This window comes from Myroides odoratimimus (assembly GCF_038039805.1).
Classification (GTDB): Bacteria; Bacteroidota; Bacteroidia; order Flavobacteriales; family Flavobacteriaceae; genus Flavobacterium; species Flavobacterium odoratimimum_B.
This window is the reverse complement of sequence record NZ_JBBPHK010000023.1, coordinates 1-55889: the sequence shown is the minus strand read 5'-3', so window position 1 is coordinate 55889 and position 55889 is coordinate 1. Positions and strand designations below refer to the sequence as shown.

Here is a 55889-nt window from a genome sequence, read left to right as displayed (position 1 = left end):
TCACCTGTTCAGTTTAGACCGGAATTACCCGTTCAGTTTAGACCGGAATATCCAATTCCTAAATACGATGCTAAATCTTGAGTTGTTACCCGCTTAATTAGCATTGGTTCGTTAAACAACATATAACTATACTTCTCTAAAGCCGTCTTATTATTATAATTCAGCATGTACTTCTGCTTTTGATTATATTCCTGTTCTAAAACTGATTGTATAATTTTGTTCCAAGCTGGTACTTTATCAAGTAGATACAAATAGTCTGAATAACTTATTCTATAAATTACACAATCTTCTATAGCTTTAATATTTCTTGTAGAATTTTCCTGAGATATAAATTCTGAAAATGAAGTAACAAATTCATTCTCAAACTTAAAACAAGTTATATTTTCCCTTTCTTCTTTGTCATTACCATACGCTTTAACAGCACCAATAGCAACAAAACCTATATAACGACATACTTCGTTCTCACGAATAAAAAAATCACCCTTTTTTAATAAAACAGGTTCAAAAAAATGTGAGGATAGATTAATCTCGTCACCTTTTAGCCCTCCTATTGAAACTAGATAACTTTCAAATATATCAACCCTTCCAATGTCATTCATTACCTTATTTTTGTTATTAATCTTTTATTAAGCTATATCTCAAGTTCAATATTCAAAATTAAAAAAAAAATTAAAACCTATATATCTTCATTACTTAGTCTCAAAAACATAATCAATAATAATCCCTCGTATCACCCTGACATATGTAGTACAGTTGAATTATCGCATAAAAGCTTAGATTGTACGAGGGAATAATTACTATTAAACTAACTTAGTTACAATATCTATTAACTGAGTTAGTTTTTCTTGATTAAGATCTAAGGATTCTAGTTTCTCAACTAAACTCTTATACTCTGCCGTTCTCTTAGTAGCTTGTCCTTCCAATTTACCTTTTAATATCTGCATTTCACTCTTGATAGCTTCTTCTTCTGTTAAAGCATATTCCTCCGTCTGCTTAACAGAGTGATGGCCTAACATTTCTTTGACCACATGAATAGGAACTCCATTACCAAGAGTTACAGTACTACCAAAAGTTCTTCTTGCTTTGTGTGTATTTAATTCACTGATTTCACAAAGAGAAGAAATTTCTTTTAAATAGGCATTCATCTTTTGATTAGATCGAACAGGAAGCACTACATCTTTTCCAATACAATCAGGATGATCTTTATACTTATCCATTATCTCTATAGCTTTAGGTAGTAATGGAATGGTGATATTAGCATCTGTCTTTTGTCTATTGGTTCTTATCCACAAATTACCTTCAATATCTTTAGTAATATCACTTTTTTGAAGTTTAAATACATCAATATAGGCAAGTCCTGTGTAACACTGAAATACAAACACATCCCTTACAATAGATAATCTTTCATTATCAATTTCTTTTTTCTCTAAAATAGAAAGCTCTTGTTTACTCAAAGGTTTTTTATTGAGCTTAGTCTTCTTAGGCTTGTATTGTGCGAAAGGATTAGTAGGAATAATTCCTTTTGCAACGGCTCTTAGAACAATCTTCTTGAAGTTTGAGATATATTTTATAGCCGTATTGTTAGAACACGCTCTAACAGTCTTTAAATAGTGTTCATATTCAAGGATAAACTCATGATCAAGTTCTCTGAACTCAATATCGTCTTTATTGTAAACCTTTTTAATAAACTCTCCAACATGAGACCTTGCTGTTACATATCTCTCATAGGTACCAGGAGCATACTCTTTAGGTACTAGTTCCAAAATTTCATCATTGTGTTTTTGAAACTCAACCAAAACTTTACTCTTATCAGATCCTTTACCTTGAACAAAATCCATTAATACAGATACTGTGATAGGTTGTCCATTACTTACAAGTTCTAATTTGTAATGATTAATCTTAGATACGATTGTATCCAATAGAAAATTAAGAGTCCTAGCCTCTTCTTTTGTACCAAGTGCACGACCTGATCTCTGATTCCATCTATTGATATCCCATTTGTGGTTAATGGAAGTCTCTCTAGCGATTCCATCTACAATGATTCTAAGGTAAACCATCCTTAAATCACCTCCATCTCTTCCTTTCTTAAGGAAAAAACTAATTGATAAGCGTTTTTCTAGCATAATTCAACTGTTTAAAATTAGTAATAAATGTCGAATTAAAACACTCAAAAATCAAGATGTAAATCTCTTTAACCCCTTACTATCACTAGGATTTAGCTGTTTTTTGTGGCACAGGACAAAACATTCTCTCTGTGCCATGAATTAAGCGATTCCTTATGAGCATTTTTGAAAAAAATGCGATACGGTTAAAAAAGAAAAAACCTATAATTCATTGAGAATCATAGGTTTTAAGCTATTTTGATGACTTTTAAAAAGTTATCATTTATAATTTCGCGGAGAAAGAGGGTTAGCCTCTTTTATGCCGTATGCTTTATAAATAGGGCGGTTCACTTTTTTGGATTGAGGTGAGCACCTTATTACGAAAGTTTTATGCTATGATTGGAATCGTTTGATTCTGCTGTAAAGGTAAATAAATAATTTAATTTTACTATTTTTAGTATTTCTAAAAAAACAAGTATCGCATAATTTTATTTAATATACCCTATATTTTTAAGGGTTATTTGAAAAATTAAATTTTTAAATATTTAATGTTATAGGAGATACGTTGCTACTCTCAAATTAAAAAAGATAATAGTACATTATAAAAAAATTAGATTCACTAAAGATGCTTAACGAATTAGTTTTTTAAATCCTCTAAGCTTTGAATGAGACTCATTAAACCTTTATCCCATGTTTTACTCTTATATTCAAGCTTCAACCAATCAATTGCTTTTTTAATATATTCTAAGGATTTTTCATCTCCAAATCTTTTATAATATTCTTTTGCTTGTTCGGCATATCTAATAGCGTGAAAAACTTTTCTTTTATCATCATTAAAACATTTCTCTAGAATATCCATACTATTATCTAGTTGTGTTCTAATTACTACACTATCTTCTGAACTATTAATATTAGCATCAAATAAAATTATAGCATGAGAGTTTCTAATAGAAAAATATTTATTATTAGTTTGAGTTATTGCACGATCAATCCATTCAAATGCTGTTGTGAACTTCTTTTTATAGGCTAAATATAATGCTCCTTGTTGTAAAACATATGGATTATTAAAATCCATATCATAAACATTTTCATAAAATTCCATTCCTTCTTTCCAAATAGGAAATGCTTTAGAAACTAATATTTTATCATAAGCATATTTTCGATAAACATTGTAATGAGGAATTCTTGTATTTGGAACATTATCTAAAGTTTTAATCATAACTTCTTTTAGAATTTCTGCAGAAACGACATCTATAATTGTTTCTGCAACAAAATATGATCTTGGGTAATAGTAATCTTGATCATCTTCTAAATTTAAATCTCCTGAATAATCTTTAACTAAGTCTTCTAATTGTTTTCTTAATTCATAGATATCGTTATAGTCATTTATCTCATCACTAAAATAACTATACAACATATCAAACGACAAAGGTATTCTACAATTATGAGTATATGCTATTAATACAAGAAATTCGGTTAACTTAAAATCATGCTTCTTTAAATTTTCAAAAACATCAAGAAAACGTTTTTTTATTGTGTTATGTTTTACATTTCGTTTAACAAATTCGAAAATAGTATCTTTCTCATAGTTTTTATTTTTTTCTGAAATTAACTTATTGCGTCTAGTACCAATAGGAAGATGATCAAATATTCCTTGTAAATCAGTATCTGATAATTCAGTTACATTGTAAATGACAAAATCAGTTGTTTTAATTAAATGTGAAATGGCAGAAAAATTATGAGTTCTTTCTATTCCTACAAGTTTAATGTTTTTAAACTCTGTTAAAAAATTAAATGCATCTAGAGAATCAGAAAAATTATCAATAAAAACAATGGTTTTCTTACCATGAGTTGAATGAGCAATTAGTTTAGCTTTATTTAATTGCAAATTATCGAAAATAAGTTTTATCTCATAATCCATCTCAATTGCAATTTGCATCATTAATGTTGTTTTACCAGAAACAGGTGCTCCTTGTATAATAATATTCTTATCTGAATAGATAAGGTTTTTAATTTTGTTAAAATGAGTAGTTTTATAAATTTGATTTGAAAAAATATCATACCATGTTGGTGGATTTCCACTAAAAAATTCTAATATTGGCCTAACAGGTAAATTTTTATTACTTATAGGAATAATGTTTTTACCAAATAGATATTTTATTTCTTCATTAACTTTAGTAATTTTTTTTGTAGTAACAATATTAAGTGTTTCAAGGTAATTTAGAAATTGAGCTGTATCTGAAACAATTATATTAAATCCTAAAGCTTCGAAATAATGAATAATATCGTCCTCTTCATCTCTAATTATAATCCATTTATCTTTATGATTTTCAGGATTAGTATTCGACGAAGTTAAGGCCTGAATAACACCAGTATCTTGAAGTCCATATCCCCAAAATAGTGTTATTTTTCTTTCAAAATCTAATGAAAGTTGGTTCCAAATTTTAGGATTAGAACTATAAGCGTTTGAAATAGAAGAAACATCAAAAATCAACTTTCTATCAAAATATTTTACATTTCCGTGTAATGCAGAAAAATCTACAGCTAAATTATCTGAATAATTTTCTCCATTATATGTTACATCATTAATATACTTATCCTCAATTTTTTCATAAATTTTATAAACTAAATCATCAATATTAGTTGTGTATATATTTTTAGGATTTAATTTTTCAATATTTAGATATTTTTTATCAAAAGAATCTACTGAAAACTTAGCACGTAAAAAAGTATAAAATTCCTCCCTTTTAGATTTTTCTAAAATTGTTGAAATTTGAGAAAGGTTTAAGTCCAGTTTTATATTAAATTCTTTTTTTACTTCATTAGTTAATTGATTACCTACGGGTAAATATTCTGTTTTTTTATTTTTAGCTAGTACAGAAAAGCCTGCACCTAAAAATAAATTTGTTCCTTTTGTAATTTCGTTTTCAAAAATATGTTGATTATCAAATCTTTTCATTAGAAATGGTGTTTTAGTAAGATTTATAAAAATACAAAATAGTTTGACTATTTTATTGCGGAAATCCGTAAATCACTCAATATTTTGAGTCTATCCATTATTTAAACAAAAAACATAGCGACTTCGGAGTGGTTTTCCCGCCCTCTGCAAGAGCAAGTAGTTTTGATGGTACGAATGTAATTTCGAGTGCCTCAAAACATAACTTGCTGTAATCTTTCGATTACTAAATACCAAAATTTTACAAAGTAAAATCTAAAGTGATTTCATATTAAGAAATCACTCACTATTTGACACTAAAGTGCCAAGTGCAACCTTAAATTTCCATTTAAAGTTTTCAAGCTGTATATATACTTTCTTTGCTGTAAGATAGTAAAGTAAGTTTTGTAATTGTCTTTAAAATAGCGCTGTAAAGCTGTTTTAAGATAATCTTGGTGTAAAAACGTATTAGTATAATGTTTCCAACAAGCTAAAGCTTACAACTATCCATAATGTAAAATGTAAACCTTTAAAAAAGTACAATATGGGAACAGTAAACCAACCATCAAAAAAAGACAGTCAAAATGAGTTAGTCGATGAAGACTACTTAATGAATATCATGAGTGGTGATATAGAAGTTAAGTCTGTAGAACAAGCTAAGACTATTGTAGAAGAAAGAGAAAAACCTCTAATCCAAGAAGAAGTAACAAAAGTCAAAGAGAAGAAGCCAAAGAAAGAAATAGCTACTACTAAATACCAAGAGCTTTTTCTAATTAATGAATTTCCTTCATCAAGAGCAGGAAAGGTAGTTTATATCCGACCAGAGTATCATGAAGTATTACTTCGTATAACCCAACTGGCTAAAGAAGAAAAAACAACGCTTTACTCTTATTTAGACAATATCTTAAAGCAACATCTACAACAGTATAGCTCTGAGATTACCCAATATTTTAATGACAAATTCAAACCTATTTTATAATGAAAAAAATAATCACTTAGGAGAATCAACTCTAGTACAGATTACTAAGAGTATAGAGAATTATGTAGATACTTTTAAAAAAAGTATCTACATAATCAAAAAACGGAAAAACGGCTTATACTCAATCAGAATTCTATAAGAAGTTAACACGCATAGTTCAAGAAGTAGGAAATAATAAAACTTCTGTTCATGCTTATTTATATAATCTATTAGAGCATTAATTCAATATATTCTAACGTCTAAAACTATTCTTTTTAAGAAGAAAAATAAGCTTATATTTTTAATTACTCCTTAAAATCTGACATTTTTAAAAAAGAGGAAGTTCCACTATAGCGTTTATTACTTTTGGTAAGTAATAGATAATTAGGTAATTTAGATTAGATATTATCTTAGTTCTTTTATATGGATCAATTAGTGAATAAAAAAATAAGCAAAATTGCAGAAATCTGGAGATACTATCTTCTTGAGTCCAAATATTTACGGAATGTATTAAAAATTGATAACGAATACGAAGTTGGTTATGTAAGCCATCTTTTAGGTTATTATCATGATACTAATCAGCTAATTTTTACCCCATTTAGCTATACTTCAAATAATGATCGTATTTCTAAACAAATAAGCCTTTTACAAAGTATCTATGTTCAACAAGACTTTATAGAAGAGCTTCTCAGATTCTTTAAACTTAATATCAATAAAGGAAGTTTAAAACAAGACCAAAATTATAGTATAAATAGAGATATTAGAAATGAATTAGTTGGACATCCTATTAGACGAATTAACAACAATGGTACACTAATTAGTTCTTGTTTATTTGGATATGAGGGTGGAAGCGAGAATATAAGTTATTTAAAGTATCATGCAGACAATAATTTTAAATGTGAAATTATTGAATTAAGTATTTCTGATATAATTACAAGGCACAAAGAATTCTTAATAAAATACTTAGATAAAATACTCCATAAGTTAAAGAAGATTTTCTCTGGATATATTACAAAACTACGCAACTTAAGAGAGCTAAGTAAAACGAAAAATTTCGAAGAACTTTTAAAGATAACTTCTGTTTTCTTTGAATCTATATTTGACTCCGATTATATCTATGATAAGGAATCATTATTGATAGTTTATTCAAAAAAAGACCAACACTTAAGATACCAAAATATTATAATTAAATTTTATCAGGATTTAGAAATTGCATTAATTGAAAAAATTAAAATTACTGAAGACATATTTAGCTTACCAGAAGAACAGGTAGTAAGTAAAGACTTAGAAAGTCCTATCATTAATCTACAAATTATAGAAGCAGAAAATTATCCCCTAAATAGACCAGTAACTTATCATTATGAACTAGGTAAGTTGTCTACTATGCGAGACTTACGAGAGTTTAGATATTATTCAGAATGCTTAAAAAATAAATGTTTAAATAATCAATTGGTACTAGATGAATTAACTCACATGGAGAACAATAATTTTAATAAAATTGAGTACTATTCTGCGTTGGGACTTATTCAAACAGAATTAAATAAAGCTCAATAGGTCTAGTATTATTTGAATAAAAGATATTAATTACATAATGTAATATTTATGAGAGAAACAGTATTAAGTTATCTACAACAAAATGAATTTGATAAAATTGTTGAAATACTAAAAGATAATAAACTTTTTAATCTATTAATTTCAGATCAAATCTTTGAAACAATATTCTTTCAAAACTTCACATATCAATTACTTAATTATACAGAATTAGAGCTACCATATCCCGCATTTTTATATAACTGTCATGTATCAGACGATTATACTTTTAAATTTAATAATGAAGATGAGGAAAAAATTTTAAAATTTTTGATTGATAAAACTAAAGATTATAATTATGCTAAAAAACTCCCTAATTATTCTCAATCAATTTTAATAATCGAAGAGTATGAGAGTAAGCTACAGATTGAATCAGAAATATCAGTAAAAATTGCTAAAAAACACAAAGATTTAGAAATAGTTGAGAAATATTCTAATAATAAAGAATCTATAATAAAATCCATTTTTAATTCTCCTCAAGAAAAAGATTTTTTCATAGCATGTCGAGATGTATTTTTAGGCAAATTAATTTTACCTAATGTTTCTTTATCAACTCTTTTTAATCAAACTATTGTAAGAGAAAAGTATTCAATGTATTATAATTTTTATCTTAAATCTTCTATTGATTGTGTTGTTGTTGATGAGAAAACTTTTATTCCGATATTGTTCTTTGAACTAGATAGTAAAACTTACCATTCTGATGAAGAAGCTAAAAAGCGTGACGAAATTAAAAATAAACTTGTTACAGAATTTGGTAGTTCACTCATTCGTATAACTAAACGAACGGGTAATGAATCTATAGAAGAATTTAAAAGTTTTCTAGAAGTTATCAAAGAAGAAAAAAACATTGTTTAGGTTAGGTCTTATAGAATACAGTATTACAGCTTAAAAAACAAAGGCACCTTATAAGATGCCTTCATCTGCAAAAGAGTAGTAACTCTCTGTGGTTATAATTAAATGATCTAAAAGAGTAATATCAAGTATCTTACTTGCTTCTTTAATCTTTCTTGTAATTTGTCTATCAGCATCACTTGGAACTAATTTCCCAGACGGATGGTTGTGCACTATCAAAAATCCCACTGCATTCGCTTTCAAAAGAGCTGAAAAGATGATTCTTAAATCTACTATTGTACCTGTTATTCCTCCTGAGGAAGCTTCTAATACTCCAAGTACTTTGTTGTTGTTTGAAAGCATAAGTACTTTAAACTGTTCTAATAATTCAATCTTATTACTATCCCAAGCCTTTAATGCAACTTGATATGCACTATAAGAAGATGTAATCTGAGGTCTCTGTGAAGCCTTTACTTTTGATTTGTAAATTAATTCTACTTCTGAAGCGATAAGCCAATCTTTGTTTAAAACTGTAGTTTCCATAATATTAAATTTTTAAATTAATTATGGAGCCACAATTGGTAATGGCTTAGCGAGCGCAAGAAGCAACGCAATAAAGCGAAGACTTTAGTCAAGCATTTATGGGGGAATTTCTTGCTAGCGAACCGCTAGGCATTACCTAAATTTGTGCAATTATTAATAAAAATAAAACCCAATAATTATTTATCGCTTAGCTCTGATTTTCTATGTCTTAATATATCTGATATTTTCAAATCAGTAATGCTTTTATAGAAGATAATTTACCTTTCCAAGCGAATAGTTTACTGATATAAAGCATGATACTTTTAAAACAAACCTTAAAAGACATGAATTATGAAAAAAGTAAAACTTTCCTTAGAAACCCATATGTGGTATAGAGAACCAATTAAGAACCCTTATTATATGTTGTACTGCTTATTTGATGTAGTGCACCCTCCTGAGTTAAAACTGTATCTATCAGAATTAATGAATCACACTCATAAAAGTGAGATTTATCTACAGAATACCCCACATATAGTTCTCTTGATCTATTCTTTACTGCGTTCGATAATACGCGGTAGTTATAAGATACTAAGCAACTCAAAAAAATACTATTCGATACATCCCATGAACAAATCAGAAGTTTCCAAATTAATGACATTTTTAGGTTCACTATCCCAAGAGGAATATTTAAACCCTTACTTAGTATTTGAGGATGTATTTGCAAAACAATCCGTAATTCAGTTAGAAATTGATTTATTCGAAATAACACAATTTGCACTTGGAGACTTTATAGAACCACCATCAATAGAGGTTAACACCTCTTTTATTAGTATAAATAGACTAATAGAGGCATGTTGGCTATTATATCAAAGGAATGAATAATATTTATAAACGAAAAAAGGTAGAATACCCTCCATAGTAATTCTACCTTTTTCTATTATATTCAATGATAAGATTCTTTTTTTACTTGTTATCCCATTAGGTTAAATGTAATAACGAAGCTGAAGTTCTTTGTACAAAACCACATTGTCTATAGAAGTTTTCATATTTTTCTTCATAATCTACATGAATCCATTCAATAGAATTAGCTTTACACGCAGATATAGCTTTAACAACTAACTCTTTACCAATACCTTTATTGCGAAAATTGGGATCCACAGAGGTATCAAGGAGAAAGGCATGTTTATTTCCATCCCAAGCTATATTTATAAAGCCTATGATTTCATTACCCCAATGTGCAGTAATATAGCTTAGACTTCTAGATAATACTTGATTGTAATCTATCCACATATGGTCTTTCCATACTTTCCCCATAAAACTATTTAAAGCATTTATGTCCAAAGAAGCATTAATTGTATAAGAAATGTTTTTATCCATTTTTAAGAAAAGAGAATATTATTTTTGAATCAATTTCTCTAAACGAGCCATCATCTCATCTTTCTCTTTAAGCATACGCTCATACAAAGCAATCTTTTCTTCGTGAAGTTGGACAATCTTATCAATTGGATTATTATTTACTATAACCCCTACACAAGAAGCGTTGTCATGAAAAGTATTAGATATAATACTAACTGCTTTTTCTTCATCAAAGTTTTCAATTGCTTCAACAGGTATTTTAAGCACCTTTGAAATCTGTTGTAATAGTGAATTATCAATTACCTCTTTCTGTTCTAAAACAGATATCTTTTTCTGATTCCAATCATCTCCTAAATCAAAAGCAAGAACCTCTTGTTTGATTCCAAGCATTTCTCTAAAACGCTTTACATTTCTTCCTTGATGTATTTTATGTTCCATAATTAATAGCTGAGTTAAGAAGGCTCAAAGATAAAGCCAATGATTTAAAAAGATTGAAAGGTAAAGTTATAAAATTATCTTGTAAAATATCCCATAATGAGAATATTATACTTCTTAGTTGAATAGTTTATTCTATGAGTTCTATTGAATTTTAATCAAATCAAAAAAACTCAAAATTATGAAAACAACTATTTTACCTATCAACGACTTTTTAAGTAATCAGCTTAAAGAAATTATTACAGAGTTTCCTTCTGTATTAGAGATGTACTATTGTAGTAATACTATAGAGATGACTTCCTATTTACTTATACACCTAAATAACAGAAGTGATATTGACATTATTGCCAATCGCAAAGGAATTAAAAAACTATTTAAGAACTACGGTATCATAGTATTGTTATTTGATTATGACTCTTTGAAATACAAATTTAAGCATGGTTATCCATTAATAGAGCTTATCTACCAAGAAGAGCATCTAATTTATCAGCAAGAAGGAATTGATTTTACTAAACTTGCTACAAGAAGTTTCAAAAAATTTAAAAATCAGTACAATATTTATAAAGAGAGATATTTCCAAGATTATGATCTATTAAGTTCAGAGCTTAATAAGTATAAATCTTTAGACGCTATTTCAAGTGTGTTTCTTGTTTACGAGCGTATATTAGAATTACACTTACAATATTTAGAAGAACTATATGTAGGACATATCAGCTCAATCAATAATCTCCATCAACGAATAAAAAAAATCAGCAAGTTTAACCCAGAGATTGAAGGTTTATTTATTAAAAGAAATGAAGAGGAATACTATCTTATAGCTTTAATAGACAGAGTAAAAGAAGCAATCGAAGAGGATAGAGAAGTTTATTACCATGAGTGCTTTGAGGCTTTTAATAATGTTGAAAACACTCTTCATAATTTTGTTCAAGAACGTTTTAAGTCTTTAAAATGTTTAATCAAACACCCAACAGTCATTCCTACGATTACAGAGGTGGCTTTGGAGCTAAATAAGCAAGATACTTTTAATGATATCATCATTGAAAGATGCTTAAATCAAAATCAGCGTATAGAAGAAATTTATCTGTACAAGACGTTAATTCTTGGTAGCCAAACTATTTACTATCTTCTTGTCATAGGTGATAAGTTTGCAAACGAACAGATTAAGTATTTGGAATCAAGTTTACAAGATAAGTTTAATAAGCAAACGAACTTTGTTATTATAGCTCATACTAAAATATGGATTCAAACTGAATTATACAGCTCACAAGATTTCTTTGCTGACATCATAAAAAACGAAAACAAGATTTATACATCAAGTAAATACAATGCATCATTACATTGGTTAGTCCCTCACGCATCCTTATATACTGATCTATACTATTATAATTCTGTTACTAATAATACTGCTAAAGAACTACTTAAGAATCTACAAAAACTAAAAAAGGGACAAGAATGTAAGCAAAGTATTCCTTATCTACTATCACTTTATTTTATGTCATTTTGTAGAACATATATATTAGCTCATTTATCGTACTTACCTAATTACTTATCTAGCTTCTCTTTATGGCTACTTTGTATAAATGTGAATACTAACTTGACTAAGTATCAATACTTATTTGATAAATTCGGTAGCAAGTTTTTTTCTTTATTAGATTACTATAGAGTATTACATCAACGACTTATTAATTTCGATACAGAAAAAGCAGAAGTGCTGTTAGAACTAGTTACTCAACTGCAATCAGAATTAAAATTGATTATAAGTATAAGAGAGGTATAGTTCCTCTCTTGTACTTTTATTTATCTATTACATTTAATGAATTTTCTTTTAATATTTTACATGCAAGACTTAAATCATCTTCAATTTTTAAAATCAAAAGTACCATAAGTACTAAGAGTGTACGATAGTCATCCGTTTGAACCTCTTCATCATGGCTATTCGTTGCATGAACATATTTATTCCTTAACCACAAACCATTGCTAAAGCGATTATTTAAATAAAAATCAAAATATTCTTGTTCTGCTGTTGTCAGCAACTTATTAGAATACGTTATCATCCCTTTTTTATGTAATAAAGCTACCTTTTTTCTAATACTTATAGGTAGGTGCCAATAACTGATGACATCATAAGTATCAAAAAGAAAAAGAATATAAAAAAACTCTAAATCAATAATTTCTAAATTACCTTTCTCAGATACTCGAATGTAATTTGAATCAATAAAGTGTTGTAAATATTCATTTTGAGTAGTATTAAAATCGTCTCTAGTCAACGCATAATTTGGGTCTACTAATAGATGAAATAAACTTTGATATTTATCCTTATGCTTCTCATAATTAAATAAATAACTATTCGTACTAAAGAAAATATGAATAAGTTTATTGTATTCTTCTCCTTGTGGATAAATATACTTGTTTTCAAGTATAGATGGAATTGTATTAAACTTTGAGGTTTTAGTACTTACTTGCAAGAGTTCATAATCTACAATATCGTCTTCTACATACAATTTATATTGTTCAAGAATTGATTCAAATTCAGGTACCATTAACCTAATCTTTTCAAGATAAGTTGATGTTGAACTAGGAAGATGTAACTTAAAGTAATTGATATTAAATGTTTGGTTTAAGTAGTTGTTTACGTAATTTTCTATCAAATTTTCAAAGCTAATATTTATTGTATCAAGTGCTATTTTGTAAACTTCAAATGATAGCAAAGAGTTCATTCTTTTTTCATAAAATGAATGAGATAAAAAGTAATCATTTTTAGAATTGATACCTATAGCATACTCAAACGTATCAATTTCACGCTTCCTAGCTAATAGATTTATACCTCCTTGCTTATCTAGCAATTCAAAAACCGTTTTAAAATTCTTAAAAAGAATATTTTTGTCAGTATTTTCTAATAATCTCTTTTTACTATAAGAAATAATTTTTACGTTATTCTTAAATATTACTTTCTTTATTTCTTCTTGATCTTCTGATAGTGAAACACCTTTTCGTATATTGATTGAGTAATCACTATTGCGAATATCATCATTAAGTTTTTTTGAAACTTTTTTGGCTTTAAATCTAGTCTTATCTGATAATTTAAGATGGTCAGATGCTTTACTTGATTTGATTAACCTAACATAATTTAGATTTGCATCTTCAATATCGAGATAATTACATATAAGTGATTCTCGCTTATCTAAAGTCAGTGATTTTGGAAAAAACATTTCTTTTGTCTCTTTATCATGATGTACCTCATAGTAATCTAATAAAATTTCTGCATTCTCTGGACTTTGTAATATATAAGAGCTAATTTCTGAATCAAAATGAGTAACAATATTCTTACAATATAAGACATCTCTCAATGATGTTCTATTGTTTTTTATTAACTCAACTAAATCCTCATTTGAAAACATTTTGTAAACCCCAGTTTTATTTAGTAGAAGCCAGAATGTTGAATAATAATCGAATCTTATCTTATTGTAGAAAGTTGATATTATTTCTGTAGTTAATGATTGAAAGTACAAACTAATTTCTTCTTTGAAATTTTTAGTAAGTTTCTTATAATCAATTATTTCTTCATTAGTCCACGTATCATGAACAAAATCGTTGTCCATATAAAGTATGATATGTTGTTTTTCGAGTAAATCATTAATCGTTGTTTCAGATGATTGATAAGATTTATTTTTGAAGAATTCATCTATTTGATTTAACATTGAATACGATGCCAAATCGTCTTTAGAGAAAAAAATAATTCTACGCATTATGAATAGCTTTATTATAAGTGATCTATATCTTATAAAGATAGTATTTAAAATAGAATATTGCTTTTAAATCATAGCTCTTAGTACAGTTGAATAATTTATTTACTACAGCCAAAGAGTACGTCAATGTTCAAAAGGATATAAACCTTTTAATAACTACTTTACCTTAGTTGTTTAACCTAAAACAACTATCATGGAAAATCAAATCACAAAAGAAGATTTAAGACTGTTTACTCAAACAATCATTGGAGAGCTAAAAGAGTTATTAACTAAACAAAACAAAGAAGCTTCTCTTGAATGGGTAAAGGCTAAAGTAGCAAGACAATTACTCAGTATTTCGCCAGCTTCACTACAAACACTTCGCATCAGTGGTAAATTGCAGTGTCGCAAAATACTTGGTTCATATTACTACAACAGAAAAGATATTATGAACCTTTTCAATGAGTAGAAGTTGACTTCTACTCATTGAAAAGGTTGAAAATTGACTACTCCCTCAAATTCCTTACTACAAATACTACAGTTGAATTATTAGAAAATGTAGAGAATCCAAGGGAGTTTTTACTATCCATTTAACTGATTAATAAAAGTAGTTAGTTGAGCTAATTTATCAGAATTTAGATTTTTTAAACCTTCAAGTAAGTCAGTGTAATTATCTGTTTGTTTATTTGTTTTTCCTTCAAGCTTACCTTTTAATATCTGCATTTCATTCTTGATAGCCTCTTCTTCAGTTAAAGCGTATTCCTCTGTTTGTTTAACAGAGTGATGACCTAACATTTCCTTTACTACGTGAATAGGAACACCGTTACCAAGAGTTACAGTACTTCCAAAAGTTCTTCTTGCTTTATGGGTGTTTAATTCGCTTATCTCACAAAGTGAGGCAATCTCTTTTAAGTACTCATTCATCTTTTGATTAGAACGAACAGGAAGCACAATATCTTTATCAATACAAGCGGGATGATCCTTATGTTTTTCCATTATCTCAATAGCTTTGGGAAGTAGTGGTATAGTAATATTAGCATCTGTCTTTTGTCTGTTGGTTCTAATCCACAGATTACCTTCTTCATCTTTTGTAATATCAGTTTTCTTTAATTGGAAAACATCGATATAAGCGAGCCCCGTATAACACTGAAAAACAAACACATCTCTAACAGTAGCTAATCGCTCATTAGTAAATTCTTTGTTTTCTAAAATTGATAACTCTTCTTTGCTTAATGGTTTCTTATTGAGCTTAGTTTTTTTAGGTTTATATTGTACGAAAGGATTTGAAGAAATAATTCCCTTTGCTACAGCTCTTAAAACAATCTTCTTGAAGTTTGAGATATACTTTATAGCTGTATTGTTAGAACACGTTCTAACGGTCTTTAAATAGTGTTCGTAGCCAATTACAAACTCATAATTGAGTTCTCTAAACTCTATATCTTCTTTGCCATATACATAACGGATATACTCAGCTACGTGAGATCTTGCTGTTACGTATCTTTCATGTGTTCCAATAGCATACTCTTTAGGCACTAACTTAAAAACTTCATCGTTATGCTTTTGGAATTCTTCTAATACTTTAGCCTTACTAGTTCCTTTGCCTTGGATATAATCCATAAGCACAGAAGCAGTAATAGACTCTTCATTGCTTAAAAGTTCTAATTTGTACTTGGTAATCTTAGATACGATTGTATCTAAGATGTAGTTTAGCGTTTTAGCATCTTCTTTAGCACCATTGGCACGACCTGCTTTTTGGTTCCATCTGTTGATATCCCATTTGTGACTTAGAGAAGTCTCTTTGCGAATACCATCTACTGTGATTCTAAGGTAAACACCTCTTAAATCACTTTTCTCTCTACTTGGTTTGAGAAAGAAATTAATTGATAACTGTTTTTCTAACATAATTCAACTGTTTTAAATATTAATAAATGTCGAATTAAAACGTTCCAAAAACACAGTTCAAAACTCTCTGGCCCCCTTTGGCGTCTGGGTTTGCTCAGTTGAAAGGTGCACATCGCTTACCTGTTTTTTTGTGCACCGAATCTGTAACTTTTTTTTGAGCATTTTTGAATAAAATGCGATACCCCTAAAAAAGAAAAAACCTATAACTCATTGTGAATCATAGGTTTTGTGCTTTTTTGATGACTTTTGAAAAGTTATCTTTTATAAATCAGCGGAGAAAGAGGGATTCGAACCCCCGGACCTGTTACAGTCAACGGTTTTCAAGACCGCCGCATTCGACCACTCTGCCATTTCTCCAGTGGTCTGCATTACTTCCGTATTGCGAGTGCAAATGTAGCACAAATATCCAAACCTCCAAACTTTAAATGTAAAATAATTCAAAGTTTTTTTAGCGAAATTCTCAGTATCTACTACACCCTTAGAATAAAAAGCTAATTATCAACCTTGTACTCCCCTAACCGATTCGCTCTCTTCTAAAATAAAAAAACTCCTATTAAGGAGTTTTTAGTATTATTTATCTTCAAAAAGCTTAACGACTAACTTATAACTTAAAGAATCTAATCCATTAAGAGCTCCTTCAGAAGAACTATTTGAAAGAACGATTAGACCTTTCTTTCTTACTGGGTCAAAAGCTACATAATTAGAATATCCAGCATCAATACCTCTTGTGAAATAAAGAGGTTCATCAGAACCAAAAGGGTATCCTATTTTCCAACCTAAACTAACCCAATAATTAGGACTCACGATAAGAGTAGGCTTTTGGGTTAACTGTAATACCTTGTCCTCACTATTAAACTGTGCCTGAATGAACTTCGTCAAATCTGCTGCTGTAGAAATTCCTCCACTAGATGGTAATAAAGCACCTACTTTAATTGGGTATACTTCCTTCAGATTGACATTAATTCCTTTTACTACCTCACGTTTCTTCTTAGGCATATACACTGTAGAGTTATTCATACCATATCTGGCGAATACTTTCTCCTCTATTAATTTATCAAAAGGTTTGTTATACACCTTACTCAATGTATTACCCAGTATTGCATATCCTAAGAAAGAAAAACTCTGTCTCTTCTCTGGACTTATCGTATCCGTCTCTAGATTATGCTGCATATAGTTCTCCAGCTGCGCACTTGTCAGATTAGTCAGGTAATCATCCTCTATCTTAGGATCATTAGACTTTATCTCAGGTAGCATCGGTACTAATGAAGAATGATTGGCTAAAGCGATGAAGGGTAACTTAATATTCTTATTAAAACTAAAGTCATAATACTTATTTACATCAGTAGTTATATCTAAGCCTTGCTCTAGCACAGCATCAGCTAATACAGTAGAAGTAAATATCGTCATTAGATTAGCCATAGAAAACTTACTATCCGTATTGTCTTCTATTTTTATTCCATCCCCTACTTTCTTAAAGCCGTGATATTCTACCTTATCGTCATCAATGATAGCGATAGCATACTGTCCTTTTTCAGGTAGATTAACTGTTTCATTAGCTATAATTTCTTCTACACTAAACTTTTTAAATGTATCATCTACAGGCTTTGGCATATCTAATAACCTAAATCCAACTACTTCCCCCGTATCATTCATCGCTAGATTAAGTAGAGCTACTTCATTATTCTCAAACTCCGTTTTAAACAGCGCTAATTGATTATTGTCTAAGCCATAAAACTCCATACTCTTAATATTACCAAGTTTTTCTTTCATTTCCACAAAGAATAACTTGGCCTTAGCACTAGGCAACTCTTCTTTTAAAGATGGCGCGAAGTGACTGTAGATATCATCGTAATCATTAGTGTTGTAATCCTTTACAAAAATATCTATTAAGGGTTTAAACTCTTTCTCCTGAGCGAAAGAACCAAAACTCATTAATAAACATATCGCTATAGAAATACTTAATCTTTTCATTTCTTTATTTAATTTTGCAAGGATAAATATATCAGTTATTATTCGATAAATATCTTCCTTTAACAAGAATAAAAGAAAAATAATGATTTTCTTTCCACTTTTAAGTAAAATACAACAATCTAAATATAAAGCATCAAATCACAGTTTGCCATAAAAAAGTACAATATGTCCTATTACCTATTCTCTGATAAAGGAACTCTATTTAAAATGAAAATAGCCTATCTTTTTTTTAAGTATATTCGCCCTATATAAAAACAGAAAGACTATGACCAAAAGTGAAAAAGTAAAATTCGCTATGGAGACCTTAGACGCTCTTTATCCAGAAGTTCCTATCCCTTTAGACCATAAAGACCCTTATACCCTACTAATCGCTGTACTATTATCAGCACAGTGTACAGACGAACGCGTAAATAAGATTACCCCTTTACTATTTGCTAAAGCTGATAATCCCTACGATATGGTCAAAATGACAGTAGAAGAAATACAAGATATCATCAGACCTTGTGGATTATCTCCTATGAAATCTAAAGGTATCTACGGTCTATCACAGATCTTAATTGATAAGCATAACGGAGAAGTTCCTCAGGATATGGCTGCATTAGAAGAATTACCTGCTGTAGGTCATAAAACGGCTAGTGTAGTGATGTCTCAGGCATTTGGTGTACCTGCTTTCCCAGTAGACACCCATATTCATAGATTAATGTACCGCTGGAATTTCTCGAACGGAAAAAGCGTAGAACAGACTGAAAAAGATGCTAAACGCCTATTCCCTAAGGACAAGTGGAATCTACTACACTTACAACTCGTATGGTATGGAAGACAATACTCTCCTGCACGTGGTTGGAATCTCGAAATAGATATTATAACGAGTGTGATAGGTAGGAAAACGGTTATCAATGAATACTATAAAAAGAAAGGAATTAAGTAATCATTCTGCATGCGCTTAGAACGATATAGTGAGATCCAAAAACAGTTTAAGACTATCACAAAGCAAAAAAAGAGGTTAAGTAATCGTACTTAACCTCTTTTTTTTTAATTCTCTTTCGAGTAAAGCGATAGATTATTGATTAAACCGTTTAGCCTAACTAGGCTTAATCCTTTAGAATAACTCAAAAGGAATTTAATGGTCTCTTCTTTAGGTAAACTAAATGAACTAGTTTTCGTTGTGTAATTTTTCTTCATATGTGGCGTTTTGTTGTTTATACAATGATAACGACAAAATGCTTCACATATTATATCTCCGTCAAAATAATATTTTTTTCGTCAATTAATTTTCTTAAATTAAGCAATGCGTATCGCATTCTTCCCAGAGCAGTATTAATACTTACGTCTGTCTGCTCAGCTATCTCCTTGAAACTCAAATCCTGATACATACGCATCGTGATCACTTGACGTTGATCTTCTGGAAGTTCTTTTAACAATAGGTGTAAGTCTGACTCTATCTGTTGTTGGATTATATCTCCTTCTACTGTATTAGAATCATCTTTTAGAAATGAAAAAATAGGCAATTCTTCAGAATCATATTGAAACTGTACACGCTTCTCTCTTCTGTAGTGATCCATTACTAAGTTATGAGCAATGCGGATAACCCAAGGTAGAAACTTACCTTCTTCATTATATCTACCCGACTTAAGGGTATTAATTACTTTTATAAATGTATCTTGAAAAATGTCATTTGCTAACTCAGCATCTGTTACTTTAGAAAATATAAAACCATAGATCTTAGACTGGTGTCTTTTGATCAAAACCTCTAACGCCTCTTCACCACCTGCAATATATAATGTTACAAGGGTTGCATCAGGCATATTTATATATACCATACCAAATTTCTTTTTTAAAACTGTAAATAGATTTTTATAAAGTAATTTTGTATTATAGGCTTTGATTTTTATCGTTTAACGAGACAAATATATAAAATTATATTTGTTAAAATAAATAAAAAATAAAAGTTTTTTTTAGAACCTATAACAACAAACGTTATCATATCGCATCATTTAGGTCGAAAACATTAAAATTCACATCTCTTAAATTTATCTAAATGAAATAATCACAACATTAGACAGAGATAAATGTAAAAAACACAATAATATCTAAGCACATAATGGCTACGTTTTTATATATTTCAGCAATTTTTGCTCCTCCATGGAACTTTTTCCCTTTTTCTGTCTGTTCTTACTCCTGTTCCTGTCTTGTTCCCAAGAGATAACTCAGAAGCGACTTTTTGGAAACAACTCGGGAACAAAACAGGGCAACCGCAGAGCTAAAACAAGAGAAATATCAGGTCAGCACTGACTTTCGCATTAAAGAGGATACTCCTATTTACTCTCTTTTATGCCTATTTACTCCACTTTTTGCCCCTTCTCTACATTCCTTCCCTCCTTCTCTCTACATTTGAACAATAAATTGTTTTTCTACCTTGCGCTTTATACAAGGTGATAATGCGAAATATTATAGCATATTCAGCATTTTGCACAAGATTATACCTTGTAGAGTTTTAGAGGAATTAAAGAAAGCATTATCTTTGTTTATTAAACCTTTATAGGCTACATGAAAAAAATAGATTTCTCCAATATAGATCCAAAAAAGAACATTATCATCAAGGGTGCTCAGCTGCACAATCTTAAAGATTTAGACGTTATCATCCCTCGTAATAATCTTGTTGTAATAACAGGATTGTCTGGTTCTGGTAAGTCCAGTTTAGCTTTTGATACCTTATATGCAGAAGGACAGAGACGCTATGTAGAGAGCTTATCTTCTTATGCTAGACAATTCTTAGGACGTATTAATAAACCTAAGGTAGAATACATAAAAGGGATTGCTCCTGCGATTGCAATTGAACAAAAAGTAAATACTAGCAATGCTCGTTCTACAGTAGGTACCTCTACAGAGATATATGATTACATCAAACTGCTTTACGCACGTATCGGAAAGACATTTTCTCCTATCTCTGGAGAAGAAGTAAAAAAAGATACCGTAAGCGATGTATTAGACTATGTTAAGAGCCTAGCTATTGGAGCCAAATTATTATTACTTGCTCCTATTGATTTAGGAGAAGACAGAGAGCTGTATGAACACCTGAATGTTCTCCTTCAACAGGGATATGCTAGAATATTAGTACAAGGAGAAACTTTGCGTTTAGATCAATATATAAATGATAATACAGAAGATATCATTAATCAAGTAGATGCGACTCAGGTTTACCTAGTTGTAGACCGTATCGTAGTTAGTGATGATGAGGATTTCTTTAATCGTCTAGGAGACTCTGTAGAAACAGCTTTCTTTGAAGGGAAAGGATATTGCTATATCGAAGATCTGAAAGATAAAAAGCGCAAAGAGTTCAGTAATAACTTCGCTTTAGACGGGGAAGTTTTCCTTGAGCCTAATGTTCATTTATTTAGCTTTAATAATCCTTATGGGGCATGTCCATCATGTGATGGATATGGTAATATCATCGGTATTGATGAAGAATTAGTCATTCCTAATACAGGTCTCTCTATATATGAGAATGCGGTATTCCCTTGGAGAGGAGAATCAATGAGTTGGTATAGAGATCAACTCGTTAATAACGCATATAAATTTGACTTCCCTATTCACAAACCTTACTTTGAGCTTACAGAAGAACAAAAAGCATTGGTATGGGAAGGAAACTCTTTCTTTACAGGATTAAACGACTTCTTTAAAGAATTAGAAGAAAAAAACTATAAAATTCAGAATCGCGTTCTTTTATCTCGTTATAGAGGAAAGACGAAATGTCCTACTTGTAAAGGAAAGAGACTGCGCAAAGAAGCTAGCTATGTAAAAGTAGGTACTAAGACAGTAAGTGAGTTAGTAGACCTACCAATCAAGCATTTGATCACATTCTTTAAAGATTTAAAACTGAACGAATACGAAGCAAAAGTAGCACAACGCTTATTAATAGAGATCAACAATAGACTCGGTTTCCTTAGCAACGTAGGGCTTGACTACTTAACGCTTAATAGAAATTCTGCCACTTTATCTGGGGGAGAATCTCAGCGTATTAACTTAGCCACATCACTAGGAAGTAGCTTAGTAGGCTCTATGTATATCTTAGACGAGCCTAGTATAGGACTACACCCTAAGGACACAGAGAAGTTGATCGATGTACTGAACAACCTTAAACAACTGGGGAATACAGTTATCGTGGTAGAACACGATGAAGATATCATGAAATCAGCTGATCAGATTATAGACATCGGTCCTGAAGCTGGTAGCTATGGAGGACAGCTGGTAGCACAAGGAGATTATGACACTATTTTAAAAGCAAATTCTCTAACAGGGAAATATCTTAGTGGAGCTCTTGAAATTGCTGTTCCTAAAAAACGCAGAGGATATAAACATTTCATCGAAATAGTAGGTGCTAGAGAAAACAATCTAAAAAATATAGACGTTACCTTTCCACTAGACTGTCTAACGGTGATCACAGGAGTATCTGGTAGTGGTAAGAGTACACTGGTCAAAAAAATATTGTTCCCTGCACTACAGAAAAAATTGACAGGACTTAGTGATAAACCTGGTCAGTTTACAGAAATGAAAGGAGAATTTGGCGGTATTAAGTCAGTAGAGTACGTAGATCAGAATCCGATCGGAAGAAGTTCTAGGTCTAATCCTGTAACTTATATCAAAGCCTATGATGATATTAGAGATTTATACTCTAAACAACAATTGTCAAAGCTAAGAGGTTATCAACCTAAGCATTTCTCTTTTAACGTAGATGGAGGGAGATGCGAAACCTGTAAAGGAGAAGGAACTGTAACGGTAGAAATGCAGTTTATGGCAGACGTGCACTTAGAATGTGAAACTTGTCATGGTAAACGCTTTAAAAAAGAAATATTAGAAGTTAATTTTGAAGGGAAGAATATCGATGACTTACTGACGATGACGATAGATGATGCCTTAATGTTCTTTGATCAACATAAACAAACTAAGATTGCACAAAAATTACAACCTCTACACGATGTTGGACTTGGTTATGTACAGCTAGGACAGGCCTCTTCTACTCTATCAGGTGGAGAAGCACAGCGAATCAAGCTTGCTTCTTTCTTATTAGCGGGTACGACAAGAGATAAGGTATTATTTGTCTTCGATGAGCCTACTACAGGATTGCACTTCCACGATATTCAAAAATTATTAAAGTCATTTGAAGCTTTAATTGAAAAAGGACATTCCATTATTGTGATTGAGCACAACCTCGATTTAATCAAATGTGCTGATTATATCATAGATATCGGACCAGAAGGAGGAGAAAACGGGGGACAATTAGTTGCTTTTGGCACACCGGAAGAAGTCGTAAAAAACAAAGCTTCACTAACAGGAAAGTACCTAAAAGAAAAACTGAAATAACCACTTTAGCAACTAAAGAGTGAGAATTAAAAGCTCCTTTTAGCTAACTAAAGGAATTCTATAAAAAACAAAGGCTGTGTCATCGTTATGACACAGCCTTTTATATTAGTCTTAATTCTTAATTATTTTAGCTAGTTTCTCAGTCAATCTTTTTCTACTGAAATATTGTAGTCCCATAGCGAATACATTCAATTGCTTCTGTTGATACTGTTCGAAGTATTCTAATAGAATATCTCTGACCTTATCTTTTTCGGAATACAATACTACTTTTCCAGTATTCGTTTCTTTGATAATATCAAAGAAATCAGAATCCTCAGGCCCTATTCCTAATATTGGGCGTTCTGATGCCATATACTCAAATAACTTACCAGGAATAATTGCTTTAGTATCTTCTGAATCTATTTCTACTAATAATAGTACTTGTGAAGCACGCATTTGTCTCAAAGCCTCTACATTATCTACATAACCATAATTAACAACACAATCCTCCAGTCTAAATTCTTTTATAGTATCTAATACTTCACTACTTACCTTTCCTACTAACTTTAATTGAAAGGCTTCTTTAAAAGCCTTGTTCTCTTTTCTTAATTCAGAGACCGCTTTCCACAGTATTCGCGGGTTGCGCTCTGATAAAAAAGAACCGATATGTGCTAGCGTAAACTTCTCATCTAGAGTCACCTTTCCAAGGTTAGTGATATCATAACCATTTGTGATCACGGTTATAGGTTTATCCGTTTTAGCCTGAAACTCTTTTTTAGTTGTTTTACTAGTGACAATAATCTGATCTGCCTTATTTAAAACCTCTTTTTCTAATTCCAAATGCTTAGTTGCACTAGACTGATTTAGCTTTAATTCTTTGTGATACCCTATAGTCGTCCAAGGATCTCTAAAATCAGCTATCCATTTAATGTTTAATTGTTCTTTAAGAGCCATTCCTATCAAATGCATACTATGAGGAGGTCCAGTAGTAATAACTGTCTCTATATCCTTATTATCCTTTAGATACTTAGATAAGTAAGCTACAGAAGGTTTTACCCAACTTACTCTAGCATCTGGAATAAAAAAGTTTCCTCTAACCCAAAGCAAGAGTTTATCTGAGAACGATTGTTTTTTCTTATCTGGAATAATTCCCGCACTTAAAGTATCTGTATTCTTACCACTTACTATTTTAGCCTTGCTATAAGGTTCATTTATAGGTTGTCTAAGAATCGTTATATCAGGATGTACTTCCTGTTCATTACTAGAGTCTAATAATGGATAACTTGGATTCTCTGGTATATATACTATAGGTTCAATATCAAAGCTTGGTAAATATTTGACAAACTTTAACCAACGTTGTACTCCTGGTCCTCCCGCTGGAGGCCAATAGTAACTTATGATTAAAACCTTTTTCTTTGACATACTCATACTACATTTTGTTTTTTTGTGAAACCGTTTTTCTGTGAAATCGCTTTTCTGTGAATTCGTTTATCTGTTGTCGCGGATTTGAAATCCGTGACACTTTAATTTTTGAGTGATTGCTCCGTTGTCGTGGATTTGAAATCCGTGACATTCTAATTTTTGATTGATTGCTCCTCTCTCCTCTTCACTAATAAATACACTCCACCTACTGTAATCAAGAAAATAAGAATACTCGATCCTAGTGCAATTCTACTACCTGTTTTGATCACTTGTGGTTCAAAAGTAAATTCAATAGTATGTTTTCCACTAGCCAACTCTATTCCTCTCAATACATAATCTACTGCAAAGATTGGCACTTCTACATTATCCACTTTTGCAATCCAACCTTGTGGATAATAGATTTCAGAGAACACTGCTACTCCATCAGCACTGTTATTTGACTCATAAACTATCTTATTCGGAGCATAACTTTTTAGCTCAATACGAGCTAAAGAATCTACTACATAAGTATCTTTTAGTTGAACGTCTTTGAACATCGTTGTATTTAATACAGCCTGTTCTTTTGTTTTCAAGTTATCCAAAGCCTTCATTTCAGCATTTGCATCTTGTACTTTTTGAATACTAGATACAAACCACGCATTTCCATTAGCATTATCATTCAGTAGTGGAACATCACGTCCCTCTTCATCTTTCTGAATAATATACTTCACATTCATCATGTTCAGCACTTCCATATTAGAATGTTGATTCAACTGATAGTCTGCTAGCTCTTGCATTCTACGAGGTTTGGCTGCATGATATCCACCTAAAGAATGATGGAAAAAAGAACTTCTAGCACTATTAAAGCCTCCATTCAATTCGTATACCCTAAAATGCTCTGTATCATTTAATATAACTTTATCAGCTGGTGTTGCTTGAAAAGGTTGAGACATTTGAGAAGCAAGTACAAAGTTTGAGTCATTTACATATTTTCGATCGACTAACACTAAATCTCCGACCATTAATATACCCACAATAATTACAGCTACAAATGGTTTAATCTTTTCTTTAGTTGACAAGAATAAAGCTCCTGCCGCTAAAGCAATTAGTACAAAACTTCTGATAAGATCAGCGGTATACATTGCTTTTCTATCTTCTATTAAAGCACTGATAAATCCAGGTCCTATCTCTCCATAAGCCCCTCTGTAATACCCATCATTTAAGCCTGTGAAACTTAAAGAACCTTTTATCAAAAACAGTAATACTAAAATAGCCCCTGCTACAATACCTGATTTTTTTAAAACAGATAATTGTTCTTGTTTTTCCAACTTACTATAAGCATATAATCCTAAAATAGCTAAGGTAGGTACACATAACTCAAGGATTACTTGAATGGAAGAAACTGCCCTAAACTTATTATACAATGGGAAATAATTAATAAAGAAATCTGTCAAAACAGCAAAATTCTTACCCCATGATAACAATAAAGAAAAAGTAGCTCCTATTATGAATACATACTTGATATTTCTCTTCTCAGCAAAAATACCAACTAAGAATAAAAAAAATACAACAGCACCAATGTAAGCAGGCGCAGCTACAATAGGTTGATCTCCCCAATAAGTCGGTGAGCTACTTGCCATCTCTTTTGCCTGTTGATCACTTGCACCAACAGACTTAAACAATTTATACACATTAGAATCCGCATCTAAATGTTCATTATTCGCTCCCCCCGTAAGGCGAGGTGCTATCAAGTTTAAGCTTTCAAAAATACCATAGCTATACTCCGTGATATAATCATAACTCATTGCATTAGAAGATTCTTTCGCACTCCCATCAGGCTGATACGTTAATTCACTATTGCTACGAGTACTAAACTTAGTATATTCTGAAGTAGCCATCAGATTAGTTGCATTCGCTCCTACACTTAAAATAGCTGCTCCAATTAAAACAGCTAGTGACATACCAATGGCTTTATAATCCTTTTCTTTTACATATTTTACCATATAAAATACTCCCACTACGATAAGTAATAGTAGTAAGTAGTAAGTCATTTGGAAGTGATTTGCACTAATTTCTAAAGCTGCAGCAAATAGGGTAAGCAACCCTCCCTTTATATAATGTTTTCTAAATACTAAAAGTACTCCGGCTAACACCATTGGCATATAAGCAATGGCATGAGCTTTAGCATTATGCCCTACCCCTAAAATAATAATAAGATAAGTAGAGAAACCAAAGGCTAATGCTCCTATAAATGATCTCAAGGGCTTCATTCCTAATGAAGCTAATAAAATATAAAATCCTATAAAATAGATAAACAAATAATCAGCTGGTCTAGGTAGAAAACGTATTAAGCTATCTAAATCCTTTACGTAGTTATGTGGAAATTTGGCACCCAATTGATAAGTAGGCATTCCTCCAAAAGCACTATTTGTCCAATAAGGCTCTTCTTTAACCTGTTCCCTAAAGTCAATCTGTTCTTTTGCCATTCCGGTATACTGTACAATATCAGATTGGTAAATTACCTTATTAGATAAAACAGGAGAAAAATAAAGTAGTGCTACTACTATAAAACCTAAAACCACTAATAGATGTGGATAAATTCTTTTAAACGTATTCGTTGTTTCTGATGACATTTATACTGCTATTTAAGTATGCTAAAATAAGTAAATTTCAGATGGCTTTAAAGAGAAGCCTATAGATTTAATTATATATACAAAAAAGCCCTCAAGAAGCATTGCTCTTGAGGGCTTTATACTATATCGTTGAATTACTTCGAATCTACTTCTTCGAAGTCAACATACTCCCCAACAACTTTTGTTGAACGTGGTACTTTATTGTGCTGAGTTGCAGTATCAGTATACGTTTCTGTTTCTTGATTGTTGTTATATGGATTGTACTGTTGTTGTCTTTGTTGAAAATTCTGTTCTGCTTTTTTTGCAGCCTTGTATATTAATACAGGAAACAAATAACGCATCGCTATTTTGAATGCGTAGTATATCAGAACAATAATAATAAGTGTTTTAATAAATCCCATAATTTCCTTCTTTTTACCAAAAATAGTAATTATAAGCGCATAATAGCAATGATGATTCTTAAATTATTGATAAATATGTTTAAGTATACCCTCACATTCTATCCTATCTTTCTTTATATCCCTAGTTAGTCCTAAACCAATTAACCTCTTAATCCATTCATCACCAATTAGTAGAAAGACAGACTACTTAGTATTACCTTCTTGCCATTTAGTATATCCTCCATCTAGCTCATATACTGTTTTAAACCCTTGTTCTAAAAGAATGTTTCTAGCCTTCTCACTTCTCTTTCCTGATTTACAGAAAATATATACCGGTTCTTCTTTAGATAATGTTTTAGTTTTATCAATAAAGTCCTCCTCTAGCACATTGATATTTTTTGCGTATTCTATAGTTCCTTCGCTGAACTCCTTATCAGTTCTAACATCAAGTAATTGAACCTCTGTTGTTTCAATCGCTTTTTTAAAATTCTCATTGTTCAATAAATGAGTAGCTTTTTCTTGGCTATAACCACCTACTGTGATTAAAATAGTAGCAATAAATGAAAGCCAAAAAGCGTTATATTTTTTCATAATATAGATTAGTTTATAGTTTAACAAAAATGACAAATATCATAGTATGCGATTTAACATTACTATACATTTGTTACAAATATAAAATAAATATGTCAGTTTCTCTTATACAAAAGTATAATGTACCTGGTCCTAGATACACTAGTTATCCCACTGTTCCTTACTGGGATGAGACCTCTTTTTCTGCAGATCAATGGATAGATTCCTTAAAGAAGTCATTCATTGAATCAAATCAAAAAGAAGGAATAAGTATCTATATCCATCTGCCATTTTGCGAAAGCTTATGTACTTTTTGTGGTTGCCACAAGAGAATTACCAAAAGACACGAAGTAGAAAGTCCTTATATAAATGCTCTCTTAAAAGAATGGGATTTATATTGTGCATTGTTTGATGAAAAACCTATTATTAAAGAAATTCATCTAGGTGGAGGAACCCCTACATTCTTCTCTCCAAAACACTTAACTAAATTAATAGAGGGGCTTAAAGCAAAAGCTATAATCGCTAAGGAGTACGAGTTTAGTTTTGAGGGACATCCTAACAATACAACTAAAGAACATTTATCTACTCTATATAATCTAGGTTTTAGAAGAGTGAGTTTTGGTGTACAAGATTACAACCCTGAAGTACAAAAAGCAATCCACAGAGAACAGAGCTTTCACAATGTAGCCAAAGTAACATTGTGGGCTAAGGAGCTTGGATATACTTCTATTTCTCACGATATCATTTATGGTCTTCCTTTCCAAAAGTTAGAACATGTAATCGACACTATCGAAAAGACAAAGTCTCTTTCACCAGATCGTCTAGCTTTTTATAGCTATGCACATGTGCCGTGGATAAAAGGAAATGGTCAACGTGGCTTTAATGATGAAGATGTTCCAAAAGATGCTGAAAAACGTCAATTATATGAAAAAGGAAAAGAACTCCTTCTAAAAAATGATTATATCGAAATCGGTATGGATCACTTTTCATTAAAGACAGATTCACTGTACAGATCAATGAATACAGGGCATATCCATAGAAACTTTATGGGATATACTTCTTCTAAGACGCAAGTGATGATCGGCTTAGGTGTGTCTTCTATCAGTGATAGCTGGTATGCTTTTGCTCAAAATGAAAAAGACATTGATACATACTACAATCTTTTAGAACAAAATATCATTCCAGTAACCAAAGGACATATTTTAAACGAAGAAGATTTGATTATTAGAAAACATATCTTAAATTTAATGTGTGCTTTATCAACCGATTTATCCGTTGATATTGACAAGGTTGATTTCAAACCTGTGTTAGCAGAATTAGCTGAATTGGAAAAAGATCAACTGCTTGAAATTAATGGCTATAAAATTAAGATTACTAAAAAAGGTCGCGCGTTTGTAAGAAATATTTGTATGGCTCTTGATTTAAGACTACAAAAGAACAAACCACAGAGACAATTGTTCTCAATGACTATCTAATAATGTATATATAATGAATAAAAACGTTGAGAAGATAATTACCTTCCTTGTGTTACTAGGATTAGTTTCTGGAATATATAATCTAGATATGGATAACTTATGGTCTATCCAACACAATTGGCTGTCTTATATAGGTTTTATTATTTTTATTATCTATTTAGTTTACTCTGTAAAAAAAGCAGCTAGAATACAAGATCAAAAAAACTTGTAACCTTCATTTGAATTGTCATTTGTTTATTGTTTACTCTCAGGTAAACGATAGTATACAAAAAGTCCTTAATCTTTCGATTAAGGACTTTTTATTTATATATCTAGTAGATCTTAGTCTACTTTACTATTCATAATGATTTCAATTACTTCAGGATTAATAAGTGTTGATACATCTCCAAACTCTTTGGTCTCTCCATTAGAAATAGAGCGAAGAATTCTTCTCATAATCTTACCTGATCTAGTCTTAGGTAAGCTATCCACAAACTGAATCTTATCCAATTTAGCGATTGGTCCTATATGGCTCGAAATATACTGATTAATCTCACGCTTAAGATTTTCTCTATCACGAGTCTCTCCTTCTACTTTTAATGTAATAAATCCGTATAAAGCATTTCCTTTGATATCGTGTTTATACCCTACTACAGCACTCTCTGCTACAGCTGGATGCTCATTAATAGCATCTTCTATAGGAGCAGTACCTAAATTATGTCCTGATACAATAACAACATCATCCGCACGTCCTGTGATTCTATAATACCCTACTTCATCTCTTAAAGCTCCATCTCCTGTAAAGTATTTACCTGGAAACTGACCAAAATAAGTCTCTTTATAACGCTCGTGATCTCCCCAAATGGTACGAGCCATAGAAGGCCAAGGGAACTTAATACACAATGATCCATCTACCTGATTATCCTCTATCTCATTTCTCTTCTCATCCATTAACACTGCTTGTATACCAGGCAATGGCAACGTTGCATAAGTAGGCTTAGTAGGTGTGATAAATGGCAGTGGAGATACTAAGATACTTCCCGTCTCTGTTTGCCACCACGTATCTACTATAGGGCATCTCTTTTTACCCACATGGTCATTATACCAGTGCCAAGCTTCCTCATTAATAGGTTCTCCTACAGAACCAATAACTCTTAAGCTAGATAAGTCATGTGAATTCACATAGCTATAATCTTCTGTCATTAATGAACGGATAGCCGTAGGCGCTGTATAGAATTGTGTTACTTTATACTTATCTATAATATCCCAGAATCTACTAGGCGTTGGATAAGAAGGTACTCCTTCAAACATCACTGTAGTCGCACCGTTTAACAATGGTCCATAAATAATATAAGAATGCCCTGTAATCCAACCACAGTCAGCAGTACACCAGAAGATATCCTCCTCTTTATAATCAAAAATATTTTTAAAAGAATAGGCTGTCTGTACCATATATCCTGCTGTAGTGTGTACCATCCCTTTTGGAGCACCAGTAGACCCCGAAGTATAAAGGATAAACAAAGGATCTTCTGCATCCATTACTTGAGCCACATGATTATTAGACGCTTCTTCTAAAAGTGGCGCTAACCACATATCTCTTCCTTCTTTTAAAGTTACATCAGCATCTGTTCTATTCACTACAAGTACTTTCTCCACTCCAGGACAAGATTCTAATGCTTCGTCAATAATTGGTTTTAAAGGAATAGTCTTATTACCTCTAAAGCTACCGTCAGATGTGATAACAAATTTACATTCTGAATCATTGATACGTTTAGTCACTGCAGATGAAGAAAAACCAGCAAATATCACGCTGTGTATTGCTCCTAATCTAGCACATGCCAACATGCTAATCGCTAACTCAGGTATCATTGGCAAATAGATACAAACTCTATCACCCTTTTTTACCCCTTGTTCTTTTAGCACATTAGCCATCTTACACACTCTATTGTATAAGTCATTATAAGTAATAGTTTCTGCTTGCTCTTCAGGATTATTAGGTTCAAATATAATAGCTGCTTTCTCTCCTCTTTTTGCAAGATGACGATCAATACAGTTCTTTACGATATTTAATTTAGCATTGACAAACCACTGGAATTTAGATTCCTCCATATCAAACTCAAATACCTTATCCCACACCTGATACCAAACGAAGTTTTCTTCTGCTATCTTTCCCCAGAACTTACGAGGTTCCCTAACGGATTTTTTATAGTGTTTAAAGTATTGTTCTAGATTTTCTATTTTATAATAACTCATATTTTAGTTGTGATTTTTTTTATGTAATATTTTTTTAGCTCTTAAATATATGATTTTAGTAATAAATAGCAAAAAGTCATACAATATTTTTAAGATTAAAAAACATTGTATGACTTTCGTTATTTAAAAAAATGCTATAGCTGAGCTACATCTTTCTTTGCTTGATCAAACTCTGCAATGATATTTTTAATAATATCTTTTACAGGTTCTATTTTTTGTATCAGACCCGATATTTGTCCTACTTCGAGCTCTCCTTCTACCAAATCTCCTTCAAACATTCCTCTTTTTGCTCGTGCTCTACCTAAATACTCCTTTAACTCTTCTACTGAAGGATTCTTGGCATATAAAGTTTGTAAACCAGCATAAAACTCATTCTTGATTAAACGCACTGGTGCCAGTTCTTTCAAAGTAAGAACAGTATCGCCTTCTTGTACATCTAATAAAAGGTTTTTAAAGTTATCATGAGCAGAACTCTCTTCAGATGCTATAAATCGAGTTCCCATCTGTACTCCATCTGCACCTAATACCATAGCAGCTAACATTCCTCTACCTGTAGCAATTCCTCCTGCTGCAATTAAAGGAATAGTAATCTTCTCACGAACCATCGGGATCAAAGTAAGTGTTGTAGTCTCTTCCCTTCCATTATGTCCACCTGCCTCAAACCCTTCTGCTACTATTGCATCTACACCAGCCTCTTGTGCTTTTAAAGCAAATTTAGAGGAACTAACTACGTGTACTACAGTTATTCCATGCTGCTTTAAAAATGGAGTCCACGTTTTAGGATTACCCGCAGAAGTAAAGACGATTTTCACCTCTTCTTCTACAATGATATTCATTATTTCCTCTATATTAGGATACAACATAGGGACATTTACTCCAAAAGGTTTGTCAGTTGCTTTTTTACATTTCTGGATATGTTCTCTTAATACTTCTGGATACATCGAACCAGCACCAATAAGCCCTAATCCACCAGCGTTACTCACTGCACTAGCCAACTTATATCCACTGTTCCATATCATTCCTCCTTGTACTATAGGATACTGAATTTTAAAAAGATCTACTAACTTATTTTTCATTGTATTTTGGTTGTTTATAGTTTCGAAATAACACCCGAACCAATTAGTTCGTCTTCGATATGCCAAGATACAAATTGTCCTTCTGTAATTGCTGATTGCGGTTCGTCAAAACGAACATACATACCTTCTTTCATCTTGTGTAAAGTAGCTTTTTGCAAAGGTTGGCGATATCTTATACGTGCTAATATAGACATTGTTTCTCCTTCTTGCAATGCTAAATCTTCTCTAATCCAATGAATTTCTGATTCTTTTACAAATAATGCCTTGTGAAACAACCCTGGATGATCACTTCCCTGCCCTGTGTAAATGATATTCTCCTTTACATCAGTACCTATAATAAACAGTGGTTCAGCAGTACCTCCTACATTCAACCCTTTGCGTTGACCAATAGTAAAGAAGTGCGCTCCGAAGTGCTCACCTACCTTTTTACCCATTTCTGGTTTATATACAATTGATTTCGCTTCACTGTGCAAAGCATCCTCTAATGTAGAGAATGTCTCTTCTCCTTTAGTATAAATAGGTGAGTCTTTTGAAATCTCATAAATAAGACCATCTTTTCTTTTCAACTGTTGTTGTAAGAATTCTGGTAATCTTACTTTTCCAATAAAACACAATCCTTGAGAATCCTTTTTATCTGCTGTGATTAAATTCATCTTAGCTGCTATCTCACGCACCTCTGGCTTTAACAACTCTCCTACTGGAAATAATGCCTTAGCCAATTGCTCTTGTGATAACTGACATAAAAAATAAGATTGATCCTTATTAGGATCTACACCAGCCAACAGTTTATATACCGTCTCCTGTGTACCATCTTCTTTTGTTATCACTTCTTCATCCTTACGACAATAATGACCTGTAGCTACGTAATCTGCGCCTAAAGTCATTGCTATTTTCATAAATACATCAAACTTAATCTCGCGATTACACAATACGTCTGGATTAGGGGTACGACCATTCTCATACTCCTTAAACATATAATCTACAATCTTCTCTTTATATTGTTCACTCAAGTCTACTGTCTGGAATGGAATCCCAAGTTTCTCAGCGACCATTAAAGCATCGTTGCTATCCTCTAGCCATGGACATTCATTAGAAATTGTCACAGAATCATCGTGCCAGTTTTTCATGAAGAGTCCAATAACTTCATACCCTTGCTCTTTCAGTAAATAAGCTGCGACACTTGAGTCTACACCTCCCGAAAGACCTACTACTACTCTTTTCTTCATAATAAAAAATATTGCGACAAATTTACGAGAAATGCCGCAATACAAAAAGCTTTTGAATTTATCTTATCTTTTAATTATGATTTCTCGATAGAGAAAAACTATTATTCTTACTTAGTTTGCTTACCCAGTAACTCTGACTGTGCTTTTGCTCTATTAATTCCTTCTACTAACTTCTGTAATACTTCTTCTTCGTTGAAATACTTAATCGCTTGTTCAGTAGTACCTCCTTTTGACGAAACTTTTGCTATCCAATCTTGTGTAGATAACGAATTGGCTTCGTATAGTCCAAGAGCACCTGATATTGTTTGTTTCACTAGCAATTCAGCCTGTGATGGTTCAAAACCATAAGATATCGCCGCCTGTATCATCGCTTCCATAAAATAGAACACATAAGCAGGACCACTACCTGATACCGCAGTAGCTGCATCTATTTTATGCTCTTCAGACACATATACAGACTTACCTGTGGTATTAATTAAGTTCTGAATAATGAACAACTCTTTTCGATCTAACTCTTCAGAAGCAGTAAACACAGTCATACCTCTACCTATCTGCGTAGGTAGATTAGGCATGGAACGAACTATTTTTTCGATTCCCAAATCCTGCTTTAAACGATCTATAGAAATACCCGCCATTACTGAAACGATTATTTGATCTTTATTTACATATTTTTTTAGATCAGCAACTAATAAAGAAAAATCCTGGGGTTTTACTGCTACGATAACAATATCAGAGGTTCCTATATCACCATCTAGCTGATAACGGTAAGCTAACTGATGAATGTTACGACTATCTTCTGTAGCCTTTTGTGAACGCGTGTATATCAACACATCTGATGGGTTGATAAACCTAGAGTTAATAAACCCATTGGCAAACGTACTCCCCATGTTTCCCATTCCTATAATTGCAATTCTCATAAAAAAAACACCTCTGAATTTGATCAGAGGTGTTAAATATAAAAGAATTATTTATTTTTCTTCTTTCTTTCTTCTTGTAATTTTTGTTGCTCTTGTGCTTGTTGCATCATTTCTTGCATTTTACGTTGGAACTTACCTTTAGGACGCTCTTTCGTTTTATTGTCTTCAATGATTGCTTTAATTTTCTCTTCTTTTACAATATGGTTTTTAATAACATACATAATACCAATTGTAATTAAGTTAGAGATAAAGTAGTACAAACTCAATCCTGATGCGTAGTTATTAAAGAAGAACAACATCATTAATGGAGAGATATAGATCATCACCTTCATGATTTTACTCATATCTGGCATCCCCTCTTGAGCTGGCGCAGCCATTTGTTGATCTCCAGTAGTCATCTTCATATATACAAAGATTGCAACAGAAGCTAAGATTGGGAATAAACTCACGTGGTTACCATAGAATGGAATACGGAAAGGCAATTCTAAAATCTGGTCATAAGACGATAAGTCATCTGCCCATAAGAATGATTTTTGTCTCAAGTCAAATGCTGATGGGAAGAATTGGAACAATGAATAGAAAATAGGAATCTGTAACAACGCTGGAATACATCCTGCCATTGGGTTAACTCCTGCTTTAGAGTACAAGTTCATTGTCTCTTGTTGCTTTTTCATTGGATCGTTTTTATATTTCTCATTCAATTCATTCACCTCTGGACGAATTGCTTTCATTTTTGCTTGAGAAACATAAGACTTATAAGTCAATGGAGAAATTAATAATCTCACCAATACAGTTAATGCAATAATTGCGATACCATAAGGTAAGAATGAACTCAATACTCCAAACACTGGGATAAATAAGAAACGGTTTAACCACCCAAAGATTCCCCATCCTAGAGGAACAATCTTATCTAACCCTTGATCATACGATTTTAATAATTTATAATCAGCTGGTCCGAAGAACCACTTCATATCATAGTTTAATTCTCCACCTGTATACGCTAAAGGCATACGAGCATTGAACTGTTTAGTATACACAGTATCTACTGCTTCATCATGAACCAAGTTAGCAGATTTTAAACTAGCAGTATCAAATGCTTTATCTGTAATTAAAACAGAAGCAAAGAAGTGTTGTTTAAATGCAACAAAACTTACATTTTTAGCTTCAGTACTATCATCTTTACTTGTATTGCTTAGACTGTTATCTTTCCCTCCTTCATACTCATAGTATACACGAGTATATTGGTTCTCATAAGTAATACTCTTCTCATTACTATATGTCTTTAAGCTCCAGTCTAATGCTGGTGTCTCTGCTGTATTAATAACTCTACTTAATCCTTGTGTACGAATAGTAAAGTCTAACATATAATCATCAGGTTTCAATACATATCTATACTCTAAAAACTCAGTAGCTGATACTTTTAAGCGCATAGATAACACTTGATTCTCTCCTTCTTTTGTCAATTCAGGTTCAAAGAACAAGTCTCTTGTATTAAACTTTTTGTTATCCTTTGTATATAACTCTAAATTAAACTCTGCGTTATTATCTTTAATTAACTCTACTAATTCTTTAGAGTTTTTATTAAAACGAGCATTGTTATTGATTACAACATTTGACAAACTACCTCCTTTATTTTCAACAACCAAAGTCAGTAATTCATTCTTAAGTTCTGTTTTACCTCCTTGAGCAGATGGCAATGTTGCACTATAAGCAAATGGGCCTAAAGCAGCTTGTAAAGCAGTATTCTGAACAGAATCTGTTTCTACATGATTACTTATAGCACTTGAAATTTTCTCAGATTCCGCTTCTTTAACTATCTCTTTTTTAGCCACCTCATTATCTTGAGCGATAGCTTCTTTTTCTTTGTTGATATTATTCAACATCATCCAAATTAGCAATCCGGCTATAATAACAAAGCCGACAATACTGTTACGATCTAATTTTTTTCCTTCCATTACTTAATTTGTAGTTTATCAAATTTTTCGCTGTAATAATACTCGCTTATTACCTTTAGAACTTATTTTGTTCTATTATCAATTGCTGCCTTAACCAAGCTTACAAAAAGTGGGTGTGGTTTTGCCACTGTACTTTTGTATTCTGGGTGGAACTGCACAGCTACGAAGAATGGGTGAGTATCTAACTCTACCACTTCTACTAGTCCTGTATCAGGATTCCATCCAGAAGCTATTAAACCAGCTTTTTCGAAATCTTCTAAATATTGATTATTAAATTCATATCTATGACGGTGACGCTCATTGATTAGACTTTCTCCGTAAATCTCAAAAGCTTTAGATCCTTCTTTTAATTTACAATCCCATCCACCTAGACGCATTGTACCTCCTTTATCTGTAATATTCTTTTGATCTTCCATAAAAGTAATTACAGGATATTGAGTACTCTCATTCACCTCAGTAGTATTAGCAGAAGCATACCCCAATACGTTTCTTGCGTACTCGATTACAGCCATCTGCATACCTAAACAAATACCTAAGAATGGTATATTGTTCTCTCTTACATATTTTACAGTTTCTATTTTTCCTTCTATACCACGAGAACCAAAACCTGGAGCTACTAATACAGCATCTAAGTTCTTTAATTTCTCTGCTACATTATTAGCATTGATATTATCAGACTGAATAGAAATAATATTTACTTTAATTTGATTCTCAGCACCACCATGTACTAACGCCTCTAGAATAGATTTGTACGAATCTTGTAATTCTACATATTTACCTACTAAACCTACATTCACTACATGTAAAGGGTTTTTAAGTTTATGAATAAACTCATTCCATTTCACTAAGTCTGGTGTAGTTTTCTCTGGTAAATCTAATTTCTTAAGCGCTACTCTATCTAGACCTTCTTCTAACATTAAGTTTGGCACTTCATAGATAGTATCTGCATCGATAGACTGAACTACTGCCTCTGGCTTAACGTTGCAGAACTGTGCTAACTTCTGACGTATCTCAGTACTCAAATTGTGCTCTGTACGACATACTAGAATATCTGCTTTAATACCGCTTTCCATTAATGTTTTCACAGAGTGTTGAGTTGGCTTAGTTTTAAGCTCTCCTGCAGCAGCTAAATAAGGAACTAATGTCAGGTGTACAACAATAGCATTATTATCACCTAACTCCCATAATAACTGACGTACAGACTCTATATAAGGTAGTGATTCTATATCTCCTACAGTACCTCCTATTTCTGTAATCACGATATCATAATCTCCTGATTTACCTAATAGTTGCATACGCTCCTTAATCTCATTCGTGATATGAGGTACTACCTGTACTGTCTTCCCTAAAAATTCTCCTCTTCTTTCTTTCTCTATTACAGAAAGATAAACGCGTCCTGTAGTAACATTATTCGCTTGAGAAGTAGGTACATTTAAGAATCGCTCATAGTGACCTAAATCAAGATCTGTTTCTGCTCCATCATTCGTTACGAAACATTCTCCGTGCTCATAAGGGTTAAGTGTTCCAGGATCCACATTGATATATGGATCGAATTTTTGGATAGTTGTTGAATATCCACGCGCTTGTAATAGCTTAGCTAAAGAAGCTGCTATAATTCCTTTTCCTAATGAGGACGTAACTCCTCCTGTTACGAAAATATACTTAGTTTGTTTCATTTAGTGTGTGTATTAGGTGTGTTGTTAACAATAAAACTTGGCAAAAATACAACTTTCCAAGCTATTCTTCTAATTTTAGATTAGCTAAAAAACCAACATCTATTAACTTATACTATATTAAGAATTTATATGAATACGATTAAATGTGTTTTTTACGTACCTTCAAAAAAAATAAGTATAATATCTTATTAGTATATACTTTTGTATTTTAAATCTTTATACATTTTGTTGAAACTAGAATTTACCATTTAACAAATTACTATAACAACAAATAGTATATTGTAATCATTAAATGAATTTTAACATTTTCACATCTCTTTGAAAGAGCTAAAATGCTAAAAAATCAAACTATAAGCTAAACGAACCAATCTAATCATACACAAAAGCTAGTTAAATGAATATAGAGCAAATCATTGATAACATATACCCTCTTTCAAAATCCGCTAAAGACAAATTAACTGCTGTTTTTACTGAAATTTCTTTCCCTAAAAACTACTTATTATCCGAATATGAAAAACATGAAAACTATTTCTATTTTATTCAAAAAGGATTGGTTAGAGCTTATGCTATTCAAGAAGATAGGGAATTAACGTTTTGGTTTGGAAAAGACGGAGATCCAGCCTTGTCGATGTACAATTATATTCTAAACAAACCTAGTTATGAAACAATCGATCTAATAGAAGATAGCACGTTCTATTTCACTAAAATAAGCCAACTAGAACAACTCTATACTACAGATATCGAAATTGCAAATTGGGGCAGAAAATTTGCCGAAATAGAGTTGCTAAAAACAGAAGAACGTTCTATTATCAGACAGATAAAGTCTGCAAAAGAGCGCTACATTGACCTTTTAGAACGAGATGCCTCACTTCTTAATAGGGTTCCACTAAAGTATATTGCTTCATTTTTAGGTATAACTCAAGTAAGTTTAAGTAGAATCCGCAGTGAATTTCTCAAAAAATAGCCTTTTTTTATCAATCTAATAATATTCGAAGCAATCCTTTTTTCATAGAATAATATTTGCTCTTCTAAGTTTTGACATAAATTATATTCTGATTATTACATTTTATTTAGCTTAAAATAATATTCAAGATATAACATTTCGCTTATTTTATTATCTTTAATTCAAATTAATAAGCAATTTCATTAGAATTTACCTAATGTGTTTTATACTTTTGCAACAAATAGTAACAATGGAAAATCAGAATAAAAATCAAGAAGTAGTACGTGGATTAAAAGCTAGACACCTATCCATGATTGCGATTGGAGGATGTATAGGAACAGGTTTATTTATGGCGAGTGGAGAAGCCATACATCAGGCTGGTCCAGGTGGTGCTTTATTAGCCTACGCTATGATTGGTCTTATGGTGTACTTCTTAATGACTTCATTAGGAGAGATGGCTACTTACCTACCCGTATCTGGTTCATTTAGTACATATGCCGCCAAATTCGTCGATCCATCACTAGGATTTGCTCTTGGTTGGAACTATTGGTTTAACTGGGTAATCACAGTTGCAGTAGACGTCTCTATAGCAGCTGTAGTTATTTCATATTGGGAACCTTTAGGGTTTTTACCTACTTGGGGATGGAGCCTGCTTTTCTTCTTTGTCATCTTTGGATTAAACTGTTTATCCGTTAAGGCATATGGAGAATCAGAGTATTGGTTTGCAATTATTAAAGTAGTGACAGTTATTCTGTTTTTGGGAATAGGACTATTAACTATTTTCGGAATACTAGGCGGTGAATACATCGGATTCAAAAACTTTACTCTAGGAGATGCTCCTATTTTAGGAGGAGGATTCTCAGGTAAATTCTTAAGTGTACTAGGCGTATTCCTAATTGCAGGTTTCTCATTTCAAGGAACCGAATTAATTGGTATTACGGCAGGTGAATCAGAAAACCCTGAAAAGAATATCCCTAAAGCGATCAAACAAGTATTCTGGAGAATTTTAGTATTCTACATCTTAGCCATATTCGTTATTGGGCTAATCATTCCTTATACAAGCCCTTCTCTATTAGGAGCAGACATTTCTGAGATTGCAAAATCACCTTTCACATTAGTATTCGAAAAAGCACATCTAGCCTTTGCAGCAGCTGTGATGAATGCTGTTATTCTTACCTCTATCCTATCAGCAGGTAACTCAGGGCTTTATGCCTCTACTCGTATGCTATATGCGATGGGGAAAGATGGGATGGCACACAAAACATTCGGAGGGACTAATAAAAACGGGGTTCCTATGATCGCTTTAATTGCTACAGGAGCAGTAGTACTATTAATATTCGCAGTACAATCTACTCATCCTAATGCTGTAGACTTTATTCTAGCTGCGTCAGGACTGACAGGTTTTATAGCTTGGCTAGGTATCGCGATTAGTCACTATAGATTTAGAAGAGCATTCCACGCTCAAAACAAAAGTCTAGACCAACTAGTCTATAAAGCAAAATGGTTCCCTTTTGGTCCATTATTTGCCTTATTCTTATGTATATTAGTAATCATAGGGCAAGATTCTAAACTAATTATGGAAGGAGTATTTGACTGGAGAGGTATTGTAATTACCTATATGGGGATTCCATTCTTCTTAGCCTTCTACTTATACCATAAGTTGAAATTCAAAACGAAACTTATCCCACTTAAAGAAGTAGATTTAGACAGATAATAAAATACTGGAAACAGAAAACATAAAAAAGCGTGAGTTAAAGATAACTCACGCTTTTTTTTAATACTTATAGAGTACTATATTATTTCTTAATTTTAATACTTATTATCCCGAAGCTTGTAGCAAAAGTTCCATTGATAAAATCTTTTCCAGGAGTCTTTTTGTATTCAAAACTCTCTATCTTATCTACAGCTATTCCTTTAAAATCAGAAGATTTTTTTAGTTCATTATTCCCTTCAGAATCTACTAATACAACAGCATATTCACCTTTTTCTACTAATGGTAATGCCCCTTGATTAAAAAACTTTGTAGAACTCAAATAAACACTTTCGATATACTCCTGTAAGTCAATTGCATTCTCTTTATTTAACATTGTCGCATCTTCCACGTCTAATTTTATAGATACTCTTTCTTTTCTTCCTTTTTCTTGTGCATAGATATTACTTGCTAAACACAAAATTAACAATACCCCAATTTTTCTCATACCTCTCTTAATTTATAACCTAACTCTAGTATTTATTTTACCTTACTATTTAGTTTTCTATTCCCACATATTTCTCTCCAGAGTGCACTACTAGATAGTTACACATCTTCTTATACATTGGGGTCTCCACTCCCTGTGCAATACCTTGCTTCACCATATAACCTCCCATTATCCCAAGTTCATTGTGCTCTTTAAAAGCAGCAAAATCACTGTGCATAGATGTTGTTGACTCATACGGAATTGCCTTTAAACGCTCTATAATAACCTCAACTACATCTTCACCAAGAGCAACTCCTTTCTTCTTACCGATAGTAGAAGCCTCTGTGATTAATTGTCTCATTTCTTCTGGATGATGCTCCATCACACCACCAAAACTACTATCATAATAAGCAGTAGCCATAGCAGAAGAAGAAACTAAAATATACTTCTCCCAAACCTCCTTAGAGATAGAAGAAGTCGCTTCAGCATGTACACCAGCAGTTTTTAGAATTATTTCCAAGTCTTTCATTTCCTGAGATACTTGACCATCTAGGCCAAACAGAATGCGCTGTCTACCACTCGGATTATCAATTACCCCTGCTTCCTTTAGACGAGAAACCATATACGTACACCCTTGCCATACTCTAGAATCTCCAAAGACAGCCTTTAATTGCTCATAAGCCTCTACTCCATTTAACAACGGAATAATCACAGTATGTTCACCTACTACTGATTTCATATCCTCTATCGTTTGAGACAAGTCATATCCTTTTGTAGCAAGGATAATATAGTCTGTATATTCTATATCACTCCACTGAGAAGTAGCGATACTAGGGTACCCCACTACTTCACTATCTTTTGACAAAACAGTTAATCCCTTTTCCTTTATTACTTCAAGGTGCTTCCCTCTTGCGATAAAGCATATCTCTACATCTGTACTATCTTGATATTGATGAGCTAATAACCCTCCATAAAATCCTCCTACACCACCAAGTCCTACTATTGTTATTCTCTTTTTATCTTTCATTATTTTGTTTTTTGTTTTTTAGTGAAATCGTTTTTTTGCGATATCGTGAAATCGTGATCTAGTGAAGTTTATCATACCAACCACTAGTCTATTCTGTCATCTAAGTACATTATACCCGTAGGGCAATACCGTAAACTGTAAACTGTCCACCACAAACCGTAAACAGATATGTTATGCTGTAATTCTATTTACTTATAAAAGATAGTTCTCTTAAACGAAAAAACAGAAAACAGACATCACAAAAAACTTATTTTGTCACCACATCTAGCACGATCTTTACTAAGAAAAGTATCGATAATACATAGACTGTTGGTGTAATATCCTTGTGTTCTTTTGCGCCTATTTTTAGTATGGTATAACTCAACATACCGAATACAATCCCTTCAGCAATACTGTAAGTAAAAGGCATAAAAACGATCGTTAAGAATGCAGGCAATCCGTCTGATAGTTTCTCAAAGTTGATTCTAGTCACTGACGAAATCATAAATAACCCCACTATGATTAAAGCTGGTGCTGTTGCTGCAGCTGGAATAATCAAAAAGATAGGTCCTAAGAATAAAGCGAGCGCAAACATAACTGCTACACTTACAGCTGTTAATCCTGTACGCCCACCAGAAGCTACTCCTGATGCACTCTCTACATAAGAAGTAACAGAACTCGTTCCTAAGATAGATCCTACAGTAGTTCCCATTGCATCTGTAAACAATGCTTTTTTCATTTGAGGGAAATTACCATTTTTATCTGCCAAATTAGTCTTAGAGATAACTCCGATTAACGTCCCTACAGTATCGAATAGATTTACAAATAAGAAGGTAAACACCACTATCACCATATCAATAGACAGTATCTGATTCCATCCCTCTGCTGTAAACATTGGTTTTATCGCCTCTCCAAAGATAGGCTCTATAGAAGGTGGCAACGCAACAATACTAGTCGGCAAGGCTACATCCCCTAATATCAATCCAAAAATAGTAGCACTCAAAATACCAAATAGAATAGCTCCATTCACATTTCGGATTAATAAAATACCCGTTACGATAAGCCCGATAAAAGTCATCCATACAGTATGCTGACCAAAATCTCCTAATCTCACTAAGGTATTAGGATCTGATACAACTACACCTGCGCTTTTCAGTCCTATAAGGGTAATAAACAACCCAATACCTGCAGGTATTGCTTCTTTTAAAACTTTCGGTATACTTCTAACAATAAGTTCTCGTACATTAAAAAACGTCAATAACAAGAAGATAATCCCTTCTATAAATACAGCCGTTAAAGCGAACTGCCAAGTATATCCCAAGGTTAAAACTACTGAATAAGCAAAGAAACTATTCAGTCCCATTCCTGGTGCCTGTGCTATGGGTAACTTTGCATAAAACCCCATTAACAAGGTTGCTACGATTGTAGCTAAGGCAGTTGTGGTAAATAGCGCTTCTCTATCCATCCCAGCATCTGCTAAGATATTAGGATTCACGACCAAGATATAAGACATGGTCAGAAACGTGATGATGCCTGCTATAAACTCTCGTTTAATAGTAGTACCATTGCTACTCAACTGAAAGTAGCGCTCAAGAAAATTCTTCATTGTGTTGTGTTGTTGCTTTTTAAAGCATACAAAAATAAGAAGATTTAGCCAATTCTAATTAAAATAAAGAATTATATCAGTCTTTATACCTAATAATCGCGTTCTATAGGATTTATATAATTTGCTTTCTTTACATTTAAACTCTCTTGCCCTTTTTCACCTATAGTTATACCAGTCCCTTCTAAATCACTTAAAAAGGTCTTATTAGCATTGATACTCATGGCCTTCTTTGTCCTCTCTTTAGAAGATTCTGTATAAGTCCCTATTTCATTTACATCCCAAATCACTTTAATCTTTTGACTATTTAAGAACTCAAAAGAGTACTGTCCTTCAGTATCCCAAGCCTTTACTACGAATCCTGGTAAATTATTGAACTTATAAGGCCCTACTTGCCCTTCAATACCTTGTGTAAACCAAACTGTCCACTCCCTTCCTCCATACATAGCAGTTGCTTCTTGCACGTCATAATCATACCACTTTAGTTTACTTGCTTTGATATCCCACTTGATTTCATTTCTATCTTCTTTATAGTAGTTATGTAATCGCCCTATCTTATCATAAAAGGTATTGGTATCTTTATCTGTCATTACAAACCAATTAAAAACAGGTACATAAGACACTACTTTTTGCATAATCTCTTCTTTAGAAGTATTCTCTGATTTGGTTAGTCGCCATCTCTCTCTCTCATAAGATGCATAATCCATAAATCGAGATTGATTCTCTAGTACATCTACAACAGCTGTCCCATCCTTAATTTCACCTACAGATTTATCTGTTAAGACCTTGCTTTCATAATAATATCTCATCACTTCTACTTCCTTAAACTCTTGAGCAGATAGAATACAACTAGAAAACAGCAATAAATACAAATACTTCATATCAATTATCATTAAAGATTATCTCTTATACTTCACTTCACCTAATTTTATTGGGTTACTATTCTTAAGCACCCAATTATTTGCCACTTCACATAGATAATTAAGCTCTCTCGTTTCACCATCTCCGCTTCTGCGAATTTCTTTTACTAATGCAGTGATATCAGCTAATTCCTTTTGAGACAATGCATTCGAAGAAGATACATACACTAAGAAAGCATCTAACATCTTTTTAAAATCAGCATCCCAATTACCTCCTCCATTTCTATAAATTTCATCGCGAACCTTCCCTGCTATACGCACTACTTCCCCTTGTACAGTCTTAGCCTTACCCTTAGAAGGAATTAAGTAGTCCCACAGTTCCTCAAACTGCTCTTCCCACGTAGTACCTGCTACTTCTATTTTAGATACTCCATCGTGCATAATACGCCTTTTGACAGGCGTGACATCGAATAGTTCATATAAAGTACTCAAAGCTGTATCGCTTTCTTCTATAAACTCTTTATTAAAATTTTCTCTATGGAATTCAAAGCGTTCTCCTATACGAGTAACATCATCTTTTAATCCTAATGTAATCTCTTTTGTAAATGGTAAAAGTAACTTAGAGATTTCTACTAAAGCAGGTAAGTCAATATTGCTAGCACGTCTCAATGCACATTTTAAAGGTGTTTCTTTATACGAGTCTAGAGCATGAGTATTAGCTCCTACTTCTATCAATCTCTTTACAGCATCTTTATTCAATCCATACCCTGCCGCAAAGTGTAATGGCGTAGTGCCATACGTATCTACAGCATGTATATTAGCCCCTAATTCTAAGAAAACCGCTATACTTCCATTGCGTCTACTAGCATGTTCATGTAGCGCTGTTCGCTTATACGTATCTACAGCTTCCAGATCAGCTCCATTCTCCACCATCCAACGGACAAACTCATCCTTTACGTTATAAAAACTCAAGGCAGTATACTTACTATAACCACCTCGTGCATCTATCTCACAAGTGTCAAATACTTTCTTTAACGCTTTCATATCCTTAGCGTCTACTAATTCTTGAAAGTCCTTGGGTAGGGTTTTCTTCTTCTTTGCCATTTACAACTTTTCTTTTTCTTTTTTCAATCCGAATATACAAAGAATAACGCAATATAATTTATATTATAAATAATATTTATTAAAACTAAACACCAAAATCAAAACTATCTGCAATGCTTCTTCAAATCAAAAGACGATGTGTGTAAACTATAAGAATCCTTTATTCTAAATATATCTAATAAAAAATGACTTCTTTCTTTAACTAGTTTGCGATAAGCGTACTCCTTTTTTCCATAACCATTATATCCTCTTCTTCTACATTTAGTGGCTCTCTCCCTCTATCAAAACCTCAAATAAGCGCAATAAAAAACAATACAACACATAGTACTAGAAATGATATTATCAATAACACCTTCTTTTTTAAGTCCCACTTCTTATTACTGCCAATAAGAATAATTACTACTAAAACAATTAAATAATATAACATACCCCTATTGTTAAAAATACACCTAACTCGAATGATATTACTAAATGTAATACATATTTAACAATGATAGTATACTTATACCAATCTTATTAGTCAATATCAATTGATATTCCTCTTTACATTAGAAAGGCATTTCACATTTTAAATATAAATCATTATAACCAATCAAAATTCTAATATTCAAAGATTTAAAGTAAAACTGTATTACTCTTTCACCAAAGATAAAATCTCTTCTCTAAGCACATCACTATTAGGATATGCAGCTTTAGAATTCACTAATTTTCCTTCCTTATTATATAGGATATAACGTGGTATTTCTGTCAAATTTAATTCTTCATAGAAAGAATGTTCAGGGTAGTTCATAGCCAAAACATTATGCCTACCAATAGGTAATCCTATTTTATTATAAGCAGTAGTCCAAGCTCTCTTATCACTATCAATCGAAATGTAAACAAATACCACTGGTTCTTGTTCTAACACCTCTTTTAAAGCTTTGGAATAGGGCATCATCTGAAGACAAGGACCACACCACGAAGCCCAAAAATCAATTACAATAACTTGACCTTTATTCTCTTTTACTATGTCTGTTAATGAAATTGTATTGTTATTAGAATCCAGCAGCAGAACACTTTTATCATCCGATACACTATTTAACCTACTTCCATACTTCTGCTGTATTACAGACAATGCTTTGTCATTTTTTACACCAGCCTTCAGCTTCTCATATAGAAGTTCTAATTCTTTCTTTAAAATTCCATTATTTACTATTTGTTCGAAATAATACAGAAGTAGATACTCCTTGACCACTTCGCTAAACTCAGTACTTATTATTATTTTATTAAAAGCATCTTCGTAATCAATTACAAAAGGAACTTGAGGATCAGGAACTTTTATACCAAAATAATGCTGTACATAGTTCTCTAAGAAAAAGCGGTAAGCTCCTGACACTAATAAATCATCACGCCTCAAGTCCTCTGTACCTATGCTATTAAAATCATAGGTATCTTTACGCGTATTGATTCTATAATAGTAATTGCTATAAAATAGTACATCATACATTCGTTGTGATAACTGATTTACTTGTTTAAGAGAATCTAGAGTTGAATATACATCATGATAATAGTTATCTTCTTCTACTAGATATCTCTTTTTTTCCTCAGTAGAGCGATTCCTGCCATATCTATTTCTAAACAAGCTTTGTTCTAAAGGTTGTTTACTATATAAGTATTGCTGAATATTTATCTCCTCAAGATTTTCTTTTCTATGTCGAATATCAACTAAAGGTAGATTATTAACATATCTGATATCTATAGTATCACCACGTTGAAAATTATAAAATAAATTGTGTTTAATATCCTTACCATTAGACAAGTAATAGTTAAAATACACTTCTTGATCTTTAACAGCAATCACAATCGTATCTCCTTTTAAATAGTTGTTAACCGCATAGTTCTTCACTTGTAAGCTATCTCGATCAAAATGTATAATTGCATTACTCTTTAAGCGATTACTACTCCAGTCTATCTCTTGAGGCTCAAATACAAACACAATTTGTTTGGCTTCCGCAACAGAAGATTTAATATTCCTATTCTTATCTAAACAGCCTGTCATAATTCCTCCAATAAGCACTAGGGTTACTAAAAATAAGTACTGTACAATGTTTGTCTTCATAATCAACTAAGTAAAAACTAAATTTAATAAAAAAAGCAGCATCATTTCTGAATACTGCTTCATATAGAAAAGTCTAAACAATTTACTGAACTCTAATCGTAACAGGTAGTGTGAACTGAGAACGCACTGCCTTTCCTTTATTCAGGGCAGGTTTCCATTTTGGCATTCTCTTTAAGACTCTGATAGCCTCTTGTCCTACTCCATATCCTGGATCTCTCATCACTTTGATATCTGTTAGACTACCGTCTTTCTCTACTATAAAAGACATAATAACTTTTACTTCCTTCACACTAGCATCTAATTCTGGTGTTCTAAATGAGCCCACAAATCGGTTGCTAAATTTAGCCATCGTCTCATAAGGTTCTGCCTTAGTAGATACTCCTATATACACTGTCGTATCTTCTAGTGCTTCTCCTGTTGTAGCGTCATTAGAATCCACCACTTCATCCGGATTATCAGTTCTAGCTTCATCAATAGCAATTACCCCATCTGGATTAGCATCTAGATTATGTGCACCTGGGTTAGCATCTATGAAATCATCTACTGTAGGCGCTACTGTAGTAACCTCATTCGCTTCTGCTACCTCGAACTCGAGAAACTCTACTTCTTTAGTCTTGCTTAATACTGTTTCTACCTTGTTGGCAGGGAGCTCTACGATTGGCTCTTCCTTAGGTATAAAGATTTCTTCTTCTATTGCTGTAGGCTTAATAACCTCATCAATAATCACTATAACCGACCCCGGATCATTACTCGCAAATAAATTAGAGATCACTGTAGGTACAATAAATACGGCACTAAAGAGAAACATTCCTGCTACTAAGGACAAAACGGTGGTACGCGAACTGTTTTTGCGCAAATTATACGCTCCATACGCCTTATTGCGGTGCTCAAAGACGATATCCAACCAATCTTTTCTAAACAAATCATTCTTTGCCATAATTATTTATTTTAAATGTTAAACAACAGGCTGTTGGATTATTCGAATACCAACAACTAAATCAATCTACAGTTACTCTCATACTGTATTAAAAAATTAATATTAAACTAAAGTATATAACGAATATACAAATTACAAACGAAAATACTACACATTTATTATTTAACGAATTTATTTTTCTTAAATAAATATTAAAGACACCCCGTTAAAACAAGTCTTTACATATACTTTTTTCTCCTCATAAGCTCATTTGACCAATATGTCTTATTCTGATCTTTTTGACTAATCAAAAAAACACATCTATTTAAAATACAGATTATTGCAAAAAGTAATAACTACTTGTTCGGAAGCTATTTGGATAAACCCAATCCTTATTCGGATCGAGGAGGTATTTCCCGAACAAAATCAAAAATACTACTAAACCATCTCCGAATGGATAGTCAGTACTTATTCTGAAATTCAATTGAACACAATAAAATTTAAAGAATCTATTAAGCATAAAAATAGAATCGTACTTGTGGTAAAAATAACATAAGTAATAGCACTCTATATTTATTAGGGCAAAAAAGGGGAGTAAATCGGAGTAAACAAGCGTAAATCGGAGTAACGCCCTTAGTGTATAAAGTCAATGATGACCTAGCTTTAAGACTATTTTGATTTATATTTATTTCATATTTGTGTTCAAATTGTTTCCAAAAAGTCCGATTTTATAGGCCTCTTGGACACCTCTCGGGAACATCAGTAAGACCTGAGTAGAACCTCAAAAAAAAGAACTGCCTTTAAAAAGACAGTTCTTTATCTATATTATTATCACAAATTTACTTTTATAATTCTACCCACTAAATAGTAATCACCAATCTAGTACCTGATGGGACTTGCTTATTCCATACCTGCTCGATATCTTCTATCGCATGTGCTTCTGTCTGGATGTGCAGTTTATTATTCGATGCTAATAAAAACATCTCTGGAAGTATAACTTTATTAAATACAATAAGCTCTTCAGGAGAAAGGCTTCCAAAGCCAGAACCTAAAATCTCAATAGCCGAACTTCTAAGTATAGCTGATGATAGCGCAATTTCCTTACCTGCCATATCACCTGCTGTAACGATCTTAGTAGTATGAGCAAGATGGGTCATAGACTCCCCCTTCAATACCTCCATGATAAGCGAAATAGGCTTTCCCCATAAATAATCAATTACAATATCGATAGGGGTCTCTTTGTGAATTGCACTTAATTGTTGCTTTATATTTTCGTCTGTATCTTTTAAATTGATCGTGTGGCTAGCTCCATAAGATTTTAATGCTTCTAGGAGTTTCTCATTTCTCCCTGTGACAATGATATGCTTAGCGCCATAGTGTTTTGCTATCTGCACCGCTACTTGGCCTGTGACTCCTGTAGCTCCATTAAACAAGACCGTCTGACCAGCCTCTAACTTCGCTCTAATCAACAGTGGCATCGCTGAGCCAAGTACAGCATTAGGTAGTGCTGCAGCTGTCACATTATCTAATGTATGAGGAATAGGGGTATAATTATCTCCGATTATGGCTTGCTCAGCTAACATTCCCGTTATGCCAAATCCATATACCCTAGTCCCATCCTCTAATTCTCCTACTCCATCTGTCCCCACTACTGTAGGAAACTCTTTATAACTTGCATAGTGCTTTCCACTTACTCTAGATTTATCTAGATTCTTTACAGCAGAAGCTTTAACCTTAATTATCCTATGTCCCTCTTCCACAGTCAGTGTGGAGTCTATCTCTCCGCATTTGGGTGTGCTACCCGATTTATACAATATTGCCGCTTTCATTGTTGTGTGTTATAATTTAGCTCTAAAAGTACTTATTTTTTTTGTGTTTTTGTGGAGGGGTGTTATTTTGTGTTTTTGTGAAGGTGCTTTTTTGTGTTTTTGTGAGGGTGTTATTTTGTGAAGGGTGTGAAAAAGCAAATTCACAAACTCACAAACAAACAAATCAACAAATCAACAAAATAAAAAAACTGCTAATCTCTATCGCAGAATGACAGATGTCCTTCTCATTGGTTAGATAAAATTGTATATTTGTTCCTTTGCCAAAAAATATGTCTAAAACAGAAGAAACAATAGAAGTACTAGGAGCTAGAGTTCACAATCTTAAAAATATAGATGTGTCTATCCCTCGTGAAAAACTAGTGGTTATCACAGGTTTATCCGGTTCGGGAAAATCATCTCTAGCCTTTGATACTATTTATGCAGAAGGCCAACGCCGATATATAGAGACTTTCTCTGCTTATGCTAGACAATTCTTAGGAGGACTAGAAAGACCTGATGTGGATAAGATAGACGGTCTGTCTCCTGTGATTGCTATCGAGCAGAAGACAACCAATAAAAGCCCTAGATCTACTGTAGGTACGATCACTGAGATATATGACTTTATGCGTCTATTATACGCTAGAGCGGGTGAAGCGTATAGTTATAATACGGGCGAAAAAATGGTGAGTTACTCTGATGAGCAGATTCTGGATCTGATTATCAGTGAATATCAAGGTAAACGCATCAATATACTAGCCCCTGTAGTACGCGCTAGAAAGGGACATTACAGAGAGCTATTTGAACAAATAGCTAAGCAAGGATTCTTAAAAGTGCGCATAGATGGAGAGATTAAAGACATCACTTCAGGTATGCGTGTGGATAGATATAAGACGCATGATATCGAAACAGTAATCGATAGAATAGCTATAGACGATACAGAACAGACTAAGCAACGCCTTACAGAAAGTATCAAAGTAGCGATGCATTATGGAGATGATATCATCATGGTATTAGAGCATGAAGGAGAAACCACACGTTTCTTTAGCCGTCACCTGATGTGCCCTACTACAGGTATCTCTTATTCTAAGCCAGAGCCTAACAACTTTTCGTTCAACTCCCCTAAAGGAGCTTGTCCATGTTGTAATGGATTAGGTACGATCAATGAGATAAATCAGCTTAAGATCATCCCAGACCCTAAGATTTCTATTAAAGCTGGAGGTCTTATCCCTCTAGGAACGGAGAAGAAATCTTGGATGTTCAAACAATTAGAGATTATCGCTGAGAAATATAACTTCTCTCTAAATGATCCTATAGAAAAAATCCCAGCTGAGGCTATGGATATTATCCTAAATGGCGGACAAGAGAGTTTCGCTGTAGTATCTAAAGTAGCGGGTATCACTAAGAACTATAAGATAGACTTCGAGGGTATTGTCAATTTCATCAAAAACCAATTTGAAGAAAGTGATAGTGCAACCATCAAAAGATGGGCGAAGGAGTTTATGGATGAGATTGACTGTCCTGAATGTAATGGTACACGTCTTAAAAAAGAAGCACTCTATTTCAAAATAGGTGATCAGAATATCGGTGAACTTATACAAATGGACGTGGAGACACTGATTCATTGGTTTAAAGAATTACCAAGCAAATTATCAGAGAAACAAAAGAGTATTGGGTCTGAAGTATTAAAAGAAATCACTACTCGCCTATCTTTCTTGCAAGATGTTGGATTAACTTACTTATCTTTGAATAGAAGCTCTCGTACTTTATCAGGTGGGGAAGCACAGCGAATCAGATTAGCGACTCAGATAGGTTCTCAGTTAGTAGGTGTATTATACATCTTAGATGAGCCAAGTATCGGATTACATCAACGAGACAATGAAAGGTTGATCAAATCGCTAGAGTCACTACGAGACATCGGTAACTCTGTCTTAGTAGTAGAGCATGATAAAGATATGATCGAACGTGCAGATTATGTGATCGACATCGGTCCTAAGGCAGGTAAGAATGGTGGAAAGATAATAAGCGAAGGTACACCTGCTCAATTATTAAAAGAAGATACATTAACAGCAAATTACCTAAATGGTAAGCTTAAAATAGAAGTTCCTAAAAAGCGCAGAAAAGGAAATGGTAAAACATTGAAGTTAGAAGGAGCGACAGGAAATAATTTAAAGGATGTGACCATAGAGATTCCTCTAGGTACACTTACTTGTGTGACAGGAGTGTCAGGGTCTGGTAAATCTACGTTAATCAACGGTACATTATACCCGATCTTAAACACGCACTTCTTCCATGCAGTAGCTAAGCCACAACCTTATAAAAAAATAGTAGGTTTAGAACATATTGACAAGGTGATTTCTATCGATCAAAGTCCGATAGGGCGTACACCGAGATCTAACCCTGCTACTTATACAGATGTATTCTCTGATATAAGAAACTTATTTGCGCAAGTGCCAGAAGCAGCTATACGAGGGTATAAACCAGGGCGTTTTAGCTTTAATGTAAAAGGAGGACGATGTGATACCTGTGAAGGTTCTGGGGTGCGTACCATAGAGATGGGGTTCTTACCTGATGTCTATGTAGAATGTGAAACATGTCAAGGAAAACGATTCAATAGAGAGACACTAGAGATTCGCTATAAAGGAAAGTCTATATCAGATATACTAGATATGACTGTAGCAGAGGCTGTGGGGTTCTTTGAAAATATTCCAAAGATATATAGAAAGATTAAAACGATAAATGAAGTAGGTCTTGGATATATCACCCTAGGTCAGCAGAGTACTACTCTATCTGGAGGTGAGGCTCAACGTATCAAGCTAGCGAGTGAGTTATCTAAGAAGGATACAGGTAATACGTTTTATATCTTAGACGAACCTACGACAGGTCTGCACTTCGAAGATATACGAGTGCTGATGGAGGTAATCAATAGATTAGTGGATAAAGGGAACTCTATCTTAATCATCGAACACAATCTAGATGTTATCAAAACAGCAGATTACATCATCGATGTCGGATATGAAGGAGGTAGTCAAGGTGGTCAAATAGTTGCTAAAGGAACACCTGAAGAAATATGTAAAAATGAGAAAAGCTATACAGCTAAGTTTTTAAAAATGGAATTAAAAAATTAAGAATATGAAAGAAGCATTTGAAAGCGAAGAGGCTAAGATCCAAGACAAGTTCAAACAAAGATCTTGGAATGAGATTAAAACTAATGATTCATGGGGAATCTTTAAGATCATGTCTGAATTCGTTAATGGGTATGAAAAAATAGGTCGTATCGGGCCATGTGTATCTATCTTTGGTTCTGCTAGAACTAAGACAGATGATCCTTACTATAAATTAGCAGAAGAAATTGCTTTTAAAGTGAGTAAAGCGGGATACGGTGTCATTACTGGTGGTGGTCCTGGTATCATGGAAGCAGGTAATAAAGGAGCTCACTTAGGTAAGGGAGTTTCTGTAGGTCTAAACATTGAGCTACCTTTCGAGCAACACTTCAACCCATATATTGATAGCGATAAGAACTTACAGTTCGATTACTTCTTCGTACGTAAAGTAATGTTCGTTAAATATTCTCAAGGGTTTGTGGTTATGCCTGGAGGATTCGGTACACTAGATGAATTATTCGAAGCAATTACATTAATCCAAACAAAAAAGATTGCTAAATTCCCTATCGTATTAGTAGGTAGTGCTTTCTGGGGAGGATTAATTGATTGGGTAAAAGATGTTCTTTTAGATAAATACCACAATATCTCACCTGAAGATATGAACTTAATCAAGATTGTTGATTCAGCTGACGAAGTTGTAGAGGTAATTGACGCTTTCTACAAAAAGTACAATTTGAAACCAAATTTCTAAAAAGTGTTTTAGATCCTGATAAAGAAGACTGTTATAGCGATATAACGGTCTTTTTTTGTATGTAACTGACAACAACAACACGGATTACAAATCCGCGCGAACTGATGACATACGGTGTCGGGTGTATGTAATAACCGCACGGATTGCAAATCCGCGCGAACTGGTGATATACGTTGTCAGGCGTATGTGATAACCGCACGGATTGCAAATCCGCGCGAACTGGTGACATACGGTGTGGATATACGTTGTCGGGTGTATGATAACCGCACGGATTGCAAATCCGCGCGAACTGGTGATATACGTTGTCAGGCGTA

44 protein-coding genes and 1 tRNA gene are annotated in these 55889 nt (G+C 32.7%); 15 read left to right on the top strand and 30 right to left on the bottom strand.

The features are described from left to right. Positions 1–32: 32 nt before the first annotated feature. From AABL85_RS14695 to AABL85_RS14685, 3 genes are all read right to left on the bottom strand, one after another. Positions 33–599 (bottom strand): Crp/Fnr family transcriptional regulator, encoded by a 567-nt coding sequence (locus tag AABL85_RS14695; protein WP_341310648.1) that lies wholly within the window; start codon positions 597–599, stop codon positions 33–35. 201 nt (positions 600–800) lie between these two features. Beyond that, the gene (locus tag AABL85_RS14690; protein WP_341310647.1) at positions 801–2123 is read right to left on the bottom strand and encodes a site-specific integrase; all 1323 of its coding nucleotides are present in this window, start codon (positions 2121–2123) and stop codon (positions 801–803) included. 616 nt (positions 2124–2739) lie between these two features. Next, positions 2740–5061, bottom strand: a complete 2322-nt coding sequence (locus AABL85_RS14685) for an SIR2 family protein (RefSeq protein WP_341310646.1) — start codon at positions 5059–5061, stop codon at positions 2740–2742. A gap of 520 nt (positions 5062–5581) precedes the next feature. On the opposite strand from AABL85_RS14685, the gene AABL85_RS14680 reads away from it, so the two are divergent. The 4 genes from AABL85_RS14680 (at position 5582) to AABL85_RS14665 (ending at position 8440) form a co-directional block, all read left to right on the top strand. After that, on the top strand, positions 5582–6016 hold the full coding sequence (locus AABL85_RS14680) for a DUF3408 domain-containing protein (RefSeq protein WP_341310645.1): 435 nt from the start codon (positions 5582–5584) through the stop codon (positions 6014–6016). A gap of 152 nt (positions 6017–6168) precedes the next feature. Continuing rightward, the gene (locus tag AABL85_RS14675) at positions 6169–6237 is read left to right on the top strand and encodes a hypothetical protein (RefSeq protein ID WP_341310649.1); all 69 of its coding nucleotides are present in this window, start codon (positions 6169–6171) and stop codon (positions 6235–6237) included. A gap of 181 nt (positions 6238–6418) precedes the next feature. Next, positions 6419–7549: a hypothetical protein gene (locus tag AABL85_RS14670; protein WP_341310644.1), complete on the top strand. Its 1131-nt coding sequence runs from the start codon at positions 6419–6421 to the stop codon at positions 7547–7549. A 48-nt stretch (positions 7550–7597) separates the two neighbouring features. Further along, complete coding sequence (locus tag AABL85_RS14665) at positions 7598–8440, top strand: DUF2726 domain-containing protein (protein ID WP_341310643.1); 843 nt, start codon at positions 7598–7600, stop codon at positions 8438–8440. A gap of 48 nt (positions 8441–8488) precedes the next feature. On the opposite strand, the gene AABL85_RS14660 is transcribed toward AABL85_RS14665, so the two are convergent. Next, positions 8489–8959 (bottom strand): JAB domain-containing protein, encoded by a 471-nt coding sequence (locus AABL85_RS14660; protein ID WP_341310642.1) that lies wholly within the window; start codon positions 8957–8959, stop codon positions 8489–8491. 330 nt (positions 8960–9289) lie between these two features. Here AABL85_RS14660 and AABL85_RS14655 point away from each other — a divergent pair, with 330 nt between their 5' ends. Continuing rightward, positions 9290–9820, top strand: coding sequence for a hypothetical protein (locus AABL85_RS14655; RefSeq protein WP_341310641.1), 531 nt, complete (start codon positions 9290–9292; stop codon positions 9818–9820). Between the two features lie 96 nt (positions 9821–9916). Here the strand turns inward: AABL85_RS14655 and AABL85_RS14650 are convergent, their stop codons facing one another. Together AABL85_RS14650 and AABL85_RS14645 are read right to left on the bottom strand one after the other, a co-directional pair. Then, entirely contained in the window at positions 9917–10252 is a 336-nt protein-coding gene (locus tag AABL85_RS14650) for a GNAT family N-acetyltransferase (protein WP_341310640.1), read from the bottom strand. A gap of 81 nt (positions 10253–10333) precedes the next feature. Then, complete coding sequence (locus tag AABL85_RS14645; protein WP_258204366.1) at positions 10334–10732, bottom strand: XRE family transcriptional regulator; 399 nt, start codon at positions 10730–10732, stop codon at positions 10334–10336. Positions 10733–10910: 178 nt separating this feature from the next. Here AABL85_RS14645 and AABL85_RS14640 point away from each other — a divergent pair, with 178 nt between their 5' ends. Then, on the top strand, positions 10911–12506 hold the full coding sequence (locus AABL85_RS14640; RefSeq protein ID WP_341310639.1) for a hypothetical protein: 1596 nt from the start codon (positions 10911–10913) through the stop codon (positions 12504–12506). A gap of 16 nt (positions 12507–12522) precedes the next feature. On the opposite strand, the gene AABL85_RS14635 is transcribed toward AABL85_RS14640, so the two are convergent. Further along, the gene (locus tag AABL85_RS14635) at positions 12523–14475 is read right to left on the bottom strand and encodes a hypothetical protein (RefSeq protein ID WP_341310638.1); all 1953 of its coding nucleotides are present in this window, start codon (positions 14473–14475) and stop codon (positions 12523–12525) included. Positions 14476–14668: 193 nt separating this feature from the next. On the opposite strand from AABL85_RS14635, the gene AABL85_RS14630 reads away from it, so the two are divergent. Further along, complete coding sequence (locus AABL85_RS14630) at positions 14669–14923, top strand: DNA-binding protein (RefSeq protein WP_341310637.1); 255 nt, start codon at positions 14669–14671, stop codon at positions 14921–14923. A gap of 113 nt (positions 14924–15036) precedes the next feature. On the opposite strand, the gene AABL85_RS14625 is transcribed toward AABL85_RS14630, so the two are convergent. The 3 genes from AABL85_RS14625 to AABL85_RS14615 form a co-directional block, all read right to left on the bottom strand. After that, positions 15037–16356 carry a site-specific integrase gene (locus tag AABL85_RS14625; protein ID WP_341310636.1) on the bottom strand — a complete coding sequence of 440 codons (1320 nt, stop codon included), beginning with the start codon at positions 16354–16356 and terminating at the stop codon, positions 15037–15039. A gap of 272 nt (positions 16357–16628) precedes the next feature. Next, positions 16629–16713 (bottom strand) — tRNA-Ser (locus AABL85_RS14620). Between the two features lie 213 nt (positions 16714–16926). Next, positions 16927–18327 (bottom strand): serine hydrolase, encoded by a 1401-nt coding sequence (locus AABL85_RS14615; RefSeq protein WP_341310635.1) that lies wholly within the window; start codon positions 18325–18327, stop codon positions 16927–16929. Between the two features lie 265 nt (positions 18328–18592). Here AABL85_RS14615 and AABL85_RS14610 point away from each other — a divergent pair, with 265 nt between their 5' ends. Further along, positions 18593–19255 carry an endonuclease III gene (locus AABL85_RS14610; RefSeq protein WP_341310634.1) on the top strand — a complete coding sequence of 221 codons (663 nt, stop codon included), beginning with the start codon at positions 18593–18595 and terminating at the stop codon, positions 19253–19255. Positions 19256–19359: 104 nt separating this feature from the next. Here AABL85_RS14610 and AABL85_RS14605 read toward each other — a convergent pair whose 3' ends face one another. Together AABL85_RS14605 and AABL85_RS14600 are read right to left on the bottom strand one after the other, a co-directional pair. Then, entirely contained in the window at positions 19360–19509 is a 150-nt protein-coding gene (locus AABL85_RS14605) for a hypothetical protein (protein ID WP_341310633.1), read from the bottom strand. Positions 19510–19559: 50 nt separating this feature from the next. Continuing rightward, positions 19560–20147, bottom strand: a complete 588-nt coding sequence (locus AABL85_RS14600) for an RNA polymerase sigma factor (RefSeq protein WP_341310632.1) — start codon at positions 20145–20147, stop codon at positions 19560–19562. Between the two features lie 727 nt (positions 20148–20874). Here AABL85_RS14600 and uvrA (AABL85_RS14595) point away from each other — a divergent pair. Next, positions 20875–23688: an excinuclease ABC subunit UvrA gene (gene uvrA / locus AABL85_RS14595; protein ID WP_341310631.1), complete on the top strand. Its 2814-nt coding sequence runs from the start codon at positions 20875–20877 to the stop codon at positions 23686–23688. 111 nt (positions 23689–23799) lie between these two features. Here the strand turns inward: uvrA (AABL85_RS14595) and AABL85_RS14590 are convergent, their stop codons facing one another. The 4 genes from AABL85_RS14590 to AABL85_RS14575 all read right to left on the bottom strand — a co-directional run bounded on the left by AABL85_RS14590 (position 23800) and on the right by AABL85_RS14575 (position 28672). Continuing rightward, entirely contained in the window at positions 23800–25095 is a 1296-nt protein-coding gene (locus AABL85_RS14590; RefSeq protein ID WP_341310630.1) for a glycosyltransferase family 4 protein, read from the bottom strand. A gap of 146 nt (positions 25096–25241) precedes the next feature. Next, positions 25242–27701: a YfhO family protein gene (locus tag AABL85_RS14585; protein WP_341310629.1), complete on the bottom strand. Its 2460-nt coding sequence runs from the start codon at positions 27699–27701 to the stop codon at positions 25242–25244. 134 nt (positions 27702–27835) lie between these two features. Next, entirely contained in the window at positions 27836–28102 is a 267-nt protein-coding gene (locus AABL85_RS14580; protein ID WP_041891242.1) for a DUF4834 family protein, read from the bottom strand. A 183-nt stretch (positions 28103–28285) separates the two neighbouring features. Beyond that, entirely contained in the window at positions 28286–28672 is a 387-nt protein-coding gene (locus AABL85_RS14575) for a rhodanese-like domain-containing protein (protein ID WP_341310628.1), read from the bottom strand. Between the two features lie 92 nt (positions 28673–28764). Between AABL85_RS14575 and hemN the strand changes: the two genes are divergently transcribed. Beyond that, on the top strand, positions 28765–30126 hold the full coding sequence (gene hemN / locus AABL85_RS14570) for an oxygen-independent coproporphyrinogen III oxidase (protein ID WP_341310627.1): 1362 nt from the start codon (positions 28765–28767) through the stop codon (positions 30124–30126). A gap of 13 nt (positions 30127–30139) precedes the next feature. Further along, a complete protein-coding gene (locus AABL85_RS14565) occupies positions 30140–30337 on the top strand; it encodes a hypothetical protein (protein WP_341310626.1) in 198 nt (65 codons plus the stop codon). Between the two features lie 110 nt (positions 30338–30447). On the opposite strand, the gene acs is transcribed toward AABL85_RS14565, so the two are convergent. The 6 genes from acs to AABL85_RS14535 all read right to left on the bottom strand — a co-directional run bounded on the left by acs (position 30448) and on the right by AABL85_RS14535 (position 39208). After that, on the bottom strand, positions 30448–32358 hold the full coding sequence (gene acs, locus AABL85_RS14560; protein ID WP_341310625.1) for an acetate--CoA ligase: 1911 nt from the start codon (positions 32356–32358) through the stop codon (positions 30448–30450). 134 nt (positions 32359–32492) lie between these two features. Continuing rightward, positions 32493–33434 (bottom strand): NAD(P)H-dependent flavin oxidoreductase, encoded by a 942-nt coding sequence (locus tag AABL85_RS14555; protein ID WP_341310624.1) that lies wholly within the window; start codon positions 33432–33434, stop codon positions 32493–32495. A gap of 14 nt (positions 33435–33448) precedes the next feature. Continuing rightward, entirely contained in the window at positions 33449–34660 is a 1212-nt protein-coding gene (gene mnmA / locus AABL85_RS14550; RefSeq protein WP_341310623.1) for a tRNA 2-thiouridine(34) synthase MnmA, read from the bottom strand. Between the two features lie 107 nt (positions 34661–34767). After that, positions 34768–35577, bottom strand: a complete 810-nt coding sequence (gene proC, locus AABL85_RS14545) for a pyrroline-5-carboxylate reductase (protein ID WP_341310622.1) — start codon at positions 35575–35577, stop codon at positions 34768–34770. Between the two features lie 47 nt (positions 35578–35624). Next, on the bottom strand, positions 35625–37532 hold the full coding sequence (yidC, locus tag AABL85_RS14540) for a membrane protein insertase YidC (protein ID WP_341310621.1): 1908 nt from the start codon (positions 37530–37532) through the stop codon (positions 35625–35627). A gap of 62 nt (positions 37533–37594) precedes the next feature. Continuing rightward, a complete protein-coding gene (locus tag AABL85_RS14535; RefSeq protein WP_341310620.1) occupies positions 37595–39208 on the bottom strand; it encodes a CTP synthase in 1614 nt (537 codons plus the stop codon). 394 nt (positions 39209–39602) lie between these two features. Here AABL85_RS14535 and AABL85_RS14530 point away from each other — a divergent pair, with 394 nt between their 5' ends. Further along, positions 39603–40172, top strand: coding sequence for a Crp/Fnr family transcriptional regulator (locus tag AABL85_RS14530; protein ID WP_341310619.1), 570 nt, complete (start codon positions 39603–39605; stop codon positions 40170–40172). 196 nt (positions 40173–40368) lie between these two features. After that, complete coding sequence (locus tag AABL85_RS14525; protein ID WP_425355300.1) at positions 40369–41865, top strand: amino acid permease; 1497 nt, start codon at positions 40369–40371, stop codon at positions 41863–41865. 82 nt (positions 41866–41947) lie between these two features. Here AABL85_RS14525 and AABL85_RS14520 read toward each other — a convergent pair whose 3' ends face one another. The 8 genes from AABL85_RS14520 to AABL85_RS14485 all read right to left on the bottom strand — a co-directional run bounded on the left by AABL85_RS14520 (position 41948) and on the right by AABL85_RS14485 (position 51744). Further along, positions 41948–42349 (bottom strand): hypothetical protein, encoded by a 402-nt coding sequence (locus AABL85_RS14520; RefSeq protein WP_341310617.1) that lies wholly within the window; start codon positions 42347–42349, stop codon positions 41948–41950. A gap of 49 nt (positions 42350–42398) precedes the next feature. Continuing rightward, positions 42399–43355 carry a 2-dehydropantoate 2-reductase gene (locus AABL85_RS14515; protein ID WP_341310616.1) on the bottom strand — a complete coding sequence of 319 codons (957 nt, stop codon included), beginning with the start codon at positions 43353–43355 and terminating at the stop codon, positions 42399–42401. Between the two features lie 247 nt (positions 43356–43602). Then, positions 43603–44940, bottom strand: coding sequence for an NCS2 family permease (locus AABL85_RS14510; protein ID WP_341310615.1), 1338 nt, complete (start codon positions 44938–44940; stop codon positions 43603–43605). A gap of 89 nt (positions 44941–45029) precedes the next feature. Further along, positions 45030–45818 (bottom strand): GLPGLI family protein, encoded by a 789-nt coding sequence (locus AABL85_RS14505; protein ID WP_341310614.1) that lies wholly within the window; start codon positions 45816–45818, stop codon positions 45030–45032. A gap of 18 nt (positions 45819–45836) precedes the next feature. Further along, the gene (locus tag AABL85_RS14500) at positions 45837–46901 is read right to left on the bottom strand and encodes an ankyrin repeat domain-containing protein (RefSeq protein ID WP_341310613.1); all 1065 of its coding nucleotides are present in this window, start codon (positions 46899–46901) and stop codon (positions 45837–45839) included. Between the two features lie 631 nt (positions 46902–47532). Then, positions 47533–48999 carry a TlpA disulfide reductase family protein gene (locus AABL85_RS14495; protein WP_341310612.1) on the bottom strand — a complete coding sequence of 489 codons (1467 nt, stop codon included), beginning with the start codon at positions 48997–48999 and terminating at the stop codon, positions 47533–47535. An 82-nt stretch (positions 49000–49081) separates the two neighbouring features. Next, a complete protein-coding gene (locus AABL85_RS14490; RefSeq protein WP_341310611.1) occupies positions 49082–49936 on the bottom strand; it encodes an energy transducer TonB in 855 nt (284 codons plus the stop codon). Positions 49937–50775: 839 nt separating this feature from the next. After that, complete coding sequence (locus AABL85_RS14485; RefSeq protein ID WP_341310610.1) at positions 50776–51744, bottom strand: zinc-binding alcohol dehydrogenase family protein; 969 nt, start codon at positions 51742–51744, stop codon at positions 50776–50778. Between the two features lie 269 nt (positions 51745–52013). Between AABL85_RS14485 and uvrA (AABL85_RS14480) the strand changes: the two genes are divergently transcribed. Together uvrA (AABL85_RS14480) and AABL85_RS14475 are read left to right on the top strand one after the other, a co-directional pair. Beyond that, positions 52014–54848 (top strand): excinuclease ABC subunit UvrA, encoded by a 2835-nt coding sequence (uvrA, locus tag AABL85_RS14480; RefSeq protein ID WP_341310609.1) that lies wholly within the window; start codon positions 52014–52016, stop codon positions 54846–54848. Between the two features lie 4 nt (positions 54849–54852). Then, positions 54853–55575: a TIGR00730 family Rossman fold protein gene (locus tag AABL85_RS14475; protein WP_341310608.1), complete on the top strand. Its 723-nt coding sequence runs from the start codon at positions 54853–54855 to the stop codon at positions 55573–55575. Positions 55576–55889: the final 314 nt, after the last annotated feature.

What these genes read in the sequence shown, in the direction of transcription:
- AABL85_RS14695 (WP_341310648.1), bottom strand. Translation starts at nt 599, where the DNA reads ATGAATGACATTGGAAGGGTTGATATATTTGAAAGTTATCTAGTTTCA.
- AABL85_RS14690 (WP_341310647.1), bottom strand. Translation starts at nt 2,123, where the DNA reads ATGCTAGAAAAACGCTTATCAATTAGTTTTTTCCTTAAGAAAGGAAGA.
- AABL85_RS14685 (WP_341310646.1), bottom strand. Translation starts at nt 5,061, where the DNA reads ATGAAAAGATTTGATAATCAACATATTTTTGAAAACGAAATTACAAAA.
- AABL85_RS14680 (WP_341310645.1), top strand. Translation starts at nt 5,582, where the DNA reads ATGGGAACAGTAAACCAACCATCAAAAAAAGACAGTCAAAATGAGTTA.
- AABL85_RS14670 (WP_341310644.1), top strand. Translation starts at nt 6,419, where the DNA reads ATGGATCAATTAGTGAATAAAAAAATAAGCAAAATTGCAGAAATCTGG.
- AABL85_RS14665 (WP_341310643.1), top strand. Translation starts at nt 7,598, where the DNA reads ATGAGAGAAACAGTATTAAGTTATCTACAACAAAATGAATTTGATAAA.
- AABL85_RS14660 (WP_341310642.1), bottom strand. Translation starts at nt 8,959, where the DNA reads ATGGAAACTACAGTTTTAAACAAAGATTGGCTTATCGCTTCAGAAGTA.
- AABL85_RS14655 (WP_341310641.1), top strand. Translation starts at nt 9,290, where the DNA reads ATGAAAAAAGTAAAACTTTCCTTAGAAACCCATATGTGGTATAGAGAA.
- AABL85_RS14650 (WP_341310640.1), bottom strand. Translation starts at nt 10,252, where the DNA reads ATGGGGAAAGTATGGAAAGACCATATGTGGATAGATTACAATCAAGTA.
- AABL85_RS14645 (WP_258204366.1), bottom strand. Translation starts at nt 10,732, where the DNA reads ATGGAACATAAAATACATCAAGGAAGAAATGTAAAGCGTTTTAGAGAA.
- AABL85_RS14640 (WP_341310639.1), top strand. Translation starts at nt 10,911, where the DNA reads ATGAAAACAACTATTTTACCTATCAACGACTTTTTAAGTAATCAGCTT.
- AABL85_RS14635 (WP_341310638.1), bottom strand. Translation starts at nt 14,475, where the DNA reads ATGCGTAGAATTATTTTTTTCTCTAAAGACGATTTGGCATCGTATTCA.
- AABL85_RS14630 (WP_341310637.1), top strand. Translation starts at nt 14,669, where the DNA reads ATGGAAAATCAAATCACAAAAGAAGATTTAAGACTGTTTACTCAAACA.
- AABL85_RS14625 (WP_341310636.1), bottom strand. Translation starts at nt 16,356, where the DNA reads ATGTTAGAAAAACAGTTATCAATTAATTTCTTTCTCAAACCAAGTAGA.
- AABL85_RS14615 (WP_341310635.1), bottom strand. Translation starts at nt 18,327, where the DNA reads ATGAAAAGATTAAGTATTTCTATAGCGATATGTTTATTAATGAGTTTT.
- AABL85_RS14610 (WP_341310634.1), top strand. Translation starts at nt 18,593, where the DNA reads ATGACCAAAAGTGAAAAAGTAAAATTCGCTATGGAGACCTTAGACGCT.
- AABL85_RS14605 (WP_341310633.1), bottom strand. Translation starts at nt 19,509, where the DNA reads ATGAAGAAAAATTACACAACGAAAACTAGTTCATTTAGTTTACCTAAA.
- AABL85_RS14600 (WP_341310632.1), bottom strand. Translation starts at nt 20,147, where the DNA reads ATGGTATATATAAATATGCCTGATGCAACCCTTGTAACATTATATATT.
- uvrA (WP_341310631.1), top strand. Translation starts at nt 20,875, where the DNA reads ATGAAAAAAATAGATTTCTCCAATATAGATCCAAAAAAGAACATTATC.
- AABL85_RS14590 (WP_341310630.1), bottom strand. Translation starts at nt 25,095, where the DNA reads ATGAGTATGTCAAAGAAAAAGGTTTTAATCATAAGTTACTATTGGCCT.
- AABL85_RS14585 (WP_341310629.1), bottom strand. Translation starts at nt 27,701, where the DNA reads ATGTCATCAGAAACAACGAATACGTTTAAAAGAATTTATCCACATCTA.
- AABL85_RS14580 (WP_041891242.1), bottom strand. Translation starts at nt 28,102, where the DNA reads ATGGGATTTATTAAAACACTTATTATTATTGTTCTGATATACTACGCA.
- AABL85_RS14575 (WP_341310628.1), bottom strand. Translation starts at nt 28,672, where the DNA reads ATGAAAAAATATAACGCTTTTTGGCTTTCATTTATTGCTACTATTTTA.
- hemN (WP_341310627.1), top strand. Translation starts at nt 28,765, where the DNA reads ATGTCAGTTTCTCTTATACAAAAGTATAATGTACCTGGTCCTAGATAC.
- AABL85_RS14565 (WP_341310626.1), top strand. Translation starts at nt 30,140, where the DNA reads ATGAATAAAAACGTTGAGAAGATAATTACCTTCCTTGTGTTACTAGGA.
- acs (WP_341310625.1), bottom strand. Translation starts at nt 32,358, where the DNA reads ATGAGTTATTATAAAATAGAAAATCTAGAACAATACTTTAAACACTAT.
- AABL85_RS14555 (WP_341310624.1), bottom strand. Translation starts at nt 33,434, where the DNA reads ATGAAAAATAAGTTAGTAGATCTTTTTAAAATTCAGTATCCTATAGTA.
- mnmA (WP_341310623.1), bottom strand. Translation starts at nt 34,660, where the DNA reads ATGAAGAAAAGAGTAGTAGTAGGTCTTTCGGGAGGTGTAGACTCAAGT.
- proC (WP_341310622.1), bottom strand. Translation starts at nt 35,577, where the DNA reads ATGAGAATTGCAATTATAGGAATGGGAAACATGGGGAGTACGTTTGCC.
- yidC (WP_341310621.1), bottom strand. Translation starts at nt 37,532, where the DNA reads ATGGAAGGAAAAAAATTAGATCGTAACAGTATTGTCGGCTTTGTTATT.
- AABL85_RS14535 (WP_341310620.1), bottom strand. Translation starts at nt 39,208, where the DNA reads ATGAAACAAACTAAGTATATTTTCGTAACAGGAGGAGTTACGTCCTCA.
- AABL85_RS14530 (WP_341310619.1), top strand. Translation starts at nt 39,603, where the DNA reads ATGAATATAGAGCAAATCATTGATAACATATACCCTCTTTCAAAATCC.
- AABL85_RS14525 (WP_425355300.1), top strand. Translation starts at nt 40,369, where the DNA reads ATGTGTTTTATACTTTTGCAACAAATAGTAACAATGGAAAATCAGAAT.
- AABL85_RS14520 (WP_341310617.1), bottom strand. Translation starts at nt 42,349, where the DNA reads ATGAGAAAAATTGGGGTATTGTTAATTTTGTGTTTAGCAAGTAATATC.
- AABL85_RS14515 (WP_341310616.1), bottom strand. Translation starts at nt 43,355, where the DNA reads ATGAAAGATAAAAAGAGAATAACAATAGTAGGACTTGGTGGTGTAGGA.
- AABL85_RS14510 (WP_341310615.1), bottom strand. Translation starts at nt 44,940, where the DNA reads ATGAAGAATTTTCTTGAGCGCTACTTTCAGTTGAGTAGCAATGGTACT.
- AABL85_RS14505 (WP_341310614.1), bottom strand. Translation starts at nt 45,818, where the DNA reads ATGAAGTATTTGTATTTATTGCTGTTTTCTAGTTGTATTCTATCTGCT.
- AABL85_RS14500 (WP_341310613.1), bottom strand. Translation starts at nt 46,901, where the DNA reads ATGGCAAAGAAGAAGAAAACCCTACCCAAGGACTTTCAAGAATTAGTA.
- AABL85_RS14495 (WP_341310612.1), bottom strand. Translation starts at nt 48,999, where the DNA reads ATGAAGACAAACATTGTACAGTACTTATTTTTAGTAACCCTAGTGCTT.
- AABL85_RS14490 (WP_341310611.1), bottom strand. Translation starts at nt 49,936, where the DNA reads ATGGCAAAGAATGATTTGTTTAGAAAAGATTGGTTGGATATCGTCTTT.
- AABL85_RS14485 (WP_341310610.1), bottom strand. Translation starts at nt 51,744, where the DNA reads ATGAAAGCGGCAATATTGTATAAATCGGGTAGCACACCCAAATGCGGA.
- uvrA (WP_341310609.1), top strand. Translation starts at nt 52,014, where the DNA reads ATGTCTAAAACAGAAGAAACAATAGAAGTACTAGGAGCTAGAGTTCAC.
- AABL85_RS14475 (WP_341310608.1), top strand. Translation starts at nt 54,853, where the DNA reads ATGAAAGAAGCATTTGAAAGCGAAGAGGCTAAGATCCAAGACAAGTTC.